53 protein-coding genes, 1 tRNA gene, 3 pseudogenes and 3 riboswitches (2 of these 60 cut by a window edge) are annotated in these 56,353 nt (G+C 60.3%); of the genes and pseudogenes, 41 read left to right on the forward strand and 16 right to left on the reverse strand.

All coding sequences use genetic code 11. The features are described from left to right. The 9 genes from cobI to CPA42_RS02300 all read left to right on the forward strand — a co-directional run. Window positions 1-258, forward strand: the 3' end of a protein-coding gene (gene cobI / locus CPA42_RS02260; protein ID WP_002525205.1) for a precorrin-2 C(20)-methyltransferase. The gene continues 498 nt to the left of window position 1, outside the view; the window shows 258 of its 756 coding nt (coding positions 499-756); its start codon lies beyond the left edge, outside the window; it ends in the stop codon at window positions 256-258. Further along, window positions 255-1,226, forward strand: coding sequence for a precorrin-4 C(11)-methyltransferase (gene cobM, locus CPA42_RS02265; RefSeq protein WP_002515099.1), 972 nt, complete (start codon window positions 255-257; stop codon window positions 1,224-1,226). The genes cobI and cobM overlap by 4 nt, the downstream gene beginning before the upstream one ends. Continuing rightward, window positions 1,223-3,787, forward strand: a complete 2,565-nt coding sequence (gene cobJ / locus CPA42_RS02270) for a precorrin-3B C(17)-methyltransferase (protein WP_002515094.1) — start codon at window positions 1,223-1,225, stop codon at window positions 3,785-3,787. The genes cobM and cobJ overlap by 4 nt, the downstream gene beginning before the upstream one ends. A 2-nt stretch (window positions 3,788-3,789) precedes the next feature. Then, window positions 3,790-5,058 carry a CbiX/SirB N-terminal domain-containing protein gene (locus tag CPA42_RS02275; protein ID WP_002518757.1) on the forward strand — a complete coding sequence of 423 codons (1,269 nt, stop codon included), beginning with the start codon at window positions 3,790-3,792 and terminating at the stop codon, window positions 5,056-5,058. A 41-nt stretch (window positions 5,059-5,099) separates the two neighbouring features. After that, the gene (locus tag CPA42_RS02280) at window positions 5,100-5,966 is read left to right on the forward strand and encodes a VOC family protein (protein ID WP_002524281.1); all 867 of its coding nucleotides are present in this window, start codon (window positions 5,100-5,102) and stop codon (window positions 5,964-5,966) included. Window positions 5,967-6,435: 469 nt separating this feature from the next. Further along, window positions 6,436-6,573, forward strand: coding sequence for a hypothetical protein (locus CPA42_RS12825; protein WP_002520038.1), 138 nt, complete (start codon window positions 6,436-6,438; stop codon window positions 6,571-6,573). Between the two features lie 89 nt (window positions 6,574-6,662). Next, a riboswitch (cobalamin riboswitch) is annotated at window positions 6,663-6,838 on the forward strand. A gap of 89 nt (window positions 6,839-6,927) precedes the next feature. Further along, complete coding sequence (locus CPA42_RS02290) at window positions 6,928-7,947, forward strand: FecCD family ABC transporter permease (protein WP_002515060.1); 1,020 nt, start codon at window positions 6,928-6,930, stop codon at window positions 7,945-7,947. Continuing rightward, on the forward strand, window positions 7,944-8,735 hold the full coding sequence (locus CPA42_RS02295) for an ABC transporter ATP-binding protein (RefSeq protein WP_002517395.1): 792 nt from the start codon (window positions 7,944-7,946) through the stop codon (window positions 8,733-8,735). Before CPA42_RS02290 ends, CPA42_RS02295 begins: the two co-directional genes overlap by 4 nt. A gap of 1 nt (window position 8,736) precedes the next feature. Continuing rightward, window positions 8,737-9,807, forward strand: a complete 1,071-nt coding sequence (locus CPA42_RS02300; RefSeq protein ID WP_002515093.1) for an ABC transporter substrate-binding protein — start codon at window positions 8,737-8,739, stop codon at window positions 9,805-9,807. A gap of 89 nt (window positions 9,808-9,896) precedes the next feature. Here the strand turns inward: CPA42_RS02300 and CPA42_RS02305 are convergent, their stop codons facing one another. Beyond that, complete coding sequence (locus tag CPA42_RS02305; RefSeq protein ID WP_002515076.1) at window positions 9,897-11,123, reverse strand: ATP-binding protein; 1,227 nt, start codon at window positions 11,121-11,123, stop codon at window positions 9,897-9,899. 92 nt (window positions 11,124-11,215) lie between these two features. Beyond that, window positions 11,216-11,896: a precorrin-8X methylmutase gene (locus CPA42_RS02310; protein ID WP_002518758.1), complete on the reverse strand. Its 681-nt coding sequence runs from the start codon at window positions 11,894-11,896 to the stop codon at window positions 11,216-11,218. A gap of 278 nt (window positions 11,897-12,174) precedes the next feature. On the opposite strand from CPA42_RS02310, the gene CPA42_RS02315 reads away from it, so the two are divergent. The 5 genes from CPA42_RS02315 to CPA42_RS02335 are packed head-to-tail and all read left to right on the forward strand — an operon-like array spanning window position 12,175 to window position 15,702. Next, window positions 12,175-12,858: an energy-coupling factor ABC transporter permease gene (locus tag CPA42_RS02315; RefSeq protein ID WP_002515090.1), complete on the forward strand. Its 684-nt coding sequence runs from the start codon at window positions 12,175-12,177 to the stop codon at window positions 12,856-12,858. Further along, the gene (locus CPA42_RS02320) at window positions 12,851-13,285 is read left to right on the forward strand and encodes an energy-coupling factor ABC transporter substrate-binding protein (protein ID WP_002515088.1); all 435 of its coding nucleotides are present in this window, start codon (window positions 12,851-12,853) and stop codon (window positions 13,283-13,285) included. Before CPA42_RS02315 ends, CPA42_RS02320 begins: the two co-directional genes overlap by 8 nt. After that, window positions 13,282-14,127 (forward strand): cobalt ECF transporter T component CbiQ, encoded by an 846-nt coding sequence (gene cbiQ / locus CPA42_RS02325; protein ID WP_002515095.1) that lies wholly within the window; start codon window positions 13,282-13,284, stop codon window positions 14,125-14,127. The genes CPA42_RS02320 and cbiQ overlap by 4 nt, the downstream gene beginning before the upstream one ends. Beyond that, entirely contained in the window at window positions 14,124-14,960 is an 837-nt protein-coding gene (locus CPA42_RS02330) for an energy-coupling factor ABC transporter ATP-binding protein (RefSeq protein ID WP_002515071.1), read from the forward strand. The genes cbiQ and CPA42_RS02330 overlap by 4 nt, the downstream gene beginning before the upstream one ends. Before the next feature lie 52 nt (window positions 14,961-15,012). Beyond that, window positions 15,013-15,702 carry a DUF4118 domain-containing protein gene (locus CPA42_RS02335; RefSeq protein WP_002515066.1) on the forward strand — a complete coding sequence of 230 codons (690 nt, stop codon included), beginning with the start codon at window positions 15,013-15,015 and terminating at the stop codon, window positions 15,700-15,702. Between the two features lie 26 nt (window positions 15,703-15,728). On the opposite strand, the gene cbiT is transcribed toward CPA42_RS02335, so the two are convergent. Further along, on the reverse strand, window positions 15,729-16,325 hold the full coding sequence (gene cbiT, locus CPA42_RS02340) for a precorrin-6Y C5,15-methyltransferase (decarboxylating) subunit CbiT (protein ID WP_002515098.1): 597 nt from the start codon (window positions 16,323-16,325) through the stop codon (window positions 15,729-15,731). Between the two features lie 90 nt (window positions 16,326-16,415). Continuing rightward, a riboswitch (adenosylcobalamin (AdoCbl) riboswitch) is annotated at window positions 16,416-16,501 on the forward strand. Between the two features lie 52 nt (window positions 16,502-16,553). Between cbiT and cobO the strand changes: the two genes are divergently transcribed. Genes cobO through cobA form a run of 3 tightly spaced genes read left to right on the forward strand, consistent with a single transcriptional unit; the run spans window position 16,554 to window position 20,377 of the window. Beyond that, complete coding sequence (gene cobO, locus CPA42_RS02345; protein WP_002515069.1) at window positions 16,554-17,168, forward strand: cob(I)yrinic acid a,c-diamide adenosyltransferase; 615 nt, start codon at window positions 16,554-16,556, stop codon at window positions 17,166-17,168. Then, complete coding sequence (locus tag CPA42_RS02350) at window positions 17,168-19,591, forward strand: cobyrinate a,c-diamide synthase (protein ID WP_002515109.1); 2,424 nt, start codon at window positions 17,168-17,170, stop codon at window positions 19,589-19,591. Before cobO ends, CPA42_RS02350 begins: the two co-directional genes overlap by 1 nt. A 9-nt stretch (window positions 19,592-19,600) precedes the next feature. Further along, window positions 19,601-20,377 (forward strand): uroporphyrinogen-III C-methyltransferase, encoded by a 777-nt coding sequence (gene cobA, locus CPA42_RS02355; protein WP_002515085.1) that lies wholly within the window; start codon window positions 19,601-19,603, stop codon window positions 20,375-20,377. Window positions 20,378-20,396: 19 nt separating this feature from the next. On the opposite strand, the gene CPA42_RS02360 is transcribed toward cobA, so the two are convergent. Then, window positions 20,397-21,149: a cobalt-precorrin-6A reductase gene (locus CPA42_RS02360; protein WP_002515063.1), complete on the reverse strand. Its 753-nt coding sequence runs from the start codon at window positions 21,147-21,149 to the stop codon at window positions 20,397-20,399. Between the two features lie 26 nt (window positions 21,150-21,175). Continuing rightward, a riboswitch (adenosylcobalamin (AdoCbl) riboswitch) is annotated at window positions 21,176-21,291 on the forward strand. An 81-nt stretch (window positions 21,292-21,372) separates the two neighbouring features. Between CPA42_RS02360 and cobT the strand changes: the two genes are divergently transcribed. From cobT to CPA42_RS02380, 4 genes are all read left to right on the forward strand, one after another. Continuing rightward, on the forward strand, window positions 21,373-23,043 hold the full coding sequence (cobT, locus tag CPA42_RS02365) for a nicotinate-nucleotide--dimethylbenzimidazole phosphoribosyltransferase (protein WP_002518760.1): 1,671 nt from the start codon (window positions 21,373-21,375) through the stop codon (window positions 23,041-23,043). Further along, on the forward strand, window positions 23,040-23,879 hold the full coding sequence (locus tag CPA42_RS02370; RefSeq protein WP_002518761.1) for an adenosylcobinamide-GDP ribazoletransferase: 840 nt from the start codon (window positions 23,040-23,042) through the stop codon (window positions 23,877-23,879). Before cobT ends, CPA42_RS02370 begins: the two co-directional genes overlap by 4 nt. Next, entirely contained in the window at window positions 23,876-24,640 is a 765-nt protein-coding gene (locus CPA42_RS02375) for a helical backbone metal receptor (RefSeq protein ID WP_002516675.1), read from the forward strand. The genes CPA42_RS02370 and CPA42_RS02375 overlap by 4 nt, the downstream gene beginning before the upstream one ends. 56 nt (window positions 24,641-24,696) lie before the next feature. Next, a tRNA-Thr gene (locus tag CPA42_RS02380) sits at window positions 24,697-24,772 on the forward strand. Between the two features lie 89 nt (window positions 24,773-24,861). Here CPA42_RS02380 and CPA42_RS02385 read toward each other — a convergent pair. Both CPA42_RS02385 and CPA42_RS02390 read right to left on the reverse strand, forming a co-directional pair. After that, complete coding sequence (locus CPA42_RS02385) at window positions 24,862-26,268, reverse strand: hypothetical protein (protein ID WP_002516716.1); 1,407 nt, start codon at window positions 26,266-26,268, stop codon at window positions 24,862-24,864. A gap of 281 nt (window positions 26,269-26,549) precedes the next feature. Next, entirely contained in the window at window positions 26,550-26,702 is a 153-nt protein-coding gene (locus CPA42_RS02390) for a hypothetical protein (RefSeq protein ID WP_002517338.1), read from the reverse strand. 227 nt (window positions 26,703-26,929) lie between these two features. Between CPA42_RS02390 and CPA42_RS02400 the strand changes: the two genes are divergently transcribed. Further along, complete coding sequence (locus tag CPA42_RS02400) at window positions 26,930-27,118, forward strand: hypothetical protein (RefSeq protein WP_002518762.1); 189 nt, start codon at window positions 26,930-26,932, stop codon at window positions 27,116-27,118. Between the two features lie 37 nt (window positions 27,119-27,155). Here the strand turns inward: CPA42_RS02400 and CPA42_RS02405 are convergent, their stop codons facing one another. The 3 genes and pseudogenes from CPA42_RS02405 to CPA42_RS13510 form a co-directional block, all read right to left on the reverse strand. Beyond that, the gene (locus CPA42_RS02405) at window positions 27,156-28,745 is read right to left on the reverse strand and encodes a PTS ascorbate transporter subunit IIC (RefSeq protein ID WP_002516722.1); all 1,590 of its coding nucleotides are present in this window, start codon (window positions 28,743-28,745) and stop codon (window positions 27,156-27,158) included. A 49-nt stretch (window positions 28,746-28,794) separates the two neighbouring features. Next, complete coding sequence (locus CPA42_RS02410) at window positions 28,795-29,559, reverse strand: PTS sugar transporter subunit IIA (RefSeq protein ID WP_002516685.1); 765 nt, start codon at window positions 29,557-29,559, stop codon at window positions 28,795-28,797. 67 nt (window positions 29,560-29,626) lie between these two features. After that, window positions 29,627-29,788: pseudogene (locus tag CPA42_RS13510) on the reverse strand (S-ribosylhomocysteine lyase); the annotation flags it as partial. A gap of 829 nt (window positions 29,789-30,617) precedes the next feature. On the opposite strand from CPA42_RS13510, the pseudogene CPA42_RS13515 reads away from it, so the two are divergent. After that, window positions 30,618-31,021, forward strand: a pseudogene (locus tag CPA42_RS13515) (hypothetical protein). Window positions 31,022-31,092: 71 nt separating this feature from the next. Further along, complete coding sequence (locus CPA42_RS02430; protein ID WP_002525200.1) at window positions 31,093-31,572, forward strand: hypothetical protein; 480 nt, start codon at window positions 31,093-31,095, stop codon at window positions 31,570-31,572. Window positions 31,573-31,722: 150 nt separating this feature from the next. Here CPA42_RS02430 and CPA42_RS02435 read toward each other — a convergent pair whose 3' ends face one another. The 3 genes from CPA42_RS02435 to CPA42_RS02445 are packed head-to-tail and all read right to left on the reverse strand — an operon-like array spanning window position 31,723 to window position 33,752. Then, window positions 31,723-32,205 carry an S-ribosylhomocysteine lyase gene (locus tag CPA42_RS02435; protein WP_002518770.1) on the reverse strand — a complete coding sequence of 161 codons (483 nt, stop codon included), beginning with the start codon at window positions 32,203-32,205 and terminating at the stop codon, window positions 31,723-31,725. Window positions 32,206-32,242: 37 nt separating this feature from the next. Beyond that, window positions 32,243-33,424, reverse strand: a complete 1,182-nt coding sequence (manA, locus tag CPA42_RS02440; RefSeq protein WP_002516659.1) for a mannose-6-phosphate isomerase, class I — start codon at window positions 33,422-33,424, stop codon at window positions 32,243-32,245. A 43-nt stretch (window positions 33,425-33,467) separates the two neighbouring features. After that, entirely contained in the window at window positions 33,468-33,752 is a 285-nt protein-coding gene (locus tag CPA42_RS02445) for a DUF3263 domain-containing protein (protein ID WP_002516713.1), read from the reverse strand. A 333-nt stretch (window positions 33,753-34,085) separates the two neighbouring features. Here CPA42_RS02445 and groL point away from each other — a divergent pair, with 333 nt between their 5' ends. After that, window positions 34,086-35,720: a chaperonin GroEL gene (gene groL / locus CPA42_RS02455; RefSeq protein ID WP_002516697.1), complete on the forward strand. Its 1,635-nt coding sequence runs from the start codon at window positions 34,086-34,088 to the stop codon at window positions 35,718-35,720. 134 nt (window positions 35,721-35,854) lie between these two features. Here groL and CPA42_RS02460 read toward each other — a convergent pair whose 3' ends face one another. Further along, window positions 35,855-36,931 carry a transaldolase family protein gene (locus CPA42_RS02460; RefSeq protein WP_002516734.1) on the reverse strand — a complete coding sequence of 359 codons (1,077 nt, stop codon included), beginning with the start codon at window positions 36,929-36,931 and terminating at the stop codon, window positions 35,855-35,857. Window positions 36,932-37,032: 101 nt separating this feature from the next. After that, window positions 37,033-37,776 (reverse strand): GntR family transcriptional regulator, encoded by a 744-nt coding sequence (locus CPA42_RS02465; RefSeq protein WP_002516652.1) that lies wholly within the window; start codon window positions 37,774-37,776, stop codon window positions 37,033-37,035. A gap of 214 nt (window positions 37,777-37,990) precedes the next feature. Between CPA42_RS02465 and iolC the strand changes: the two genes are divergently transcribed. From iolC to iolD, 4 genes are read left to right on the forward strand one after another with little or no spacing between them, the layout of a single operon-like run. Further along, on the forward strand, window positions 37,991-38,980 hold the full coding sequence (iolC, locus tag CPA42_RS02475; RefSeq protein ID WP_002516658.1) for a 5-dehydro-2-deoxygluconokinase: 990 nt from the start codon (window positions 37,991-37,993) through the stop codon (window positions 38,978-38,980). Further along, window positions 38,977-39,864 (forward strand): Cgl0159 family (beta/alpha)8-fold protein, encoded by an 888-nt coding sequence (locus tag CPA42_RS02480; RefSeq protein ID WP_002516666.1) that lies wholly within the window; start codon window positions 38,977-38,979, stop codon window positions 39,862-39,864. Before iolC ends, CPA42_RS02480 begins: the two co-directional genes overlap by 4 nt. Then, window positions 39,861-40,733 (forward strand): 5-deoxy-glucuronate isomerase, encoded by an 873-nt coding sequence (gene iolB / locus CPA42_RS02485; RefSeq protein ID WP_002516676.1) that lies wholly within the window; start codon window positions 39,861-39,863, stop codon window positions 40,731-40,733. The genes CPA42_RS02480 and iolB overlap by 4 nt, the downstream gene beginning before the upstream one ends. Window positions 40,734-40,735: 2 nt before the next feature. Further along, complete coding sequence (iolD, locus tag CPA42_RS02490; protein WP_002516736.1) at window positions 40,736-42,634, forward strand: 3D-(3,5/4)-trihydroxycyclohexane-1,2-dione acylhydrolase (decyclizing); 1,899 nt, start codon at window positions 40,736-40,738, stop codon at window positions 42,632-42,634. Window positions 42,635-42,778: 144 nt separating this feature from the next. Here the strand turns inward: iolD and CPA42_RS02495 are convergent, their stop codons facing one another. Continuing rightward, a complete protein-coding gene (locus CPA42_RS02495; RefSeq protein WP_002513197.1) occupies window positions 42,779-43,015 on the reverse strand; it encodes a hypothetical protein in 237 nt (78 codons plus the stop codon). 366 nt (window positions 43,016-43,381) lie between these two features. Between CPA42_RS02495 and CPA42_RS02500 the strand changes: the two are divergent. The 9 genes and pseudogenes from CPA42_RS02500 to CPA42_RS02540 all read left to right on the forward strand — a co-directional run bounded on the left by CPA42_RS02500 (window position 43,382) and on the right by CPA42_RS02540 (window position 52,952). Further along, window positions 43,382-44,876, forward strand: a pseudogene (locus CPA42_RS02500) (CoA-acylating methylmalonate-semialdehyde dehydrogenase). A 95-nt stretch (window positions 44,877-44,971) separates the two neighbouring features. Continuing rightward, complete coding sequence (locus CPA42_RS02505) at window positions 44,972-45,952, forward strand: LacI family DNA-binding transcriptional regulator (protein ID WP_002516651.1); 981 nt, start codon at window positions 44,972-44,974, stop codon at window positions 45,950-45,952. A gap of 136 nt (window positions 45,953-46,088) precedes the next feature. Beyond that, complete coding sequence (locus tag CPA42_RS02510) at window positions 46,089-47,303, forward strand: Gfo/Idh/MocA family protein (RefSeq protein ID WP_002516719.1); 1,215 nt, start codon at window positions 46,089-46,091, stop codon at window positions 47,301-47,303. A 44-nt stretch (window positions 47,304-47,347) separates the two neighbouring features. Continuing rightward, window positions 47,348-48,346, forward strand: a complete 999-nt coding sequence (locus CPA42_RS02515) for a sugar phosphate isomerase/epimerase family protein (protein WP_002516687.1) — start codon at window positions 47,348-47,350, stop codon at window positions 48,344-48,346. A gap of 62 nt (window positions 48,347-48,408) precedes the next feature. Beyond that, complete coding sequence (locus tag CPA42_RS02520; protein WP_002518774.1) at window positions 48,409-49,284, forward strand: sugar phosphate isomerase/epimerase family protein; 876 nt, start codon at window positions 48,409-48,411, stop codon at window positions 49,282-49,284. Between the two features lie 209 nt (window positions 49,285-49,493). Further along, on the forward strand, window positions 49,494-50,705 hold the full coding sequence (locus CPA42_RS02525) for a Gfo/Idh/MocA family protein (protein WP_002516633.1): 1,212 nt from the start codon (window positions 49,494-49,496) through the stop codon (window positions 50,703-50,705). A gap of 148 nt (window positions 50,706-50,853) precedes the next feature. Beyond that, the gene (locus CPA42_RS02530; protein WP_024513540.1) at window positions 50,854-52,461 is read left to right on the forward strand and encodes an MFS transporter; all 1,608 of its coding nucleotides are present in this window, start codon (window positions 50,854-50,856) and stop codon (window positions 52,459-52,461) included. Window positions 52,462-52,634: 173 nt separating this feature from the next. Then, a complete protein-coding gene (locus tag CPA42_RS02535) occupies window positions 52,635-52,790 on the forward strand; it encodes a hypothetical protein (protein WP_002518775.1) in 156 nt (51 codons plus the stop codon). 33 nt (window positions 52,791-52,823) lie between these two features. After that, a complete protein-coding gene (locus CPA42_RS02540) occupies window positions 52,824-52,952 on the forward strand; it encodes a hypothetical protein (RefSeq protein ID WP_002516645.1) in 129 nt (42 codons plus the stop codon). Between the two features lie 118 nt (window positions 52,953-53,070). Here CPA42_RS02540 and CPA42_RS02545 read toward each other — a convergent pair whose 3' ends face one another. Then, window positions 53,071-53,976 carry a TIM barrel protein gene (locus CPA42_RS02545; protein ID WP_002518776.1) on the reverse strand — a complete coding sequence of 302 codons (906 nt, stop codon included), beginning with the start codon at window positions 53,974-53,976 and terminating at the stop codon, window positions 53,071-53,073. A gap of 155 nt (window positions 53,977-54,131) precedes the next feature. On the opposite strand from CPA42_RS02545, the gene iolG reads away from it, so the two are divergent. From iolG to CPA42_RS02560, 3 genes are all read left to right on the forward strand, one after another. After that, window positions 54,132-55,118 carry an inositol 2-dehydrogenase gene (gene iolG, locus CPA42_RS02550; RefSeq protein WP_002516663.1) on the forward strand — a complete coding sequence of 329 codons (987 nt, stop codon included), beginning with the start codon at window positions 54,132-54,134 and terminating at the stop codon, window positions 55,116-55,118. A gap of 205 nt (window positions 55,119-55,323) precedes the next feature. Continuing rightward, window positions 55,324-56,133: a CPBP family intramembrane glutamic endopeptidase gene (locus CPA42_RS02555; protein WP_002516733.1), complete on the forward strand. Its 810-nt coding sequence runs from the start codon at window positions 55,324-55,326 to the stop codon at window positions 56,131-56,133. Next, on the forward strand, window positions 56,120-56,353 hold the 5' end (the start) of the coding sequence (locus CPA42_RS02560) for a copper homeostasis protein CutC (RefSeq protein ID WP_002516642.1). It continues 453 nt past the right edge of the window; 234 of the gene's 687 nt are visible here — the first part of the coding sequence; it begins with the start codon at window positions 56,120-56,122; its stop codon lies beyond the right edge, outside the window. Before CPA42_RS02555 ends, CPA42_RS02560 begins: the two co-directional genes overlap by 14 nt.

The raw sequence follows: 56,353 nt of genomic DNA on the forward strand, positions 1-56,353 counted from the left end.
GCTACCGTCGGCATCAGCAAACTTGGGCAGGTCCTCGACCTCGTTGACTCGGTTGCGATCTACAAGGGCGGACGTAAACTCCCCGACGTCGTCGAGCAGTTGCGCAGCCGGGACCGTCAGGCTGTCATCGGCACCGACGTCACCTTGGAATCCGAGCAGATCATCACCCTTGACGAAGTGGCTGACGCGCAGACTCTGCCGTATTTCTCGACCGTCTTGACCACTCCGGAGCGCACCACCACAGGAGGGAAACTGTGAGCGAACCTCAGGCCGCACGGCCCACCCAGCATGTGTCTGAGAAGGCTCTGGAGGATTTAGACCACAACGTCATCGAGCCGCCGCCGGTGCCCCGTCGTGACATCCCCGAAGGAGCCGGCAAGGTCGTTTTCGTTGGAGCCGGACCGGGTGCCCCAGACTTGGTGAGTGTGCGCGGCGCTCGGGTCATTGAAACCGCCGACATCATCATCTGGGCCTCCAGCCTGGTACATCCCGACATGGTTGCCCGTCACAAGGAGGGCGCTGAGCTCATCGACTCCGCCTCTATCCCCTTGGAGGACCTTGAACCTCTCTACACCCGCGCCCGCGACGAGGGCCTGATGGTGGCCAGGGTCCACACCGGTGACCCGTCCATCTACGGGGCTACCGCAGAACAGCGTGACCTGTGTCGTCGTATTGGTATTGACTTCGAGACCATTCCTGGCATCTCTGCTTTCTCGGCTGCCGCTGCACGGATGGACGTCGAGATCACTGTCCCGGAAGTCTCTCAGTCACTCATCCTCACCCGGCTCGAGGGCGGGCGCACACCCATGCCCGACGGTGAGACCGTTGCCTCCTTCGCCCGTCATGGGGCGACTATGGCAATCTACCTGTCAGCGGCCCGTAACAAGGCGCTTCAGGAGGCCTTACTGGAGGGCGGATATCTGCCGGAGACCCCCTGCATCATCGGGTATGCGGTGACCTGGCCCGAGGAGATGATGTTCCGCTGCGACCTGGCTCACCTGTCGGAGACGATGCGTAACCACAAGCTGTGGAAGCATGCGGTCGTCCTCGTGGGCCCGGCGCTGGCAGAGGGGCCGATCTCCACCCGCAGCCACCTCTATCATCCCGGTTTTCGTCACGAGTATCGCGCAGCCGACGCTCAGGCCCACGCTGACCTCAAGGCTCACGGTACCTGCGGCGTCTACCACCGGAACTCCACGAACCCCGACACGAAGGGCAATTCATGATTCGCGTCCACGGATATCTCGGCACTATTAGCGACGCCCTGCGCGAGGAAGTTACCCAGGCTGATCTCGTCGTCGGTGGTCAGCGTCACCTTGATGCCCTCGCTGTCCCCGACGATAAGCGTCAGAAACTTGGACTTATCGGGCCTGCCATTGAGCGGATCCAGTCGCTGCCTGACGACGCCAACGTCGTTGTTATCGCCTCCGGTGACCCGCTGTTTTTCGGTGTGGTTCGCCGGATCCGACAGGCCGGTTTGCGTGTCGAGGTGGTGACGGCTCCGACCTCTTTGCAGGCAGCGTTCGCCGCGGTCGCCCTGCCGTGGGATGACGCCCAGTTTGTCTCCTCCCACTCCAAGGACATCGAAACGGCCGTTCGGCTTGCGAAGATCCATCCCAAGGTTGGCGTGCTGACGGCGCCCAATCGAGGTCTCGCTGAGCTGGTTGATGGGCTTGCAGGTCGCGGCAAGACCTTCGTGCTGGCCGAGAAGATCGGTGAAGAGGGTCAGCGAGTACGCGTTCTGGACGAGGACGCTGCCAAAGCCGTTATCGCCGATGAGGACATCCTTAGCCCCAACGTCGTGCTGGTGCTTGAGCACCATCCGGATTCTCCGGAGGCCCTCGGCGTCAACCCCGAGCTCGCTGGTGATGTCAACGTCAACGGTCCCGACGCCCCGCAGCCAGGTTCCGACACCAACCCCGACGGTTCCGATCGTGACCCGATCATCGGACAGATCATCAACTCCGACGCTGCCGTAGCCCACGCCGAGGCCATTGACCACGCTCTCAAGCGTGAGACGAAGAAGTATGTCGGGCCATCGCGCACCGGTCTGGCCGCAGCATGGGGGGAGTGCGATCTCATCATTTCCCACTTGGCCCTGGGCGCTACTACGCGGATCATTGCCCCACTACTGGAGTCCAAGAAGACCGACCCGGGAGTGGTCGTCGTTGACGAGGCTGGACGCTTTGCCATCCCGTTGGTGGGTGGTCACGTCGGTGGAGCCAACGAACTCTCCCGCACCGTTGCCGAGGCCCTCAGCGGTACCGCGGTTGTCTCCACCGCTACCGACTCCCTCGGTGTACCGGCCCTCGACCAGCTTGGCTGGGCCTACGAGGGCGATGTCGCGGGTGTAACCGGATCGATCATCGCCGGACGTCCGGTGCTCGTCGTCCGCGAGCAGCCTTGGCCGTTGCCCCCGCTACCCAAGAACGTCACCGAGGACGCCGAGACCCCGGCTGCTCGGGTTATCGTTTCCGAGCGGGTTGCAGAGCGCGTCTTCGCCGATCATGGTGACGACCTGCCTACCGTTGTCTTGCATCCGAGCTGTCTAGTCGTCGGGATGGGATGCAACAAGGGCACCGAGGTCGAGTCACTGCGTCAACTCCTCGTTAAGACTTTGGAGGATAACGGCCTGGCTCTCGGTTCGGTGACCCGCTTGGTGTCCCACGAGGTTAAGGCCGGCGAGCTTGGTTTGGTGAAGCTGGCTAACCAACTCGGTGTGGAATATCGCACTGAGTCCGCCGAGGCTCTGGCCGCCCACGATGTCCCGACACCTTCCGACGTCGTCGCCCGGGAGGTCGGGACACCGAGCGTCAGTGAGGCCGCGGTGTTGTGTCAGGGGGCCGAGTTGCTGGTACATAAGACCAAAACCTCGGACGCTACCTGCGCCATCGGCCGCATCCCGGCACATGGCCATCTGTCGGTGGTTGGGCTCGGACCGGGCTCCCGTGATCTGCTGACTCCGCGCGCCGTCGAGGCCATCCGCAATGCTACGTTCGTCGCTGGTTACGCCCCTTATGTCCGCCAGATACGGGATCTGGTGCGCCCAGGGGCCACAATCCTGGCCACCAAGATGGGCACCGAAGAGGAGCGCACTCAGGCCGCTATCGAGGCCACCCGGGACGGCCGCAATGTGGCCTTCGTGTGTGGTGGCGACCCGGCCATCTACGCGATGGCCTCCCCTACTCTGGAGATGGGCACCGACGGTATCGACGTCGAGATCGTCGCTGGAGTCACCGCAGAGCTCGCCATCTCGGCGATCCTCGGTGCCCCGCTGGGCCATGACCACGCCACTATCTCCCTGTCGGACCTGCATACCGATTGGGACCTCATCCTTAAGCGCGTAAAGGCGGCTGCTGAGGGAGACCTCGTCACCACCTTCTATAATCCGCGTTCGCGCACTCGTACCCACCAGCTCCCTGATGCTCTGGCGATCATGGCCGAGCACCGTCCGCCCTCCACCCCGGTGGCCCTGGTCTCGCATGCTGAGCGCCGTCAACAGCAAGTGATCATGTCTACCCTCGAAGAGTTCAAGCCCGAGTGGTGTGGCATGACAACCTTGGTTGTCGTCGGCTCGACGACGACCAAGTACGTCAGCTCCGGTGATGGACGACGTCTCATGGTCACCCCGCGTGACTACCACTGGATGGACGGGCACGTGTGTAGTGAGGCTCGCAAAAACTACACCCACAAGGACCTGCCCAGGGCCGACGAAGAGACGTATCTCTCCAAGCCTCCGGTTCACTCCACTCGCATGTCTAAGCCCATAAACGACACAAAGGATTAGAAATGACCGATCCCCTCGCCAGCGGAACTCCGCTGGTCATCGCTGCCCACGGCACCCGCGACGAGGCAGGTGTGGCCGAGTGCCGTGCTTTGGCTGAGCGCGTTGCTCGCAAGCTGCCTGGTATCCCGGTGGAACTAGGGTTCGTCGAGCTCGCTGAACCCGGCATCCCCGAGGCCGTCCGTGCCGCCGTCGCCCAGGCCCCAGACAATCCCGAGGGAGCCGACGGCGACGAGGAGGCAGCCGCTGTCGTCGTGCCACTGATGTTCAACACCGGCGGTCACGTCCGCGAGGATATTCCGGAGGCAATTGACGAGGGCCGCGGGGACGCCCGGGTGATGTATTCCGCCCCGCTGTTGCCGGACGTTCGGATGCGCAAGGCCCTCAACCATCGTCTCACCGAGACCCTTGCCGCCGGTGAAGGACGCGAGGAGTGGAGGCCCCGGGACACGTCGGCAGTGCTCGTGGGGCGTGGCGCCCTAGTGCCTGACGCCAACGCCTCTCACTACACCCTGACGCGAATGTTCTGGGAGGAAAACGACCTGTCGCGGGTCGAGCCTGCTTTCATTCAGGTGACTCGTCCGTCAGTCCCGGAAGCTTTGTCTGCCTTAGCCGCGCAGGGGGCCGACCAGATCGTCGTACAGGGCAATTTCTTGTTCCCAGGCCTGCTACATGTGTGGATGACCGAACAGGTGGAGGCCTGGCAAGCTAGCCACCCCGGAGTCGAGATCCGTATTGCTCCGGTGATTGGTGACTGTGACGAGGTCGCAGATGTCGTCGTCGATCGTTACCGCGAGCCTCTCGACGAGGTCGGTCTGGGGGAAGGGGCCCCCGTTTATATGTCGGGCCTGAGGTTGCAGGGGCGCAAGGTGCTGGTCGTCGGTGCTGGGCACGTAGCGGAGCGTCGCGTGGTGCGGTTGTTGGAGGCGGGCGCCGACGTGCATGTCGTGGCCCCAAACTCTGGCATCCAGCTCACCCGCATGTTCCGTAAAGGATTGGTGAACCTAGAACGTCGGGCTTTCCAGACTAAGGATCTTGACGGAGTGTGGTTCGTCCAGGCACTCACGAACGATCCAGAAGTCAATGTTCTGGTGGCCGAAGAGGCCGACAGGCGAGGCATCTTCTGCGTGCGTGGCGATAACAGCCGCAAGGGCAGTGCTTTCACCCCGGCCACCCAGCAGGCTGGCGGCATGACAGTCAGCGTCGTCGGTGACCGCACCCCACGTCGTTCTGCCAGGCTGCGGGATGAGGTGCTGCGAGCCCTGCAAGGCTGATCAATAGGGTCATTCATGACACGGCGTGGGATCGCTCGACCATGACGGGCGCGTCTGGTGGTGCATATCATCGTCGGGTGATTTCCCACGACCTGCATGCCCTGGGCTTCGATGCTCCCGATCTTGACGCTCTTGTCAACTCTGCGGCTGAGGCTGGTGCCGTCGGTGTGGAAGATGTCGGCGGATTTGACTTGCTGGCCGCTTATACTGATCCGTCTGGAGCTCGGCTAGCTCTCATGAAGCAAAAGGGTCACGACGAGATGGAGACGATGGCCTCCCTTGTCGCCCCGACGACGCATCCGGCGGATCTCGTGCGATTCAGCCCAGCGGTGGCGTTAGTCGACATCTATTCCCATGCGGGTTTTGCCTCGATGCTCACCGGGGAGTCTGTCCTCACATTGCCGACGACGAATCGCAGGCACGTGGCGCGGTTCCTGGCCAACGTCGACGATCCGGTCGAGGTGCCGTTGTGTGCCGAGCCTGGCGACGACACCCCTCGTTTTGTTGAGCATCTCCGTGTGGGCACGGTCGCCAACCAGATGTTGCGGGTTTTTGAATCCGAGGAGGAGTACGGGCGTTCCCACGAGGGATCCTTGGGCAGCGAGCTACAGTTCGCCGCCGGAACCCTGATCAGTCCTTGGCTTATGGAGATTAACGCCGGGCGAGCTACCCGTGGTGAGGCCAGTGCTGTCGCTGAGATGACGATGGTGTGCAAGAAAGTTGAGAAACGCACGAACGTGCTTACCGGGGTGGACTGGTACCGGATCGTGGGTGACACTTCGATTCCCATGACTCTGGCCGTGTCTGCGAACCTTCCTCGTGTGCCGCATGTGGGGTCAGTCGTCACTGGGCAGGTCGTCCCGGTGGTGTCGACGGGAACCTGGGAGGGTGACGCCCTCTGGGGGTGAGCAATGAGAGGGCCTTGTGTTGCGACGCCCCACACCTCATCGTCATGACGGGCTGGTCATGTTTGCAGTGTGGAAACGTCACACTACAACTCACACTTCAAATTTTGCAGTGTCAGTTGCACTGTGAGTTGAAGTGTAGCTTTCTGGGTTGCGGCGTGGGGTTTTTCGATGTGGATCGTGGCGGACGGTTTCCTGTGGCAGGCAGCGGGACCCCTTCGCGGGCGTCCATGTTTCACGTCGAGTGTCGACAGTTGTAGCTGCCTGTTGCATTGACGCCGGAGGTGCGACTTTCGGGCCGGATCCGATCACAGTCGAGATTTAAGCAGCACTGGAGCACCTCGATGAGGGTCTTAGGATGGGGAACACAAGCGCGTTGACGTCACGGGGGACGCCGGCTGAGGGGGAAAGACGGCGAATTGCTGCCCGAACGCGCTGTTTGCGAGGCTTTCGTCAACGAGCATGGCGGATCGTGGATTCTACTATCTGTGCGGTGACAACGCGTCCTGACGCTTTCGCGTCCAGCGGCATGCTCTCACGCAAAGTTTGCATCACGGTAGAGCTTGGCTCGGACGCGATCGGAAGTGGGCACCTCGCGGTTACTGTGTAGCTTTTCGCCCCACAAACTCGTGGTCCGAGCCGATTCTGTGGCCCGGTACGTTGACGGGGCTGTGCGGCATGGAATGAAGGTCCCTGATATCCTCCATGAGTCTGTATGGTGCGGCCCTGATGAGGTCGCAGGAACCCGGTGTGAATCCGGGACTGTTGCGCAGCGGTGACGGTGACGACGTCGGCGAAACCACTGGGAGTGATCCTGGGAAGGGCCGACCGAGGGTGATCCGAAGTCCGAAGACCCCCATGCACGGCGCTGTGTCGTTCGGATCTCGCATCAAGGTCCTCGCACCAAGAAGGAACTGTCATGCCCTCATCGAGGCGATCGGTTGAGCGTGACCGCAGGTTACCGGTGGCGCCGTTGCTGCTGGTCCTCGTGGTGCTCATCGTCGTAAGTGCCGTCATCTCGTTGGCCATCGGATCCGAACCACTGCCGTTGCGTGGAGTCCTTGACACCGTGGGCGCTCGGGTGACCGGTCAACCGGGACCCGATCCGACAATCGACGTCATCGTCTGGGACCTGCGTGCCCCGAGGGCTCTGCTGGCGGTCATCGTTGGCGCCGGTCTTGCCCTGGCTGGAAGTGGCATGCAGACCTTGGTGCGGAACCCGCTGGCTGACCCCTACCTGCTAGGTGTATCGGCTGGCGCAAGTGTGGGAGCAACCGCAGTCATCGCTTTGGGGATGTTCACTTCGTGGGGAACTCACCGACTCACTCTTGGTGCCCTTGTAGGGGCTTTGGCGGCAGCTGCATTGGTCTATCTCATCTCCATGGCGCAAGGAGGCATGACGCCGCTTCGGTTGGTGCTGTCGGGCGTGGTGTTGTCCTCGGCGTTCTCGGCGTTGGCGAGTTTCCTCGTCTTCCGAAGTCCCGACCCGCGTGCAGCACAGTCGGTGCTGTTTTGGATGCTGGGGTCAGTTGCGGGTGCCACCTGGGACAGCCTGTGGGTGGCGGCCCTTGTCACTGTTGTTATCGCCGTGCTCATGATCGCGTTCTCCGGGTGGTTAGATGCTTTGGCGGCCGGCACCGACGTCGCCCGTTCCCTGGGCATACCTGACACGCGCGTCCGCAAGGCGCTGTTCGTCGGTAATTCAGTGCTCGTCGGAGTGCTCGTGGCCGTTTCCGGCGGCATCGGGTTCGTGGGGCTTGTCATCCCCCACATGGCTCGATTGCTCGTGGGAGCCAGTCATAGGTCGATGCTCCCAATCGCTGCCGCTGTGGGCAGCCTGTTCCTGTTGTGGGTGGACGTCGGTGCGCGAGTTATTGCGGCTCCGCAAGAAGTGCCCCTCGGCGTCGTAACCGGATTCATTGGTGCGCCCATCTTCCTGTACCTCATGGGTCGCAGCCAATACCGATTCTCGAGTGAATCATGACGTGTCTTGACGTTCGCAATGTGCAGTGCCGGATCGGTGATCGCGTCATCGTCGACGACGTGAGCTTCACGGCGGAAGCGGGACAACTCACTGCCATCGTTGGGGTCAATGGTGTGGGTAAGTCCACGCTGTTGCGATCCATCGCCGGCGTCAGAAAGGTCAATGCCGGGGATGTCCTGCTCGACGGGAAATCGGTGAACCAGTACACCCCCATGCAGCGGGCTCGGCTCATGGCGTTCGTTGGGCAGGAGGAGTCTCCCTCCCCGGATCTCCTGCTGGGAGAGATGGTGGCGCTGGGACGCACGCCGCACCGCAAGCCGTGGCAGGTGGGGCAGCGTTCCGAGCGCGCGATCATTCGTGACGCTTTGGCTTTGGTCGGGTTGGATCATTTGATCGATCGTCGGTGTGACCATTTGTCGGGCGGTGAACGGCGACGCGCCGTCATCGCGCGTGGGCTGGCCCAAGGGGCCGATCTCATCTTGTTGGACGAACCGACCAACCACCTCGACGTTCGGCACCAGTTGCAGTTGTTGGAGACGCTGCGTGCCAGTGGGCGGACGGTCGTGGCCACCATCCACGATCTAAGCATGGCCGCTTCGCACTTCGATCGCGTGGTCGTCCTGGCCGACGGTGGGGTTCTTGCCACGGGACCCGCCGAGGAGGCGCTCAGCCCGTCTAACGTGGCGACGGCTTTCCATGTCATTGCGCATCATGTCACCACCCCTGAAGGCAGCCGGGAACTCGTCTGTACCGCAGCGCTGCCCGAGCCCTCTAGAAAGGAAATCTGAAATGTCTATTCCTCGCTTGCCCATCGCCGTGGTCGCGTGCCTAGCCATGGCTCTTGCCGGATGCAGCAGTGGATCCACCTCCAAGGGTGACGACGCCAAGAGCTCATCCGAAGTTACCTTGACCAACTGTGGAAACAAGGTGACGTATCCCAAGGTCGCCCAGCGTCTCTATGTCAATGACGGCAACATCATCGCCATGGCTCTCAGCGCGGGGGCCGCTAAGCAGATCGCTGCTGTAAGTTCACTGGGTGACGACAAAACGATTCTTGCTGCCAAGTACGGTTCGCATGTCATTGACAACCTGCATGAGGCTGTCAAGGGGTATCCGACGCTGGAATCGATCATCGCCAACAAGCCCGATGTCGTCGTCGCGGGCTGGAATTATGGATTCTCCGAAGAGGGCAATCTGACTCCGGACAAGCTCCATGAGCGGGGCATTGACAGTTATCTGCTCAGCGAATCCTGTCGACAGAAGGGCAGTGAGAAGGCCCGTGGTGTCATGCAGCCGTGGGACGCCGTTCGCACAGATCTGAGTAACCTGGCTAAGCTCACCGGCAATGAACCGACCGGGAAAAAGGCGGTCAAGGACCTCGACGACCGGCTTGACGCTCTTAACAAGGCTCCGAAGGCTGCGAAAACCCCTGTGGTTTTGCTGTTCGACTCAGCCAAGGACACCGTCCTCACTAGCGGAAATAAGGGCGGACCGCAGGCCATCATCAATGCTGCGGGTGGACAGAATGCAGCCCACGATGTCAACGATACGTGGGTAAGGATCAGCTGGGAGAAAGTGGCGACACTCAAGCCCGACGCCATCGCCTTCGTTGATTACGATGCCCAGCCCTACTCCGAGAAGGTAAAGATCCTGCAATCCAACCCGGCGACCAAAAATCTTGCTGCAGTGCAGAAGAAGCGCTTCCTGAACCTTCCCTACGCCATGTGGACCTCTGGCCCTCTCAACATTGATGCTGCTGAGCACCTGCGGGTCAGCTTGGAGAAGTGGGGGTTGGAACCTAAGTCGTCAATCAAGCCGCAGCTCACCATCCCTGCATCCGTGCCGGGGCACGAGGGCTGAGGAATCGGGGCCGTCCTGCTGCTATAACCCCCGGGATGGCGCTTCGGTTGGTCCTGTGCGGCGATCGGTCTATGTGACCGAGTCCCGTCTCACCTTGACCACAGTGAGGAGATGGGAAGCGATTCGAGCCGATCGCCGGCTTTTTGTCCCGTGCCGGTCGTCAAGACGATACCGGCAAGGAATTCGTCACCAAGCCGATCTCGAAGAGCCTTGAAGTGCTGGAAGTGCCGGGCGGTGGCCGCAACAGCAGACTTCACTTCTACCGCGATAATGCCTGTCGGAGTCTCCACGATGATGTCTACTTCGGCACCTTGGCGATCCCGATAATGGAAAAGTTTAAAGGGTGTTGCCGACCATCCTTGTTGCCGCAGCAACTCACAAACCACGAACTGTTCGAGTAGAGGACCAAGGTGGTCGGCACCCTGCATCGAGCTCAGGTGGGCGGCGTCCATATTTGACAGTGCGGCGTTGAGCCCCGTGTCGGTGAGGAACACTTTGGGACGCTGGATCTGTCGTTTCGTGAGATTGCGGGACCACGCTGGCAAACGGTGGATAAGGAACAAGGATTCCAAGAGATCTGAATAGCGAACCACGGTCCCGCGTGTCACCTTGAGCTTCTGCGCAAGCCTGTCCTGGACCAGCTCGGCCCCGGGGGCAGCCGCCAGCAGTTGGAGTAACTGGCCAAGGATGGGGATTCGGGTCTGTGCCATGTCGGAGGCATCTCGCTGGACCAGTCTGTTGGCGTAGTCCTTGAGCCATGCGGTTCGTACGCGAGGTGACATGGACTGAACGAGTGGGTATCCCCCGACTGTGAGGCGCGTGATGACGTTTGAACGGTCGGCTTCTTGGGCCTTTCTTCGGTCCGGGCTGAGTAACCAACTGACCCAATCCTCCTTATGCCCTTCTAACTCTCCTTGGCTAAATGGATGTAGCCGGGCGGTCATGGCGCGTCCGGCCAAAGAATCCTGGGCGCCGGGAAGTCTCAGCAGGTTTGCTGAGCCAGTGAGTACGAAGCGACCGGGGCGACGGTCGTTATCCACGACGGCCTTGAGCGGAAGGATGAGCTCTGGGCAACGTTGGATCTCGTCAATCACGAGACGCCCCTCTTTGGCCGAGCTAAGGAAGCCCGCCGGATCGTCATGGGCGAACGTGCGGGTTAGGTCATCGTCCATGGTGGTGAATGTGGTGTTGGCGTTGTCGATCATGCCTGTCAATGTCGATTTGCCGACCTGTCGAGCGCCTTCGATGACCACGATTGGTGAGATGTCCAGTAACTCTTGCACCCAAGCTGTGATGTTGCGCTGTAACAGCTGCATGCTAAGACAGTAGCAGTTTGCTACCGCTGAATCAGCAAAACGCCGTGCCTAGAATGACGATTCGCTGTCCTGGAAAGAGCGGTTTGCTGCCGTCAGCGATGACTATTGGTCAACTCGTCGGTCGATGCGATGGCGTTAACGGCGGCCACTGCGATCGCTGATCCACCGCGGCGTCCCAGCAAGGTGAGGTACTCCAAGCCCAGTTTTGAGTCGACGAGGGCCTGCTTGGACTCTGCTGCACCGACGAACCCGACCGGGATACCAACGACGGCTGCTGGGCGAGCGCCGGTCTCTTCGCACACCTCAAGCACTCGAAACAGCGCGGTGGGGGCATTGCCGATAGCGACAATGGCTCCGTCGAGTTTGCCTTCCTCGGTCCACAAGTCCACCGCGGCGCAGGTCTTCGTCATATCTTTCGCCTGAGCGATATCGGCCAAGCGAGGGTCTTTGATGTAGCAGATCGTTTCGTTGTCGCGAGGCAGTCGGGATCGGATAATGCCGGTGGCCGTCATGGAGGAATCACACAGAATTGGTGCACCGTCACCTAAAGCCCTGCGAGCTGCCGTCACTACTGCCGGGGTAAAAGCGATGTCATCGGCGATGGCCGGATCGGCAGCGGCGTGGATCATGCGGACGACAACCCCCTCAACGTCGGTGGGGAAGCGATCCAGGTTCGCCTCAGAGCGAATGATACGGAAGGACTCGCGGTAAATGTCGGATCCGTTGTTGACGTATTCGTGGGCCACGATGCTGCTCCTGACGACGGCGAACACTTGTGGTGGTGATTGTTTGGAAGCGTAACACCGGACCATTGTGCTGTAACGGGTGCGCAACCAAGCTTAGGCAACCCTCGGATACAACTTTAGGAGCGGCTGTGTTTAACTGGTTAACGTACAACTCGAGAATGTCCTGATGACGTGGTTGAAGCCGGGAGGTGCCGGCACGGACGCGCCACTGTGAACGACCCTATGCGGTTCGAAAGTCAGATCTGCCATGCACGTCAGGCCTTTCCAGGACGGGACGCGAATCCCGAGAAAGGAGATGACACCCCATGCATATCGCTGAGGGGGTTCTCTCGCCGGCTCAATGTGCGGTTTGGTATGCCGCAGCTGCACCGTTCGTCGTTCATGGCGGATACCGGGTCGTTAAAGAGGTCAAGGAGCACCCTGAAAACAAGCTTCTGCTAGCTACCGCGGGCGCTTTCACCTTTGTGCTCTCGGCTATCAAACTGCCCAGCGTTACGGGATCGTCCTCGCACCCCACCGGAACAGGAGTTGGGGCGGCACTGTTCAAACCGCCTGTCATGGCCTTCCTGGGGATGATCGTGCTCATCTTCCAGGCCCTGCTCCTGGCCCACGGGGGAATTTCCACCCTGGGAGCCAATACTTTCTCGATGGCTATCGCGGGACCGTGGGCTGGGTACGCCTTTTACAAGCTCACCAAGAAACTTCGCGGGCCTGACGCGTTAGCGATCTTCCTGTGTATGGTCTTCTCCGACTTCATCACCTACGTCGTGACTAGCTTCCAGCTGGCTTTTGCCTTCCCGGATGCAACCGGTGGCTTCTGGGGAGCTGTCGGTAAGTTCCTCGGCATCTTCGCCATAACCCAAGTTCCGCTGGCTCTCATAGAGGGTCTCGTCGGCATCCTGTTGTTCCGTTTCCTTGCCAAGGTCGCCGCCCCGCAGCTCAAACAGCTCGGCGTCCTCGATGACAACCCGGAGGTGGCTCATGCCTGAGAATACTGTTGCTAAGGCCCATCGGGACAGCTCCCTGACTAGCAAGAGTAAGTGGGTAACCCCCGTCATCATCGTCCTCGTGGTTGGCCTTTTCATCATCAGCATGGTCCTGGGTGCCAAGAAGACTAGCGGCGGCGAGGAAGGCTTCGGGGGAACTGACGACGCTGCCGCCGAGGCCGCTGAGAAGGCCGGCGCCAAGAAGTGGATCAAACCGATCTTCGAGCCGAATTCCTCTGAAGTCGAGTCCGGTCTCTTCGCTCTCCAGGCAGCTTTGGGTGCTGGCATAGTTGGATATGCCTTGGGTCGCATGAGTGGCCGTACGAAGGGTCGTGAGGAGGCTGAGCGCGCCTCCGACCTCAACAGTGTCGACGACGTGCCGCAGGCCGCCGTCACCTCTTCGGAGGACACGTCGACTTCGAAGTCATGACAATTACCTCTCTCGACGACGCCGCCTGGGATTCCCCCTGGCGGCGTCGCCCGGTCGGGGAAAAAGTCGCCCTATCGACGGCCCTGCTCCTGACTGCCCTGTGCACTCCGTCAATGGAGGCCTCGCGGTGGGTGAGGTCGGTGGTAGGTTCTGGTATTTGGCCCGGGGCGCTGTTGGCTGGGATCGTCAGTGTGATCGTCGTCCTGGGGCCAGCCCGCATTGCTGGACGGGTACTGTGGCAGGCAGTTGTCGCCCCGCTCGTCTTTCTCGTCATCGGCGGCATCTCCGTTCTCGTCAGCCTTGGATCCACCCCGGTTGGAACGGTTTGGTGGCATGCCGGGGCGTTTAGCATCGGACCTGTTTCCAGCGCCCAGGCGATGTCCCTGATCGAACACGGCGTATGCGGCACCCTCGCCCTCATGGTGCTGGCGGTCACCACGCCGATGGTTGATCTCCTAACCTGGCTTCGGAAATTCCACATCCCTGATCCGTTGTTGGAAATCGCCTCTTTGACCTACCGACTCATCTTCGTGCTACTCGATACCGTTGTCACAGCCAGCGAGGCCCAGCACGCCCGCCTTGGCGATACCCCGGCCGGACGATTCGGCGGGTTCAATAGGCGCATGAACAACACGGCCGCTCTGCTGGGATCAGTCGGAATCCGGGCATGGGCGAGGGCTAACCGTCTCAACGATGGACTCGTTAATCGCGGCTTCGAGGCCGCGCTGGCCACCTTGCCCATCAAACGCACCGGTTCGGTGCGATACAAGATCATCGTCGTCATCGTCATCGCTGTCCTGTGGGTGATCAGTTGGACGACGACCGGAAGGATTTTCAGATGAGTGCCAAGGTCCTGCTGTCGACCGAGCACCTGTACGCCACCCACCCGGGCCGTCCTATGGTACTGACCGACGTTAATGTCTCCTTTCGCGCCGGGGTTCGCGTAGCGATCCTGGGAGCTAATGGATCCGGTAAGACGACCCTCATGCGCTGCCTGTCCGGTTCCCTCAAACCCGCCAAGGGTCACGTCAAGAGGGGCGACATCGTTGTCAGCTACGGGCGCGCTCAACTTCGTGAGCACCGTCGAGCCGTCCAGCTTGTGCTGCAAGACCCTGACGACCAGCTCTTTAGCGCCGATGTCAGCCAGGATGTCTCCTTCGGCCCCATGAATATGGGCCTCAAAGTTGACGAGGTGCGTGACCGGGTCTCCGAGTCCCTAGAACTGCTCGGGGCCAGTCATCTGGCTGAGCGTGCCACGTATCAACTGTCCTATGGTGAGCGCAAGAGGGTCGCGGTTGCCGGTGCCGTGGCCATGCGCCCGGATCTGCTGCTCCTTGATGAGCCCACCGCCGGACTTGACCCGGTTGGAGTCACCCAGATGTTGGAGGCCCTGGATCGGCTGCGCGATCATGGAACAACGGTGGCGATGGCTACCCACGACGTCGACCTGGCTCTGGCGTGGGCGCAGGAGGCCCTTGTCGTTGTCGACGGTCAGGTGCACCAAGGACCGATCGGCGAGTTACTTGCCGATGCCGACACCGTGGGACGGGCACACCTGCACCTTCCGTGGCCCCTCGAGCTCGCCCGGCGCCTCGGTGTTCGGGACCTTCCCAGGACGATGGACGACGTCGTGGCGATGCTGTCCGACAATCCCTCGCCAGCTCCCTCGAATTGATGGTTAAAGTGCTGCGCAGCGATCTTGGCAGTCCGGGCGCAGCGGTGGTTCGATGGACCCCATGAACAGGTCATCGTCGAGTGCTGCGCTGCTTGTCGGCGCCGTCGCCGTGCCGATCGCCGTGTGTGCGGTGTTGAGCGCCCTCATTGACGTCTTCGTCGCTCCGGCAGCGGCCCTCGTGCTCGTCCTCGTCATTGTCATCGTTTGTCTGAGAGGGTCGTGGTTGGTCGACGCCCTCGTTATCGTCGTTAGTGCCATCGGCTTCGATTTCTTCCTCACCTACCCCTACCGGAGCATGAAGATCGCCTCGCGTCCCGACATCGAGGTGACGATTGTGCTCTTCGTCGTTGGTGCCGCGATCGCAGGCATTTCGCGGTGGGCACTGACGGCCTCAGATTTGGCTGAGCGACGACAGGGATATGTCACCTACGCTCTGGACGCGAGGTCGGGAGACATGAGTCGTGACGAGGTTGCTCAGCGTCTGGCCGGTCTGGTCGGGGCTGAGGCCGGAGCTTGGGTGGACGGAGCTCCACCTTCCGGGGAAGCTGTCATTCAGGACGCCACCGCCATGCGCACCGACGTCGGTCTGGAGGATCCCTCTCGGGTGGGATTCCCAACCGATCGCTTCATCTGTTTCCCCGCGGCCGGTGGTTACATCCGTATCTCGGCGGCATCGCGCCACGTGCGTCCCACCGCCGAGCAGATGCGGGCTGCCTGCTTACTCGCTTCCCAGATCAGCTGAGTCCGCAGTGGGGGTAGCCGGGCATGTCACTCAGTGCGTTGCCAGGTCCACGCCACGACGGTGCGGGCTGGCTTCCAGCCGTGTAACCGACCGATGACATCGGCGGTTTCGACTCCGAACCTGATGAGATCACCGCCTAGGTCACAGTGCAGGGTCTCCACTAGCATTTCGGCCTCCATAGTGACACCGTGAACGACGAGCCGACCGCCGATGGGAAGTCGTGGCCGGCACTGATTCACCAGGGCCTTGGTGGCTCCACCGCCGATGAACACTGCGTCGGGGTCAGGAAGCCCCTCGGGCAGTCCCTTTGCCAGATCGGCGTCGATCACGTCGAACTGGCCCGGAAGGGTGAGTTCGGACGCGTTAGTACGTGCGTTGGCGGCCCGCTCAGCCTTGCGTTCCAGCCCGATCGCCCGACAGGTTGGGTCAGTGCGGCACCATTCCACCGCGATTGACCCGGCTCCGGTACCGAGGTCCCATAACAGTTGACCAGGCATGGGCCGCAGGGCTGCCAGCGCAACGGCTCGTACCGCGTGCTTGGTGATGAGCCCGTCGTGGGCGAAGTGCTCCTCGGCCAGGCCGGGGGTACGTCCGAGGAGAGAGGTATCAGGATCGTGGGTCATGGGTGAAGCCTAGGCCAGTGCGCAAGCTGGCCCCCGGATCCGGGCCAACGCGGGGTGGGGGAGCCGAAGCCCGTGTGACACAATCAAGGGGACTCGCGGGGAGGAATTCGGTGCGAATCCGGAGCGGTCCCGCCACTGTGAGCGTCCCAGCGCAAGCCAGGTCTATCCCGTAAGTCAAGTCGCGGAAACGCCGCGGTACCAAGGGCGCGGACCCGAAGGAGGTCATCCATGCCGCACGCGCGCACTAGTGCCGAACCCGACGACGGACTGTCCACGAGGCAGCGGCGATTACGCCCGGTGCTGGTGGTTAACACCGGTGAGGGTAAGGGGAAAACGACGGCGGCTATGGGAACCGCCCTGCGTGCCTGGCATCAGGGATGGCGAGTTGGGGTCTTTCAGTTCGTGAAATCCGGGCGCTGGCACGTCGGTGAGGAAGATGCTCTTCGGGCGCTCGGACAGCTGCATGAGGAGATCGGCGTCGGAGGGCCGGTCACCTGGGAGGTGATGGGTACCGGGTGGTCTTGGACACGATCCTTTGATGCTGCGGAGAACCCTGAGGCGGCCGCCCGGGAAGGATGGCGCCACGTGTCTGATCTGTTGGCGCACGAGGCCCTCGACTTCTACCTCCTTGACGAATTCACCTACCCAATGGACTGGGGATGGCTCGACGTCGATGAGGTCGTCGAGACTTTGGTCAATCGCCCGGGAACTCAGCACGTCGTCATTACCGGACGTCGAGCACCGGATGCGCTTGTCGAGGTGGCCGATATCGTCACCGAGATGACGAAGATCAAACACCCGTTTGACGTTGGCCAGCGCGGCCAGGCGGGAATCGAGTGGTGATGCGCCTTCCACGAATTCTTATTGCCGCCCCGGCATCGGGTGGTGGCAAAACAACTGTTGCTACCGGTCTCATGGCAGCTCTTCGCGCCAGTGGCCGGACGGTGGCGCCTTTCAAGGTCGGACCGGACTACATCGACCCCGGATACCACTCGATGGCGAGTGGACGTCCCGGTCGCAACCTCGACTCCGTGATGTGCGGTGACGAGCTCATGGCCCCTCTGCTAGCCCACGGTTTCGTCACCCCTGATCCGGCCGATATTGCGGTTATTGAGGGGGTTATGGGGCTGTTCGACGGCCAGCTTGGGACTGGCCGTGGCTCCAGCGCCGAGATCGCCACGACGACCCGAACTCCGGTTGTCGTGGTCGTTGACACCGCGCATGCTTCGCTCACCCATGCCGCCGTCGTGGCTGGTTTGGCGACGTTCGATCCTGACGTCACCGTTGCGGGGGCGATTCTTAACCGGGTGGCCTCACCCCGTCACGGTGCCGAAGTCGCTCGGGGCTTGGCCCAACTGGGTATCCCGGTGCTCGGTCAGATCCCGCGTACCGAGTCGATCTTTGTGCCGTCGCGCCACCTCGGTCTGGTGCCAGCGGGGGAATGGGAAGACTCCGCGACCAAGGTTGCCGGGCTGGGGGGCCTCATTGCCGAATACGTCGATCTTGACGCCGTTATGGATATGGCTGCTACTGCCCCCGACCTCGACGTCGAGCCGTGGGACCCCGCCGCTGCCCTGGAATCCGCCGGCTGGCAAGGCCATCCATTCGGTGAGTCGCCGCTTGTGGGTATGTTCGCCGGACGGGCCTTCACCTTCCGGTACCCCGAGACCACCGAGATGCTGATAGCGGCAGGGTTCCGGGTCGTCGACGTTGATCCCCTTACGGATCGGCGCCTTCCTGACGGCATCCAAGGACTGTATTTGGGAGGCGGCTTTCCTCAGATGCATGCCACCGATTTGGAAACCAACTCGGAGCTGGGGGACGACGTACGGTCCCACGCTGAGGCCGGGATGCCGATTGTCGCCGAGTGCGCCGGGTTGTTGTATCTGTGCCGTCACCTTGACGGGCACGAGATGGCTGGCGTGCTACCGATGGATGCGGCCATGGCAAAGCGGCTCACGATGGGGTACCGCGTCGCTACACGTGACTCCATCAGTGTCGTTGGTCACGAATTTCACCGCACCACGACGACTCCGCTGGCCGACCTCGACCCGGCGTGGCACATCACGATGCCCGACGGCACCGACCGCGCCGAGGGGGCTTTGGGAGATCCGGCGGGGCTGGGCCGGCCCACGATTCAGGCGTCCTACCTGCACCTGCACTGGGCCGGTCAGCCCACCCAAGCAGCGTGGTTTGCCAGCGAGGTGACGAAGTTCCACGAGGGCCGAGGTGATCAAGTCGTTGAGCCCGATCTCAACCATCACGGGGATCGTGACATCGCCGACGGTTTGGTCGACCTGGCCGTCAACGTGCGCGTGAGTGAGCCGCCGCAGTGGCTTCGCGACGCCATCATCTCCACCGAGCATGACTGGGCCCGTTACCCCGATGCCACGCCGGGTCGCGAGGCCCTGGCGGCCATGCACGGGGTTCCTACCGACATGGTGCTGCCCACCGCAGGTGCTGCAGAGGCTTTCCCGCTGGTCGCCACCCTCGAACCTCGTCACGCAATCGTCGTCCACCCCCAGTTCACCGAGCCCGAAGCTGCTCTGAGAGCGGCCGGGATTAGCGTCGGTCGGCACATCCTTAACGTGTCCGATGGGTTCGCCCTCGACCCGGACCTCGTCCCCGACGATGCCGACCTCGTCGTCGTCGGGAACCCGACGAATCCCACTGGCAGACTGCACCCGGCTACTGACCTGCTGGCTCTGCGCCGCCCCGGAAGGGTCCTCGTTGTGGACGAGGCCTTCATGGACGCCACCGATGAGTCCCAGTCCCTTATTGGAAGCGATATGGACGACCTCCTCGTCCTGCGCTCCCTGACAAAAACCTACGGTCTGGCTGGAATCCGGGCCGGATATGTCGTCGGTGATTCACAGCTCGTCGCACAGTTGGCAGCTCACCAGACCCCATGGTCGGTGTCGACTCCAGCAATTGCAGCCATGATCGCGTGCACCTGCGAAGAGGCTAGACGTTTTCGGACCCAGTTACGCGACGACATCCCAGCCGCCCGCGCCGACCTCGTCGACAAGCTTAAAGGCCTCGGGCTGAGCGTTGTTGACTCCGAGGCTCCCTTTGTTTTGGTCAACACATCGTCTCTCAGCGGGGATTCGATACGCCAGCCCCTTGCCGAGCGTGGTTTCGCTGTGAGGCGGGGGGAGACGTTCCCCGGGCTCGGGCCTACCTGGATCAGACTCGCAGTCCGTGACTCGAATATTCATGCCGAGCTCGCTCGAGCTATCTCCGATCTGACAGCACACCGCAACTAAGGAATATCAATGATCTACTCCGCAGACCTCGTTCCCGGCACCGTCACTCTCGTCGGAGGTGGCCCTGGTGATCCCGGATTGCTGACCGTCGCGGGATTTGAGGCGGTTCGCCAGGCCGACGTCATACTTTACGACCGGCTCGCTCCAACCGCCATCATGGATGAGAATCCCCAGGCCGAGAGGATCCCGGTCGGTAAGGTGCCGCGCGGGCCTTACGTCCCCCAGGAGCGCACCAACGAACTGCTTATCGAGCACGCCAAAGCTGGGCGTAAGGTGGTGCGCCTCAAAGGCGGCGATTCCTTCGTTTTTGGTCGCGGTGGCGAGGAGTGGCAGGCCTGCGCTGCTGCTGGCGTTCCGGTGCGCATCATCCCCGGCGTCACTTCATGCGTAGCCGGTCCCGAGCTCATGGGGGTTCCGCTGACACATCGTCATATGGTGCAGGGATTTACCGTCGTTTCGGGTCACGTCGCCCCTGGCGATACTCGGTCCGAATTGGACTGGGCCCAGATCGCCAAGACAGGCACTACCCTGGTGATTCTCATGGGAGTGGCCCACATTGGCGACATCGCTACCCGCCTCATGGACGGCGGGTTGGCCGGCGACACACCGGTCGCCATTATTGCTGATGCCTCACTGCCCACCCAGCGTTCTCTGACGACGACCCTCGAGAAGGCAGCCGAAGACATGGCGGAAGCCGAGATCAACCCGCCGGCCATCACCGTCGTCGGCGATGTCGCCGGGCTTGACCTCGACGGGACCCAGGCCCACGTCCCGTCTGATCACTGAAATAGTGCTCCGTGAGGGATTACTGCTCAATCACGGTGGCGATGTGGTTTCCTGTCCACTGCACTGCGTCGTCAACGGTACTGAGCTCATCCCCCCAGCCGGGCGCCGGACCACGTGAGACCATGACGACCTGGACGTCGGTTTCGGCCGCCAACCTGAGTTTAGGGTCGAGACCGGTGCCTCCGGAATCCTTGGAGACGAGGGTAGCCACACCCTGCGAGAAAATCTCTCGCTCGCGGTCGAGGGTGAACGGACCACGCTCCCGCAGTACCTTCCAGCCTGCGGGAAGCTCCTCCTCGGGGGCATCGACGCAGCGCACGATCACCCGACGTGGGCCGAGTCTCAGGTAGTGGCTGACGGGTTGGCGTCCCACTGTCAGCAGGATGACGTCGGGTAAGTCAGCTAAGACTTGAGTAGCACCGTCGTGGTCGTCAACCCAGTGCCAGGTCGCTGCCTCAGGTTGGGTACGCCAGCTTGGTGGTGCCAGCCGTGCCAGCGGAAGGTTGAGGTCGCGGCATGCTTGAGCGGCGTGGCCGTGCATAGCTGCTGCGAAGGGGTGGGAGGCATCCACCATGACCTTGACTTCGTTGTCAGTCAGGAATTCTTTGAGACCGTCGATGCCGCCGAAACCACCCACCCGAGTCGGGCCAGGAACTGGCCGGGGGGACTTCGTGCGCCCCGCTAACGAGCTGCACAGGTCTACCCCCTCATCGATCAATCGGGTGGCTAACTGCCGGGCCTTCGTCGTACCGCCGAGAATGAGGACGTCCATGAGTCCATCAAACCAGCCTGTGGAACAATGAGCCTCAATCGCGGTGGAACACCGGTGTGAATCCGGGACGGTCCCGCCACTGTGACGCCTCTTGGGCGAAGTCAGACCAGAACCGCGCTCACTCACCCCGACCGGGGTGGGACCACTGCGGCGCACGCGCGCGGCGCCCAGGCCTGCGAGGACACAGGCCCGGGGGATGCGGCGGCGTCCCCGACGATGGAGCATGATGGCCCGCCTGCCCGAATCCCTATCCGCCGAAAGCTTGCTTGCACGCACGGTGCGAGGCATCCGAGGAGCTGATGCGAAAGCCTTGGAGGCGGCCCGAGCCCGTCAGCAGTTACTTACCAAACCCGAGGGGTCGCTAGGGCTGTTGGAGGATCTGTCGATTCGATTGGCCGGAATGTACGGGCAGGTGCCAGTGACGGTGCCGAGCCATCCGGTTGTCGGGTTGTTTGCCGGTGATCACGGGGTATGGGCGCAAGGTGTTTCCCCTGATCCTCAGGAGATCACCACCCAGCAGATGATCAATATGGCGGCTGGTGGGGCGGCGATCAGCGTGTTGTCGCGCCAGATGGGTGCACAGCTGTGGATCACTGACGTCGGAGCCCGCCACGAGGTCGACGCCCCGATTCGGCAGCGGTGTGTGCGTCGTGGCACTGACGACATCTCCCAAGGCCCGGCGATGAGCCTTGACGAGGCTGTCGAGGCCCTTGAGGTCGGTATTGAGACTGGGGTGGCGGCCGTCGAGCAGGGGGCTGACATCCTTATCACCGGAGAGATGGGAATCGCTAACACCACCCCGGCGTCGGCCCTCATCAGCGTCTTCACCGGGTTGCCGCCCGCTGAGGTGACCGGGAGGGGAGCTGGGTCGGATGATCGTCGTCACCAGCACAAGATCGGAGTCGTCGCTCGCGCCTTGCAGGTTAATCGACCCGAGGCCAAACATCCGATTGAGGCCTTGGCGAAGGTGGGAGGTTTTGAGCACGCCGCCATGGCCGGTTTTATTCTGGCTGCAGCGTCGTCACGGATCCCCGTGCTCATTGACGGTGTTATCGCTTGTTCTGCCGCCCTGACGGCCACCGCGATCTGTCCTGAAGCGCGAGATTTCATCATCACGAGTCACGCCGGTGCCGAGCCAGGAATCACGGCGTCGACCTCTGCCCTGGGCCTGCCCGCTCTGTTGGACCTTGGTATGAGGCTAGGAGAGGGGTCCGGGGCTATCCTGACTCTACCGATCGTGCAGGCAAGCGCTCACATCCTTAACGAGATGGCCACCTTTGAGGACGCTGAGGTCATCGACATCAAAGTGAGCGGGGAAACCGAGATTCCCGATACCGTCCAGACGAGTGTTCCTCCTTGTCGGATGCTTGTCATTGGGGGTGCCCGCTCGGGAAAATCGACCTTTGCCGAGTCGAGGCTGCCTCGCGATTCCCGTGTCACCTATGTTGCGACCTCCCAGCGCAACCCTGGCGACGCGGAGTGGGAGGAGCGAATCCGCCTGCACCAAGCTCGGCGCCCGGCCACGTGGCAGACTGTCGAGACCACCGACATCGCTTCAGTGCTGCTGGCCGACGACGACTCCCCGGTGCTGGTGGATTGCCTTGGGGTGTGGATCACTCGGATTCTTGACGAGGTTGGCGCCTGGGCTGCCGCTCCTGGTGACGAAGCCTGGCAGAACGATCTAAGACGCCACGTTAATGACTTGGCCAGCGCCATCCGTGGTACCCGACGTGACGTCATTTTTGTCTCTAACGAGGTGGGGATGGGGGTCGTGCCCGACACCCCGGCTGGACGGCTCTTCCGCGACGAGTTGGGGCGACTCAACGCCGCCGTCGGGGAAGCATGCGACGAGGTGTGGATGTGTGTGGCCGGAATCCCCAAGAGGTGGGCATGACGGACGAGCAGCATCCGGATCTTGGGAGACTCGGGCCACTGCGTGGAGTTGCTGAGGCTTTGTCTCTCTTTACGATCTTGCCCGGGCCATATCTGAACGACATTGACCGTCCACTAGCCCGTCGTGCCATTACCGCCTTCCCGTGGCTGGGTCTGTGTCTGGGCGTGGTGGCGGGAGGGATCGTCGCCCTGGTCCTGGGACTGGGGGCCGGGCCGTGGCTTGCCGGAGTGCTAGCGCTGGGCTGGCTTGCCGGCGCAACGGGCGGCTTCCATCTCGACGGGGTCGCTGACACCGCAGATGGTTTGGGATCCCGGGCGGCGCCGGAGAAGGCTCTCATGATCATGAAGAAGTCCGATATCGGGCCGATGGGTGTCATGAGTATCGTGCTGGTGCTACTTGTTGACGCGGCCGCTGTGGTGAGTCTGGCTGGGACAGCTGGCTCGGGGGCATGGTGGCGCGTGGCGATTCTGGTGGGACTTGGCCCTGCGCTGGCTCGTGCGGCGATCCTTCTCGCGACGATGACCGAAGTGCCGTGTGCCCGTCCGGGCGGGTTCGGGTCTTTAGTTGCGGGAGTGACGACGCCGAGGTCTGCGGCGATCAACCTCACGGTGTTGGGATGCGTGTGTGCCTTAGCCGGATTGGTGGCTGGAGGCTGGATGTGGTGCTTGGTAACGGTCAGCTGTGCCGCGCTGACCTTGCTTATCGCGCGAGGATGGATTCATCACCTAGTGCGACGCCTATCCGGGATGACGGGTGACACATTTGGAAGCATTAATGAGGTGACGCAGATGACGTTTTGGGTCCTGACGGCGTTGACCGTGGCGGTGGTGTCATGATCGATGATCTTGGTGTGAAGGCTTCGGTAGCGAGACCTGTCCAGCGGGTGGTGAGCTTAGTGCCGTCGATTACCGAAGCTATCGCGATGACTTGTCCACATGTCTTGGTGGGTTGTACCGATTACTGCATCCGTCCGACCCATCTCGAAGAAATCGTCGGGCACGAAGTGGTTAGGGTGAGGGGCACCAAGAACCCGGATCGCAAGGCGATCATCGACCTTCGACCGGACCTCGTGGTGGCCAACCAGGAGGAGAACCGCGAGCACGACGTCACCTTGTTACGCGAGGCTGGGGTGGCAGTGTGGGTGACGCGCATCGACACCGTTGAGGAGGCCATCTCCAGCTTGACGAGGTTGTTCGAGGAAGGCTTTGGCGTCAGGTGCCCACAGTGGCTGGAGGAAGCCGGTCGGGAATGGCGCGAACCGTGCCGCGGTGAGGTACTTTCGGCTGTGACGGCGGTCTGGCGGGATCCCTGGATCTGCGTGGGGAAGGACACCTACATCTCTGATGTGCTCAGGCGGGTCGGGATAGAGTTGGTCGACCTGCCGGGGGAGTCCCGGTATCCCCACGTCGAGCTGACTGACATCGCTGCGGCCCATCCGGATCGCGTTATTCTTCCTGACGAGCCATACCACTTCGGTCCTGACGATGTATCCGCCTTTCCTGGCCTCGACGTGCGTCTTGTCGATGGCCAGAAGCTCGCGTGGTACGGGCCGTCCATGGTGGGTGCGCGTCGCTACCTCGCCTCGGCATTGAGGTGATTGACGCCGCATCGGCGATATGTGCCACAATGTTCCACGTCGCCGCGAGGTGACATGCCTCTGTAGCTCAGTTGGTAGAGCGCCGCTCTTGTAAAGCGATGGTCGCGGGTTCGATTCCTGTCAGAGGCTCCATACTCCTTAGCTAGAGTCGTGATGACGTTAGGTCATCATGGCGGTGCCGACGCCCGAGCATCAGCGCCGCCATGATGAGTCTCGGTGTGTTACTTCGCCCGGTCAAGGGTGGAAACGTTTCGTCCGTTACGTAGCGCGATTTCGGGGTGTCTGTCGTTGATCACCTTGAATGAATCCTTCGTCACCTCCAGGTAAAGCTCATGGACTTTCTCTCCTTTGAGGTATCCCTTCATGAAAGGCGAAAAATCCGGGTCTTTGAGATAGGAGTCAGGAACCTCGATGGCTGCGTCGTAGTACCGTGGGGTGCTCGTGAGCCCACGTTCCCGGTGGCTCAGCATTGACAAGGTCGTCTTGAGGCGGCCGTCAATCGAGTGGAGCTTTACCGGATATTTTTTCTCACCCACCGTGAGCTCGATCGTTCGGGTCGTCGATTGGTAGGCGAAGTCTTTGATGTTGATGTTCGCCTTGCCCTGCAGATTTCCCGAGTAGTTGAGCCCGCTGGCAGATCCGAGATCCACTTTCGACGTATCGCGCTGTGGGTTGTCAAGGGGCTTGCCCTTGAGATTCTGACCGGTGGGAACGAACTTCCAGGCTTTCGCGTCAATCATCTTGGACCAGTAACCGGTATGACCCTCACGACGTCCCTCGACACGAAGTTCCCGGTTCTGGGATCCGGGAGCGGTTGACACCACGGTAAGCCTGTCGGTGATCTCGCCGGGGATCTTCGGCTGATGCTTCCACCCGGCCGGTGGAAGTTTGATGGCAGCGTAGCGAGGATCGACCTTGCCCTGCAGCCACGTGGAAGGACTGGGAAGATTACTCTGGTCCTGCCAGGTGTAGCGGAACTGGGCGGGATCGGTCCCGGCGATGTCGTAGTCCCAGAGCCTCGTGAACATGTCGCCGTGATCATTCGTGATCAGCGCCACTGACCCCGACGCGGACATGGAATGCACACGGAACCTCGAGTTGTACGGGGTTGAAGCCTCGAAGGAGTAGTCGTTCGGCAGCCAGGGATCGTGCTGGTAAATGTGAGCTCCGTCTTTGGAGACCATCATGATTTCGGTGCACATCGCCAACGAGATTGGGTGATCATGACCGTCGACACCGCGATAGGTGCGGTCGGTCTGGTTGTCGATGAGGGACAGGGCCCACCAACCTTGGTCGTGGTTGTCGAGCTTGAGCCCACGGCCAAACCAGAATGGGCTGCCCCATGCTCGGAACCAGCCCCAGTCCTTAGGAGAGGAGAGCAAATTATTAAGGCTATACACCCAACCGTTGGAATCGACAGCGGCCAGCATGGCGTCATTGACGGAGATGGCTGAGATATGTCCGTCGAGGCAGGATGGCGTGTCGATGTGACGCCACTGATTCTCGGATTGGAAACGTCCGTACACTTTGCCGTCACGCAGGGCGAAATCCATGCGCTGGTTGAAACCCTCGGTGTTGTCACGCATCACAATCTTGCTGGGCAGATCGGAGCGGCTGGTGGAATCCATTCGTTGCCAACCGTCAGTTCCCCAGTTTGGTGGGATGACTCCGAGGGGGAGTTGTCCCGAGCTACCGGGGCGCCCGGAGAAGGGCACACACGTCATGGGACCAACGTGTTGGCTCTGTGCCCCCTGCGATGGTCCAGACGCGAGAGCGGACTGAGTAGGAATCATGGTGCTGAGGCCGGAGGTAGCCATGATTGCAGCCACCGCAAACGTGAGTAGTTTGTGTGATTTCATACGAACCGTGTCCTTGGTGAGTAGCTACGTTCTAACTTTGATCGTTTTGGTCATTCGCTGAATGGCAACGGCGTGCACTGGATGGTGTGTGCGTGAGTCGGGTTGAGTTCGTTATCGACCATGTGGGTGACGTTCGGGTCGTCAGTGATATTGCCGTGTTCGGGATAAGAATTACTGGATACTGACCCGCCTTGGGTCGGCAGTGGATATTGATGTCGCCACGGCAGACGGGGCTGGCATGGCGGTGGCGATGAGCGGCACGAGGGTCGCAGCGAGCATTAGGGGTCGCTTTGTGATGAGCATTGCTGGTGTCTCCCTTGTCACCAAACAGACGAAGTGCGTGCAACCATTTTGTTGTAGGTTGTGTCAACGATTGGCTCTTAATAGGACATCATTCGACGTCAGTTAATCGTGGATATACGGTGAACCTATGGTGGATGCTGCGATTGACGACTCATGGTGCCTCAAAATGTCTGTTTTGATCACGGTACCATCCTTAGACAAGGGTTTTGGTTGCCGCTGGTTATTGGCCGAGACGCTACCACGCAAGTGGCTCATCTATAGGGTTCCACATGGGTTCACCGGTGACCCGCGGAGGATGGCCTTATCGCTTGAATGATTTCTGACGTTTCCTGCGACACCGACCGCGGAGGCTATTACAACCCCAACTCATCCCGGGACGGAGGTGTTGGTGCCCCCACAGGAGGGGCGATGCGGCGGTGGCTAATCGTGGATGCCGTTGCCGTTCGCGTGGCCTCGTCTGGGTCATCGCTCACCTCCTCTGCGGTGACAACGGCCGTCACACCGTCGGATGACGATCCTCGTGCCGGAGCCGGGTCCCAACCGCCAGCGCGGCGCTGCATCAGGATGGCGCTACCAAGGATGGTGGCACCGATGAGGGCGAGAATGATGGATCCTGAGACGGTGCCGGTTCGGGCCCCGTATCCGATGAGTATCCCGAACCACCCGAAATCGGCATCGCCAAAGGTTGTATTGGCTGAACTGAATGGCCCAAGAACTTTGAGGAGGAAAGCTGGCAGGAAGGTCACGAGTAGACCATTGACGAAAGCTCCCGCGACCGCGCCGCGTCGTCCGCCAGTTGCATTTCCGTAGACCCCGGCAGCCCCACCGGTAAAGAAGTGGGGTACAAGCCCGGGCAGGATCAGAGCGAGCCCCCATGCCGGCCCGAGCACGGTCGCGAGGATTGTTAGCCCGACCAGCCCTCCGATGAACGACGACATAAATCCGATGAGGACAGCATTCTGAGCGTAGGGAAAGACGATGGGACAGTCGAGTGCTGGGATGGCGCCGGGGACCACCTTGCTGGCGATTCCCTGGAAGGCAGGGATGAGCTCACCGAGGATGGTGCGGACGCCAAAGAGAATGACGGCCACCGCGATGCCGAACTCGAGCCCTTGAGTAACCGACGCCATGATGTAGTTTCCAGTGCCGGTTGCTGGCTTTGAGAACGTCTGGAATGCGGCCTTCTCGCCACGGCGAGCCAGGAAAACGATGGCAACGACGACGTACATAAGAACCATTGATAGTGCCGTGGCCACCATGGAGTCTCGGAGGAACCGCAGACCCTCGGGAACTTTTATGTTCTCGGTTGACTGGCTTTTCCCGTGCGGATCGACCAAGCGGCCGGTGGCGGCAGCGGCGATATAGGCCGAGGTGCCAAAGTGCCCGATGGCGATGTCCTCCCCGCCGGTGATCTTTCGTGTGAAGGGGTGAGCCAAGGCAGGAAGGCTCACCATAAGCACCCCCAGCAGCAATGAGCCAAGCCCGATGACGATGGAAGTGGGCATCGATGTCGATGCCATGACGATGGTGATGAGGGTCGCCATGAACAGCATGTGATGCCCGGTGAGGAACACGTAGTGAAGTGGGGTGATGCGGGCCAGGACCAACGAGATGAGAAACCCCGCGAGCATGATCCATGCGACCTGGGATCCAAATTGTTGTTGGGCGATGCCAGCGATCGCCTCATTGGTGGGTACGACGCCCTGAGCCCCCAGCGCTCCCTCGATCATCTTTCCCAGCGGCCCGAGAGAGTTGACAACTAGCCCTGCTCCGGCCCCAATGAGGAGGAAACCGAGGGTGGCTTTAATAGCAGCACCGGCGATCTGGCCGATGGATTTGCGCATAGCTGCCAGTCCGACGGCCGTAATGATGCCGATGAGGAAGGCGGGCACGCTGAGGATCTCGTTTACGAGGAATTGGACGATGGCCAGGGCGATGTTCATGAGGTTAGTCTCCGGGGATGATGTAGGCGTGGCGACTGATGGTCAGCGATTAGACGTCGTAAATGCGGCGTAACGCAGCATCGACCTGCGACACTGATGTGAAATCGTCGATGACTTCGACGGGAATGGATAGCTCACCGAGAGTTTGAGCAATGGCTCCCGACGTCAAAATGGCGTCTGCTTCGCTGCAGCGCCCTCTTGCAGAGATGGTGTCGGTTGCCTCAACCGACAGGTAAGGGGTCCACGCCCAAGCATCAAGGACTTGCTCAGTGGTGTTTTTGAGAAACAGACTGGTGCCTAGTCCGTTGCCGCAGACCGTGAGCAAGAGATTCTGGGATGTCGATGCCTCAGCTGAACGGTGTCCGGCCTCGTTGGAGAGGATCGACACGACCTCCTGGGGAGTCGTCGCAGTGTCGAGGGCGTTGCGTCTGTTTGGATCGGCCAGTGCGCTCGCCAACGCGGCCAGAACATTTTGGTGGGCAGATGCGTCTGTGGCTGCGAGTCCTGCTACTAGCGTTACAGGATCGTTCGTCTCATGGCCGAATGCCACCGGTTCGTCAAGACGTATCCACGACATGCCTGTCCGCAGCACTGAGGAGTCCGGTCTGGCATGGGCCAGTGCAAATCCAGGGGCGACGACGATGTAAGGACCATTTTTCTCGAGATTATCGATCATGGCCTGCGTGTATCTGGGGGTAGCGATGTCGGTGGCCACCAGCAGATGCCCGACGGCCTGGAGAGCTTCTCGCCAATCTTTGACGTGTGCGTCCAGACGAATGGCGGCTGGAGGCAGGAGGTCTGTCAAGTCAATCACCGTGGGGCCTTTCCATCGCTGTGGGAGCCATAGCGTACGCCCTCGTGAGGGTAGAAGGCCACGGCTTTCAGGCCACTACCTGTTTCCAGTGGTCGCGGTGGTTCAGCATTGTGTGGGCGGCTTCTTGGGCGGCCTTGATGGAATGGTTGGCTCCCCATCCGCACTGTACTTCGTTAGCGGCGGGGCTGGTGTTGAGCTTGAGGATGTCGCGCAGGGTGGCCACGACGAGTCCCTAGTGCCCTGATACTTGAATACGTTTCAGATATCTGGCGATGGGTTCGAGGATGTCTTCGACGGTCTTAGCTCAGATAAAGGGCTTGGAGTTTTCGGTTCATGCTTTGGCCCAGTTTGCAGAAATCTCTTTCTAGGGATTGGACGGTGTGGTGATCGGGGCGTTGGAGGAGACCGCGGGTGATGTCGGCGATGAGTCGCTCGATCTGGTTTATCTGCGATGAGTATGTCGGAGTGAAGTGCATATGGGATCAGGATGCTTGGCTAGTTGCGTCTTTACTGAAGAGTGTTTGTGGGTGGCGTAATTATCGCATGCTACGTACACGTCCACATGCTTGGAGGTGGTCTTGTCGATCTTCTGGAGGAATTTCTTAGGCTCTTCTGCTCGGTGGTGCCAGTGGATCGAGGGGATCACCGTTCCGTCGTAAACATTCAGTGCGGCGAACAAGCTCACTGCCTGGCGGTGTGGTCAATCGTTTCGACGAGCTGACGACGAGCCTGGCTGGGCGCGGATCGGCTGGTGGTTGGCTAATGATCCGGGCTTGGTGTGAGTGTGACCCGGGTATCGGTGAGCGTGATCTCACCCTTGGCATGCAGCAGCGGAATCAGCGCTGACATGAATGGTGCCAGAATTATGTTTTCCGGTGCTCGCGTCAACTCCATACTCGATCATGTCTAGTCGGAGATTCTTACGCGAGGCAACGTGCCCTGCCCAGGCAGAGGGCTGAGACTGCGTCAACTCGGGGTATAAAACCTTTAGACAGGGGTAGAATAATGCTTGGCTTATCTTTAAGAAGCGCAGTATAGCCCGCAAAAGGAGCATCGATATGAGGATAAGGAAGTCCGTCTCGGCTGTGGTGGCGACGGTTATCGTTGCGGCCCTTTTCAGTGGCGCTGCTGGCTCGATGACTGTAGTTGCACATGCGGAGTCGATATCTAACACGGGCCAAACAGTTACTTCAGCGATGCAGGCCTTGTCGGATCGCAACGATCTGGCCCATGGCGGCGATGGTCGTATCGCTGTTGGTGATCGTGAAGTTGTGCGATGGCATGGTGGAATTCCAGTAGCGGAAGTGGCCAATTCTCACCAAGTATCCACGTATAGTTGGACATCATGGGGGGGCGCAGAGTCGCCCTTTTTGTGCTGCGCCATCCCGTGCACAAACTACCAGCCAAAATCAGGCCTTGGGCCAACAAAATCGCAGATGTTCTTGAGCAAACAGAGATATGAGAAAAGGCTCCTATTATTTTCACCTTGGGTAAAGCCGGGATCCCGTACGACGTTGCCAAGGCGGCTGCAGATTGGATCATTTTCTTCCTAGGCTGAGGTTCGACGTGGTAGTATCTAAGAAATTCGATGATTTGCTGGGGATGTTAGGCGCAATTGTCTTTTTTCTCGTCATTGTTATTCTTGTTATGGCCCCCTTCATTATGATTCCAGCGTTGTTCGCCTTGGTGTTTCAGGAGTGCTATCTAGATTCGCCGTGGACATGGGAGACTGTTGTCCTGGGCGGATTAGTGCTGTTTGCACTGGGGATGGGTGTTTCCCTGCTCATGGGGGTGTTGGCGAGGGTCGTCGCCCCCTTGACTCATCCTGTGGTCAACAGGGTCTTTAAAGAGATTCTTGAGTTCCTTGTGCTTTGGTGGTTTTATTCCACTCTCATGCACCCGACTAGCTATGCTTTTTGGGCGAGCATTGTGGTGATGATTATGATCACTGTTACCGAACCCATTCTCGATAGGGCCATCGAACGACAGAAGCACGCCCCCAACCAACCTTGACCCGGTAGGGCGCTGAGTGCTTTCTGCGCGCCAAGAAACCCATGCTGGGTTTCTACTGTTGTGGCGAACACAACCCGATATCTTCGTAGTTGAGGGCGGTAGACGATGCAAGCGGTGTGTCTTGACGAGCTCGGTGTGGTAGCCGAATCCTCAGGCCATTACCTGTTCCCATTCGTCGCGGTGGTTCAGCATCGTGTGCGCGGCTTCTTGGGCGGCCTTGATGGAATGGTTGGCTCCCCATCCGCACTGCACTTCGTTAGCAGCGGGGGTGGCGTCGAGCTTGAGGATGTCGCGCAGGGTGGTCTCGACAAGTTCGCATGTGCCTGGGACATCCGGTTCTCCGATCATGATGAGGTAGAACCCGGTCTGGCATCCCATCGGCCCGAAGTCGATGACGGCGTCGGAATGGTTTCGCACGCACTCGGCGAAGGAGTGCTCCAGGGAGTGCACCGCAGGCATGTCCAGATGTTCCTTGTTGGGCTGGCAGAACCTCACGTCGTACTTGGTGAGGGTGTCGCCAGCGGGTAGGTGCTTGACGTCGGCCACACGCACGAATGGTGCTGCCACCTTGGTGTGGTCCAGGTTGAAACTTTCGACGTTCATTTTGTGTGCCATGAACCCATCCTCTCGCATCGACACGAATCCCACACGGGCAACCAGCCAGCTGTGGTTAAAGCCCGGCGGCAGCAATAAATCCGTCGCAGTCTCCGTCAATTTGTACCCGTTCACCAGCCGGAATCCAGACGGCCTGACCGCGTACGATCTCGTCAGTTCCATGAGAGCCTGAACAGACCGCATACCCATCCGTAATGAGGAGTATTCGAGCTAGCTCGCTTGCCGGCATCATGGCGGGGCAGGTGGTGTCGAGGTCGAGCTGCCAGAGTCGGAACTGGTCGTCAATGCCCGGGAATACGCGCATTCCCGGGTCTACCTCCTCCGCCGCAATGATCCGTGGCTCCTGGGTCTGGAACGAGACGATTTGGATGAGGGAATCGATGTCAATGTGCTTGTTGGTGAGTCCGCCCCGCACGACATTGTTGGAATCGGCCATGATCTCAATGCCCGTGCCCGATAGGTATGAGTGCATGAGTCCCGGGGGTACAGACAGCGCCTGGCCCGGTTTCAGGTGAACTCGATTGAGCATGAGCGCTGCCAGGATCGAGGGGTCCCCGGGAAAATACTCGTCGAGCTCGACGGCGGTGCGAGCGAACTCTCCCAGGGGTGTGTCCTCTCCTACGTGGTTGACGGCTCCTGAGACCACCTCGGTGACGATCTGACGCCGTACGTCGTCCCCCGCGAGGCAGTTGAGGAAGGTTTCGGCAAGGGCGGCCGAACCGGAACGTTCGGTCAGCGATCCCAACACCGGGTCAGTCGGGGTGAGGACCTCTAGCTCATCGAACAGCTGACGGGTCTCGTGCGGATCGCGGAATCCGCACAACCCCTCAAAATCGCTGAGGGCGACGAGAATCTCGGGCTGGGGCCAATCGTCGACGAAGGTGCGGTGGGGGTCGTCAACGCCAATGCCGTCCTGGTTCTCTCGAGCGAATCCAGCCCGTGCCATCGCGGCGTCAGGATGAGCTTGCAGACTTAACGGGTGGTAGGCCGAGAGGATTTTGAGGAGAAAGGGTAAGCGGGCACCGAAGACTTTTCGGCTGCGATCACCGAGTTCGTCAGGGTGAGCGTGGATGTAGTCGGTGAGCGGTATGCCATCGAGGGTCGACGGCGAGGTCTCATGGGCCCCGAGCCAGTATTCGGCCCACGGCTTTCCGTCAGCCTCTTTTCCGAGGATGTCTGGGATCGCATCGTAGGAGCCCCAGGAGTACGTCCGAACCGTTCCGGTCAGGCGTTTCATAATGTGCCTCTCGTCATGTGCATCGTTGCCGACGTCGTAGGTGTCATCTGAGCAGTTGTGCGCTACGGGAGCGGCGTTGCTGGCTGCGAACCCGCTGAAGTCGTCCCACCAGGGACGGCGCGTACTGGGCGGCCTTTTCGTCGTCGATGAGCTCGTTGAGTCGCAGGTGGTATCGGGGGGACGATAGGCCGAGGCTGTCGCGAATGGCGGTCTCCTTGTCAACGCTCAGACTCCCGGCTTGCCAGGACTCCTCAAGATCCAAAATCGCGCGATCCGAGGCGCACAACTCGGCGGACTCTGCGGATTCGGGGGTGATGGAATCTGACACAGTGCCAGTTTAGGGGCCATCCCGGCATAAACGGGTGGGTGACGTTGCGGGCCCCGTCGTCATCGTTGGTAGTACGACTGGACATGTTCCGCTCACGAACTCTTTGCACTCGCTGGGTGTGAGTGCTAAACATGTCATTGGCACTCGACAAGCGAGAGTGCTACCGCCCGGATTGGTGTTGCGAGCGCCGGTACGAGTGGTCCTCCCGGTGATGAGATCACCAGATCGTCCGTCGCGGGCATCACGGGGAATCACAATGCGGGGTCGCTCCCGCCACATCAATCTGACGTCCACGGGCTACCAGGCCCACCGGAGCGGAGGAATCCCCTAAACATGGCAAAGCTCATCGAATTCAACATCGAGGCCCGCCGCGGGCTCGAGGCGGGCATGAATACCCTCGCCGACGCGGTCAAGGTCACCCTCGGCCCCAAGGGCCGCAACGTCGTTCTCGAAAAGTCGTGGGGCGCTCCCACCATTACCAACGACGGTGTCTCCATCGCCAAGGAGATCGAGCTCGACGATCCCTATGAGAAAATCGGCGCCGAGCTCGTCAAGGAGGTCGCCAAGAAGACTGACGACGTCGCTGGCGACGGCACCACTACCGCCACCGTTCTGGCGCAGGCCATGGTTCGTGAAGGCCTGCGCAATGTCACCGCTGGCGCTAACCCGATGGGCCTGAAGAAGGGCATCGAGGCCGCCGTCCAGGCTGTTAGCGCTCGTCTGTCCGACATGGCCATCGACATCGAGACCAAAGACCAGATCGCCTCTACCGCCTCCATCTCGGCCGCCGACCCCACCGTCGGCGAGATTATCGCCGAGGCCATGGACAAGGTTGGTAAGGAAGGCGTCATCACCGTCGAGGAGTCCAACACCTTCGGCCTGGAGCTTGAGCTCACCGAGGGCATGCGTTTCGACAAGGGCTACATCTCGCCCTACTTCGTGACTGACACCGAGCGCATGGAGGCTGTCCTCGAGGATCCCTATATCCTTATCGTCAACTCCAAGATTTCATCGCTGAAGGATCTCCTGCCGGTCCTTGAGAAGGTTATGCAGTCGGGCAAGCCGCTGTTTGTCATTGCCGAGGACGTCGAGGGTGAGGCCCTGGCTGGCCTCATCGTCAACAAGATCCGCGGAACCTTCAAGTCTGTCGCCGTCAAGGCTCCAGGCTTTGGCGATCGTCGCAAGGCTATGCTCAATGACATCGCCATCCTGACTGGTGGCCAGGTTATCTCCGAAGAAGTTGGCCTGTCCCTCGACGCGGTGACCCTGGACTTGCTGGGTCGCGCTCGTCAGGTTGTCGTCACCAAGGACGAGGCCACCATTGTCGACGGTGCCGGGGATTCCGAGCAGATCGCCGGCCGTGTTTCTCAGATCCGTAAGGAGATCGAGAACTCCGACTCCGACTACGACCGCGAGAAGCTGCAGGAGCGCCTCGCCAAGCTCGCTGGCGGCGTTGCCGTCATCAAGGTGGGCGCTGCTACCGAGGTTGAACTCAAGGAGCGCAAGCACCGCATTGAGGACGCCGTGCGTAACGCTAAAGCCGCCGTTGAGGAAGGCATCATCCCTGGTGGTGGTGTCGCCCTGCTGCAGGCCTCCAAGGCCGCTGAAATCGAGGGCCTGGAGGGCGACGAGCTCACCGGTGCACAGATCGTTCTGGCCGCGTGCACTGCCCCGCTCAAGCAAATCGCTATCAACGCTGGTCTTGAGGGCGGCGTCGTGGCTGAGAAGGTCGCTGGTCTGCCCGCAGGACAGGGCCTCAACGCGGCCAATGACGAGTATGTCGACATGGTAGAGGCCGGCATCATTGACCCGGCCAAGGTGACCCGTTCGGCTCTGCAGAACGCCGCGTCCATCGCGGCCCTGTTCCTCACCACTGAAGCCGTCATCGCTGACAAGCCCGAGCCTGTTAAGGCTCCCGCTGGCGGCGGTGATATGGACGGTATGGGTGGCATGGGCGGCATGATGTGATCGTGCATTGCCTTCGCTGATTTGAGGTGGGGCGGTCCTAGTGGCCGCCCCACCTCGCTGTCTTGTTACAAACGTGGTAGTTGTTCGTGCGGTGCGCATGCGTACATGAGAGAGTCAGCTCACTCCGGGAAGGATCAGATGGCTGGGGTGATGATGTCACGCACCAAGGTGTCGAGATCGGCATCGGCCTGGAGGAACTGGCGAAGAGTTCTGCGGGTGGCACCAAACGTGTCGAACTCCTTGATCGTCATTCCATCAGGATCGTAGGCGCGCATGAACTCCGGGATCTTCTTGAGAGCATCGAGATGCTCGGCAGCAACCGGTTCATCTATGCGTGGGACAACGTGGTAGTCAGAGTCGTTAATGCGCTTTTGCCACTTGAACGGCGGGGAGACCACGAGGTCGCCACCGATAAGTTCGGACCACTGCAAGACGTTGCGGAATGCGGCGCACAGCACCCGGGAGTGGAATCCGCGCTCGACGAAGATCTGGTTGGCGCGCTTGATCGCGGCAATGCCGGCCCACTCCAGGTGTCCGGGGTCGATAAAGAGGCGGTCGCGCTCGGCCACGATTTTGAGCCAGTCGTCAAGGCGACCGGCCATAATTGTCACTACAGGTCCCATTTCGTCAATGGGCTTGCCTTCGGCTACACGACGCTGCAGCCCTCGCTCGATGGCCTCAGCCGATTTCACTGCCTGAGATACGGTGAAGGACACCGTCACGTTGACCGAAACGCCACGGTAGGTGGCCTCCTCGATCGCCTCTATGCCCACAGAGGTGCAGGGGATCTTGACGATGATGTTTGGCGCAAGATTACTGAACTCTTCGGCCTGGTCTGCCAGAGCCTTGGCGTCGCGATGCAGCCGCGGATCGGTCTGGATGGAGAGACGACCGTTTCGGCCCTTGTGCTCGACGAAGATCGGCTCGAGGAGCTTTGCGGCTTCGACTGACATGTCCTTGATGGCCTGCCATCCGATTTGGGACTCTCCCCACGTGGGATTGTTCTCGGCGATAGCGCGAATACGGTCTTCCCAGATGTCTGGATGCTTCTTGATGGTCGTGTAACCGATAACCGGGTTGCACGTGGCACCGACGCCGCCGAATGCAATGGACTGACGAAGTTCGTCTAGATCGGCCGAGTCATTCCACAGCGCCGTCGGGGTCGTGCGGGACGCGTCAAGGAGCGGACCTGGGGTGTAGTTGATCTTCATGGCAACTCCTGTGCGAGGTGTTCACCGGCTCGTCGTCGCCGCCGGTACAAGATCTAGCCAACACCGCAAAGTTTGTCCTGTCAAATAATCTCGCCGCGGCGTCAGGCGTACACCGTGTTCTCATAGGCATAAATGGAGGCGCGGTACACGTGCTGTCCAAACTCGATGACGCGGTTGGACTCGTCACATGCCGTGCGTTGCATCGTGAGTAGGGCGGCGCCGGGTGGTTCGTTGAGCAGGCGTGCCTCGTCAGGGAGGGCGAGACGGGCGCTGAATCGCTGATGGCCTACCGCGACGACGACATCCCTGCTGCGCAGATAGTCGTAGAAACCAGTGGTTCTCAGCTCTTCTGCACTGGGCGCGAGGTCCACGGGTACCCAGTTCGTCATGATGGCCAGCGGTTCGTCCTGGGACATTCGTAGTCGGCGGAAATGGGCCACTTCGGAGTTGCTGGGCAGGCCAAGCGCTGCGGCTACTGCTGGCGGGGCGGTTTCCACTGTCCAGTCGAGCACGCTGGTGCGCGGCCTTTGGCCAGATGCCTGGAGGTCGTCATAAAGACTCGTGAGGTTCATGGAGCGGTGCACTCGGGTGGGGGTCACCTGGGTGCCGATGCCGCGTCGGCGGATGACGAGTCCACGTTGGGTCAGGGTTTCAAAAGCTCGCCGCGCGGTGGGACGCGATACATGCAGGCGTGCCGCCATGGACATTTCGTCTTCGATGCGCGTTCCGGGAGGAAGCTCGCCGGATTCGATGAGTTGCGCCAGGGGTTCGGCGATCTGGGTGTGGAGTGGTTCTGGGCGCGATCGGTCGATGGTGATGTCAGCGATGTAGGGCTCGTTCTCCACTGTCGTTCCTCATTTGTGGGTATGTACTGACGCACAGTCTATTGGTGGGCAGTGCAAGGGGCGGACCGATCGTACGGGCTGCGTCAGGATATAAGCGGGCGGCGATTTCTGTATTCGGAGTAGGGTGGCTGGCAACATTATCAATTGTATTGACATATGTCTCTTGGTTGGTAGTATCTGAGGCGTTAGACATCCTCGATGAAGTGGAGTCGTCATGGTATCCAGCCGCCGCCGTGACCTTGATGTGCTCACGATGGGACGAATCGGTGTAGACATCTATCCGCTGCAGTACGGGGTGGGGCTTGAGGATGTCACGTCGTTCGGAAAGTTCCTTGGCGGTAGTCCGACCAATGTGGCCGTCGCGGCTGCCAGGCTGCGTCATTCTGCCGCAGTCGTCACGGCAGTAGGCGATGATCCCTTCGGGCGGTTCTGTCGCCGCGAGATGGCCAGACTCGGTGTCTATGACAACTACGTGCTCGTCAATTCCGAATTGCCCACTCCGGTGACGTTTTGCGAGATCTTTCCTCCCGACGACTTCCCGCTCTACTTCTACCGGCGTCCTACCGCTCCAGATCTGAGGATCACTCCGGACGACGTGCCTGAGGATGCTGTGAGGAATGCGCAAATCCTGTGGCTTTCGGTGACTGGCTTGTGTCAACAGCCTTCCTACGACGCACATTGCCGAGCCCTTGAGGTGCGCGGTAAGGCAGAACACACCGTCCTCGACCTCGACTACCGTTCGATGTTCTGGCAGTCCGCGGCGAAGGCTCATGAAGCAGTCTCAGCGGTGTTGCCGCACGTGACGGTGGCGATCGGAAATCGCGAGGAGTGTGAGATGGCGGTCGGGGAGTCCGACCCCGACCGAGCTGCTCACGCACTGCTTGATGCAGGCGTTCAGCTTGCCGTCGTCAAGCAGGGGCCCAAAGGTACCTTGGCCATGACCCGTGAGGAGCGCGTGGAGGTCGCCCCCACCCCAATCGACGTTACCAATGGCCTCGGAGCCGGAGATTCCTTCGGCGGCAGCCTATGTCACGGGTTGCTAGAGGGATGGAGCCTCGCCGAGACGATTCAAGCAGCGTCGGCCGCAGGAGCCCTCGTCACGACGCGGTTGGAGTGTTCCACCGCGATGCCCTCGGAACCGGAACTGTTCGCGATGATGGCGAAACATCCGGACATTGCCATCAAAGAGGAGCATCTGTCATGACGCGCACCCCGCTTATTGACAAGCTGTTAGATCGGCGACTTGCCGATCCGGTGCGTTTTGCCGATCGCGTCCGGCAGCGTCCCCGAGCGACGTGGAGCCCCACTGAACCGCTGATGGTCGTCGCGGCTGATCATCCTGCTCGCGGTGCACTCGCAGCGGGAGGTCGTGCCGATGCCATGGCTGACCGGGAACACCTCCTCGAGCGCTGCGTGACCGCATTAGGACGTCCCGGGGTCAATGGGTTTCTGGGAACTGCCGACATGGTTGCCGACCTGGCGAACCTCGACGCTCTAGATGGCAAGGTTGTATTCGGTTCGATGAACCGAGGAGGGTTCGCTGGAGCTTCCTTCGAGCTCGACGACCGAATGACGGGCTACGACGTGCAAGGAATCCTTGACGAGGATCTGACCGGTGGCAAGATGCTGCTGAGGTTCGATCTATCCGACCCAGGTACGGCTACCACGGCACAGGCCTGTGCTGGGGCTGTGACGACTCTGGCCAGGGCGAGGCGAATTGCCATGGTGGAACCGTTCATCTCCTACCGTGCTGACGATGGCAAGGTCGTCAACGATCTTTCCGCTGACGCGGTTGTGAAATCGGTGGTCATGGCTTCGGGTCTTGGCGCCGATACCTCGTGGACCTGGCTCAAATTGCCCGCGGTTGACGATATGGAGCGGGTGGTACGAGCCACCTCGCTGCCCATTCTCCTGCTTGGGGGAGAGGTGAGCACGGATCCTGAGGAGACCCGGCGTCGTTGGGCCACGGCACTGGCCGCACGCCATGTCCGTGGACTCGTCTTGGGACGATCGGTCCTCTATCCGCCGGACTCGGACGTGGCAACTGCCATTGACAACGCTGTTCAATTGTTGGGAGTACAAGCATGACGGAACTAGTTCTTCGATCTGGGAGCACTGCCTCGGGCTGTCGCGACGTTGTTGTTGACCCTAAGTGCGCTGGCTGGACGTACTCCGGTCTAACTATTGCGAGTTTGACGAAAGATGAGACCCTTGAGCTGACCACCGACGACCACGAGTACCTCGTTCTACCTCTGGAAGGGTCGTTCACAGTGCAGGGTGATGGGTTCCGAGCCGATCTCGCCGGGCGCAGCACTATCTGGGGTGAGGTCACCGACTATGCCTTCGTGCCCCGTCACAGGACAATCACCGTCACTGCTGTCAGTGGCGGACGGGTGGCGCTGCCCAACGCCCTCGCTAGTGAGGACCTTGAGCCCAGGTATTGCCCGTCCACGGAGGTGCGTGTCGAGCTGCGTGGGGCGGGTAATTGCTCGCGCCAGGTGGTGAACTACGCCGTTGCTAACCCGGTGCATACCTCCAGGTTGCTGGCCTGCGAAGTTCTCACCCCGGGGGGTAACTGGTCCTCTTACCCTCCTCACAAGCACGACGAGGAGTCGCAGGTCGAGCACGAACTCGAGGAGATCTACTATTTCGAGATTCGCGGTGACGAGCACGGCCCAGGGATGGCATTCCACGGGACCTATGGCACGCCGGACCGTCCCATCCACGTGGCAGAGATGATTTCGAACGGTGACGTAGCTCTGGTGCCGCATGGCTGGCATGGGCCGTGTGCAGCCGCCCCCGGCTACGACTTGTACTACCTCAATGTGATGGCGGGGCCAGGCGCCGCTGAGTGGAAATCAGTCGACGATCCGCATTACGGGTGGATTCGTCAAACTTGGCAGGACCAAGATATCGACCCGCGCCTGCCGCTAGCGGTGGACGACTCAAAGGAGTGATTATGACTGAGCAGACTGTGAGGCTCAGCGTCGGACAGGCCATCGTGCGCTATCTGACTCATCAGTACACCGAGCGGGACGGGGTTGAACGCCGCTTCATACGCGGAGTCTTTGGGATCTTCGGCCATGGAAATGCTACTGGTTTGGGCCAGGCGCTTTTGCAGAATGAGGCGGCCCCCGACGATGAGGAAGGCCGACTTGAGTACTGGATGGGCCGGAACGAGCAAGGTATGGTTCACGCCTGTTCCGCCTACGCCCGCGCTACGAACCGGTTGCAGGCGTTAGCTGCCACCGCGTCCATTGGGCCGGGTTCGCTCAACATGGTCACCGGTGCGGCTCTCGCCACCACCAATCGGGTACCGGTGTTGCTCTTCCCATCCGACATCTTCGCCAATCGGGCACCTGATCCTGTCCTTCAGCAGCTGGAGGACCCCACCAACCCCGATGTATCGTGCAACGACGCGTTCCGTCCGGTCTCGAAGTTCTGGGATCGAGTGAATCGTCCCGAACAGCTCATGGTTTCGCTGCCTCGTGCGATGCGGGTGCTTACTGATCCTGTGGACACGGGAGCTGCCGTCATCTGTCTACCGGAAGACGTACAGACCGAGGTGTACGACTGGCCGGTGTCTTTCTTCGCCAAGAAGGTGTGGTACATCGATCGCCGCCTCCCCGATAGGGCCGCTGTGGTGCGTGCAGCGCAAGCCATCCGTGCCGCACGCTGTCCACTCATCATTTCTGGTGGAGGCACGATCTATTCCGAGGCCAGCCAGGAGCTGCGGGACTTCGCATCTGCTACCGGCATCCCGGTCGCCGACACCCAGGCGGGGAAAGGTGCAATCAATTGGGATCATCCGTGCGCCGTTGGTGGCGTTGGTGCGACTGGTTCCGACTCAGCGAATGCGCTGGCGGCCCAGGCCGACCTCATCATCGGCATCGGCACGCGGTACTCCGATTTCACCACCGGTTCGCAGACGGCCTTTAAAAATCCGGACGTGACGTTCGTCAACGTCAATGTGGGGGCCTTTGATGCCGCCAAGCAGGGTGCGCAGATGTTGGTGGCCGATGCGCGTGAGGCTCTCACGGCCCTGTCGAAGGAGCTTGACGGCTACCGCGTTCCTCAAGAATGGAGCGACCTCGCTAGTGCGAAGGCCAAAGCGTGGGCAGAGGTAACCGATCGTTGCTACCACCTGGGGCACGGTCCGCTCCCGGCTCAGACCGAAGTGTTTGGAGCGCTCAACGAGCTCATGGGTGACGACGACGTGGTCATTAATGCTGCCGGTTCGATGCCTGGCGACTTGCAGTGTCTGTGGCGTGCCAGCGCTCCCGTGCAGTACCACGTGGAGTATGCATTCTCGTGCATGGGCTACGAGATTCCGGCGTCATTGGGCGTGAAGATGGCGTTGCCGGATTCCGAGGTCGTTGCGATTGTCGGTGATGGCACCTACCAAATGCTGCCGATGGAGTTGGCAACGATCGTCCAGGAGGGTGCGAAGGTCATTCTCGTATTGCTTCAGAACTACGGATTTGCCTCCATCGGGGCGCTGTCGGAGTCTCACGGTTCTCAGCGGTTCGGGACGAAGTACCGCCAGCACGATGACGGTCAAGGTCATGTGGTCGGGGACGACGCCCTGCTACCCCTTGACATTGCCGCTAACGCGCGGTCGTGGGGTATTGATGTCCTCGAGGTTCGTACCATCAAGGAGTTCAGGGAGGCTTACCGCAAGGCCGAGGCGTCTGATCATGCCACGATGATCCATATTGAGACTGACCTGCACGGGCCCAACCCACCTGCATCGGGATGGTGGGATGTACCGGTCACGTCGCAATCGCGCCTGAAGTCGACGCAGAAAGCCTATGCCGAGTACACCGGACAGGTTGCCGCACAGCGCAGGTTTTTCTGACCGCATCCCCGATTCCCGGTTGGGGATTAGGCGACGTGTCGTAGTGACGGTACGAGGAGATCCAGTTTTGGCTGGATCCCCTCGTGAGTCCGGTTATCTTGTTGTTCCCGTGGGGCGTGATCGTCGTGATGCGGAGCTGAGTGCTCAGGCGTTGTCGAAGAAGTGCACCATGCTCAACGTGATCGTCAGGGCGACGGTCATGAGACCGGAGACGATCGTAAGGATCGGAGCTTGGTTGATGACGCCGGCAATAGCTAGGGCGAACAGAACCAGTGCTGCCGGGACGAAGCGAAGCAGTGTGACTGCCTGACTGTGCATAACCGACCCCATACCGGCAGGGGTACGCAGAATGATTCCAGAGTCAACGTAGCTCAAGGACATGTGTGATGTCTCAACTCCCTTTCGGATGCCGAAACATGACCGTACGGCCGTGCTCGGCACGGCCGTGTGCGCGCTCAAGATTCCTCGAACGGTTGGGAACTGCCCCAACGACAAACATGTTAGCACAATTGCCAGGGAATCTACACAACGGTTGCGGGGGTGGTGTTACTTCATTAGCGGCATGTTGGTGGGCACCGAGATGTTCTGGCGGCGTTGCGAGCGCTTGGATAGACGGGGTGGGTCTGCGGTCTGGAACCGGGATTTCTATTTGTTAGTACAAATTACGTCAAATAGGCTATTATGAGCTGCGTTGGCCACGGAGCTGGTCGCCCCCGACGTCCATCGACAACGAAGGAGTTCTCGAGCATGAAGACCATTAGACAATGGGTCGGTGGTGAGTACTACGAGGGATCTCCGCTGGGAGTGATTCCCGTTGAGAACCCCGCAACCGGTGAGGTAACTGCAGAGCTGTTGCAGGCGTCCAAGGAAGATTTGGACCACACCGTAGAGGTGGCCCGTGATGCGCAGAAAGAGTGGGCAAACTACTCGCTGTCAAAACGAGTGGCGATCATGTTCAAGATGCGCCAGCTCGTGCTAGACCACCAGGACGAGATGGCGCGGCTCATTGTCGAGGAGCACGGCAAGAACTACTCCGACGCGATTGGCGAAATCCAGCGTGGTCGGGAGACCTTTGACTTCGCGACAGCGATCAACGTTGCCCTTAAAGGCGAATACTCTCATGACGTGTCCACCGGAGTCGACATCCACACCACCCGTCAGCCGGTCGGTGTCGTCGCGGGTATCTGCCCGTTCAACTTCCCAGCCATGGTCCCGATGTGGATGCACCCGCTGGCCGTTGCTACTGGAAATGCCTTCATTCTTAAGCCAGCATCGCCTACGCCGTCCGCTTCGCTCCTCACCGCGGAGCTCTACAAAGAGGCCGGGCTTCCCGACGGCGTCTTTAACGTGCTTTCGGGGGACCGCCGCAGTGTTCAGGACATCCTGGTTCACCCGGGTATCGACGCTATTTCGTTTGTTGGTTCGACGCCAGTGGCTCACATTGTCCAAGACACCGGCGTAAGCCATGGCAAGCGCGTCCAGGCCCTCGGCGGTGCGAACAACCACGCCATTGTCATGCCCGACAGCGATCTGGACTTTGCTGCCCAGCACATCTCCGCATCCGCTTTCGGAGCTGCTGGTGAGCGTTGCATGGCCCTTCCTGTGGTCGTCGCCGTCGGGGGCTGCGGTCCGCAAGTAGCCGAGAAAGTTAAGAAGCATGCCGAGGCCATCAAGGTCGGAGAGGGCATGGGCGAGGGTGTCGAGATGGGACCCGTCATCTCCGCCAAGGCCAAAGATCGTATCGTCGGCCTCATCGATGATGCGGAGAAGCGTGGTTCGAAGGTCGTCCTTGACGGGCGCGGCCTTACAGTCCCGGGCTACGAGAACGGGCACTTTCTCGGCCCGACAGTCCTTGACGACGTGCCCCTGGATGCCCCGGTCTACACCGAGGAGGTTTTTGGTCCGGTACTCGCCATCGTGCATGCCGACACCTACGAGGAGGCGCTGAAGATCGTCAACGCTCAGCCATTTGGTAACGGTTCTGCCATATTTACCAACGATGGCGGTGTGGCCCGTCGCTTCACCCTTGATGTGGAGGCGGGCATGGTTGGTGTCAACGTGCCGATTCCGACCCCGGTCGCGTTCTATTCGTTCGGTGGCTGGAAGGAGTCGCTGCTGGGCGATACCCACATTCACGGGTCCAGAAGGCGTTACCTTCTACACCCGTGCTAAGGCAATCACCGAGCGCTGGCCAACGGAGAAGACCTACGCCGCGACGATGTCGTTCCAGCGCGAGGAGTGACACGGCGTATGTAGATCGAGGCGGTCAGGACCTGTTCCTGGCCGCCTCGTTACCCTTGTGCCGATGTCACCATGCCGACGGGAAGGGGCACGTCGATGCGCAACCCAACTCAGACCGATGTTGCACGCATGGCTGGGGTCTCTCGTGGTCTGGTATCCCTGGCCCTGGCGGGACGCCCCGGAGTCTCGTCAGCCACTCGTCGGCGCCTCCAAGACGCAGCCGATAGGCTTGGTTACAGCCGGGATCTGTCAGCCGCCAGCTTGGCGACAGGGAGCTCTCCGGTATTGGGAATAATCCTTCCCAACTTGCGTAATCCCTTTTTCGAGACGGTCGTCTCGTATCTTTCCGTCGCGGCGGAGCGTGTTGGGTGGTTACCGCTCGTGGGCACCGCCTCGGACGACACTCGCCATGAAGAGGCGGTGCTGCGCCGGTTTCGCGAGTTCCGAGCTGTTGGAGTCATTGTCGTTTCGCCAGTGGGGGACCTCGAGTCGCTTGCCGCACTCAGCGGCCCCACATCACCCCTGGTTCTGCTGGGAGCCGAGAACCAATCTGGCGTCGTCCCCTGTGTCCACGTCGACGAGGACACCGCGGCACAACTCATCGTTGAGCACCTGGGCTCACAGGGAGTGCGTCGCGTTGTCTCTCTGGCTGAGGAATGCGGATCGGGGATGGTGTGGGTGCTACGGCGACGCGCAGCCCTTATTGCAGCATGTCAGTCTGCTGGAATCGAGTGTGTACCCGCAATAGTGGAACGAGGTGAGGCGGTCGCTCCCATTCTGGCGCGCTTCATTGACGACGCGCAGACCGATGTCGGTGTCGTGGCGCACAATGATGTCGTCGCGCTCGATGCCCTGTCGGTACTGCGCTCCGTGGGGCTGGAGTCTCGGCGGTGGATTCCCGTTGTGGGTTTCGACGACACTCATCTGGCCTCGCGCCCGGAGTTTGATCTGACGTCGGTGAACCAGCAACCCGGCGCGTTAGTAGACGTCGCGCTCGACATGGTGGCAGGTGCGGTCCGAGGTCTCGATCACACCGTTGAGCCTCGCCTGGTCGTCAGATCCTCCTCGAAGCGCTGATGACCGGTGGGCCTGCAATGATGCAGCTCCGCATATTCCTTGACAGGACAAACTGCCCATGAGATCCTGGAACCAGGATTTAACGCGCGTTAAATCATGCTGTGAAACCTACTGACATCGTCGTCGAGGAGAGCACATGTCGGCATTATCACAACCAGCCACGTCGCAGCGGCATCCCTTGTCGGTGGCCGTCATCGGAGCCGGTATGGCTGGTCGAACGCACGCCAACGCCTGGCGCCAGGTCGGGACCGTGTTCGGATCCGAGGGGATACCCCCTATACGGCTCGCTGCCATCTGTGACTCTTACGAGCCCTTCGCCCGTAGTGCCCGCGACAGTTATGGCTACGAAAGAGCAGTAACTGACTGGCATGACATCGTGGACGCTGACGATATAGACGTCGTGTCGGTCGTCGTGTCGAACGCACTGCATCGTCAGGTCGCCGAGGACCTGGTCCGGGCTGGCAAACATGTCCTGTGTGAGAAGCCACTGTCTGACAGCTTGGAGAATGCCAGGGCGATGGCTGAGCTGGAAGCTAATTCCCAGGTCGTCACCGGCGTCGGCTTCAGTTACCGACGCCACCCCTCAGTCGCTGCAATAGCCGAACTGGTGCGACAAGGCCGTCTAGGTGATGTTACGACGTTTTCTGGGCGGTATTGGTGTGGGTACGGCGTCGATCCCACCGTGCCGATGGCATGGCGCTATCGAGGCCCTCAGGGCTCGGGCGCCCTGGGGGACCTTGGTTCGCACATCATCGATGTGGCCGAGTTCGTCTGTGGTCCGATACGAAGCGTCCGTGGTGGGGCTTTTGCCACGATTATCGATAAGCGTCCGCCCGCGCTGGAGGGAGTTGCAGGAGGACGTGGGATGACGGTGTCGGCGCAGGCCATCGAAACCGTGGAAAATGACGACATTGCAGTATTCAATATGACCTTCGAGTCCGGGGCCATTGGTACGATTGTCGTTTCCCGTGTTGCATTTGGCCTGCCCAATTCGATGGAGTTCGACGTCTTCGGTACCCAGGGGCGGGCCTCATTCGATCTGGCCCGCTCCGGTGAGATCATTGTGGACGACACATCAACCCCAGAAGGATTCAGCGGGCCTCGTCAAGTATTGTCCAATCCAACTTTCCCCTATTACAAGGGTGGATCATCCATGGATTTTGCTGGTGTTGGCAGCACTCAGATCGAACAATTTACCTATCAAGCGAGGGCTTTCCTCGACCAGGTCTTGGGGTTGGACGAAGGGTTTCCTCTGGTGCCGTCCTTCGCGCACGGGTACCGAACAATGTGTATCGCCGATGCCGTCGCTCGATCTGCGGCGGCCGGTGGGAAAACCATTGATCTCACCTGACACCACCGTGATCACATATCCGTTACAGAAACTAGGAGTCCGACATGTCCATGAATATCGGGGCCTACACCGCCTGTCTCCATAACTACGATCTCGCCGAGGCGCTTGACATCCTTAAAACCAACGGATTGACCGGCGCTGAGGTCAATGTCGGCGGATTCATTCCCTCGCCTCATTGTCCAGTCGATACGCTCATGACCTCCCAGACCGCCCGCGAGGACTACATGGGTATATTCGAGGATAAAGAAATGCGGCTGGCGGGCCTGAACACGTCTGGCAATCCGCTCAGTCCGTTGCCTGATGTCGGTCCGCGGCACGCATACGACTTGCGACGGGCGATCGAGTTGGCTGGAAAGCTGGGTATCACGGATCTCGTCTGTATGTCAGGCACGCCAGGATCAGATCGCCATGCTAAGTATCCATCGTGGGTAGTTAATCCGTGGAATGGTGTCGAACTTGAAGTGCTCGAGTATCAGAAAAGTGTTGTCGACCCGTTCTGGCGCGAGATGGACCTGCGCGCCCAAGATGCTGGGGCCAAACTCGCCTTAGAGCTCCATCCTCACAACCTTGTTTTCACGCCGGTGAACTTCCTGGAGTTTGCCGAGCGTATTGACGCGAGGAACATTGGCGTCAATATGGACCCATCACACCTGATGTGGCAGGGCATGGATATCATCGCCGCTATCGAGCTATTGGGCGACCATATCTTCCATGTCCATGCCAAGGACACCGTCATCTTGCCCGGGATAGCAACTAGGGGGGTGCTTGACTCGAGTTTTGGTCCGGTACCAGATGATCCGGACGTTCGCGTTCAGACAGGAATGGAGCACTACTGCTCCTCGTGGCCTTCTGATCCGGCATGGAGATTCGTGGCAATCGGCAATGGCCACGATGTCACGTGGTGGACCAATTTCCTTCGTGCTATCCGAGACGTAAACCCAGGGATGAACATCAATATCGAGCACGAGGACCAATCTCTGGCGCAGCTTGATGGTATCGCTGTTTCAGCTCGAAACCTCTTGGCCGCAGAACAGGCCGTATGAGAACGTCTGCGGTCGCGGTGTTCTGGTGAAACGGTAGACCGTTACCGCACCTTACCGACAGGATGATGATCATGGTGGATATTGCTCTAGACCCTAATATGTACTACTGCTCGATGTCGACGGCGGACACGTTACGCAAAGCGGCAGATCTGGGCTTCCGATACGTGGAGTTGTCTCCGAATGAGGAGTTTCACTTTTGGCATCGGTATCCCAAAGCTGATGACGCCTTTGTTACCGAGATGCGCAAGGCAGTCAGAGAAACGGGGGTTACCATACGGACACTGAATCCGGTGTTTAACTGGTCGAGCCCCGATGAGGCCGAGCGACGCAACCAGATGCGCAACTGGCGACGTCTGTTGGAGCTGGCCGACCAGTTAGATGTGCATGAGATCACCTCCGAGTTCTCGGGTGATCCCAATAGTCCCAGGGAATGCGAGGTCGCGTGGTATCGCTCCATCGAGGAGCTTGCCCCCAGTTTCGAGAGGTACGGAATCAGGCTCAACATGGAAGCGCACCCATATGACTTCATCGAACTCCATGACGACGCCTGTCGGACCGTTCGTGGGACTAATCTCGACTGGATAGGTTACGAGTACTGCTGCCCGCACACTTTCCATCTGTCGAACGGGGCCGGTGATGTCCGCCGTATGATTCACGGCTGCGCCGACCGGTTGCGGGAGGTTCACGTCGCAGATGCGTTTAACCATGCTGCACACGACGGGAATAGGTACATCATTAATCCACCAGGTGCCGATGTGCGAGTGCATCAACACAATGAAATCGGTCTCGGTGATGTGCCCTTTGACGACGTGTTCGAAGCCCTACGTGACGTCGGTTTTGATGGTGTTATGTCGGTGTGTGTCTTTGGTTGGCACGAGAGAGCCGATGAGATAAACAAGTCGATGCTTGCTCGTCTCAATCGCGAGTTCGTGGCTTGATCCATGCCAGATGCGACGTGGTGGTTTCCCTCGGACGGCCCCCGGGGACCGGTGATGCCGGCCGATGATTGACTATGACGGTTGGTGTCCTAGCTGGAAGGGTGCCCGGCTAAGAGGGTGGACAAGGGCACTCGGTGTGCTATCTTTTTGACAGGACAAATGCACAGGGTTGTGCGTAGGTCCGTCGGCTATGGGAGCTGGCGCGATTCATGGGGGTAGTGATGGAGAAGAGACGAACCATTGGTGTCGGCGTGGTTTCGCTGGGATGGATGGGGAGGCTGCACACTCGTGCGTACAAAGCACTTGCCGAAAAGTTTCCAGAGATTGACGTAAATATCCGACTGGTTTCGTGTTGCGATGTGGTAGCGGAAAACCGAAGGCAAGCAGTGGACCGGCTGGGATTCTGCACTGCGGTTGAGGACTACCACGATCTCATCGGCAATCCCGAAGTAGATGTCGTCTCCATCTGCGCGCCAAATTTCCTGCATCGCGATATCGCTCTTGCCGCTGCGGAGGTGGGAAAGCCGTTCTGGATTGAGAAGCCGATGGGGACTAACGCGAAGCAGTCCCGCCAAATCGCTGAAGCAGCAGAGGCCAAGGGGCTCGTTACCTCGGTGGGATTCAACTATCGGCACACTCCCTCTATCGAGTTCGCACGCCAGCTGATAGCTGATGGTCGCCTGGGGACGGTGACCAATGCCAGGGCATGGCTCATCGCGGACTACGCGTCTGATCCGCACGGGCCACTGACGTGGCGTTATGACAGGGAGCGGGCCGGTGCCGGCGTCATCCTCGATCTCATGGGTCACGGAGAGGATCTCGTCCAGTATCTACTCAAAGGGAGATTCACTGAGGTGTCCGCTGTGTCCGAGACGTTCATCCGTCAGCGTCCCAAGCCACTCAAGGAGGGCATCGGCCACACAGGTTGGGTCGTCTCGGACGAGCTCGGGCCGGTGGGCAACGAGGATTATTGCGCTGTCATCGCCCGTATGGAAAACGGAGTGATGTGCACCCTGGAGTCCAGTCGGGTCAGTGTTGGGCCGCGCGCGGAGTACATCGTCGAGATCTATGGAACCGACGGATCAATCCGGTGGAACTTCGAGGATCTCAACCATTTGCAGGTCTGTCTGGGGCGAAACAATCGTGCCCTGCAGGGATATGTCAACTGCATGGCCGGACCAGACTTCCCGGAGTTCATGCGTTTCCAACCGGGAGCCGGAACATCCATGGGCTTCGACGACATGAAGGTCGTTGAGGCTGCGAAATTCGTCCGAGGGGTCTTGGATGGGCAGCAATATGGCCCATCTGTCGCCGATGGTTGGGCCTCAGCGGAGGTCAATGACGCGATCGTTGCCTCCTGTGGGGACCATGCCTGGCATGACGTGAAGCCGGTTTCGGGGAGAACCACGTTCGATAAGTGACCGCGTCATCGCGTGTCTGTGACCAGGCCTGGCGGCACAACCAGGTCGCCGGTGGGAACTTCCGCCGGATGGACTGGGGCGGGAGCTGCCCCTGACTTGAAAGGGTGACATGAGTACACCTCCACGCATTAGAGAAGACATCAGCCGGATGGTTGATGAGACTCCGCCGTCCGGCAAACACCGGGGCATCGGGGCGCTTGCTGCCGTGGCGACCCTGGGATCCCTACTCTTTGGATATGACACAGGTGTCATATCGGGGGCGCCTCCCTACCTGTACATGCCCCACCTGGCTGGCGGTCTCGCCTTAACACCGATGCAGGAGGGCGCCATCGGCGGCACACTCCTCATCGGCGCTGCAATTGGCGCCGTGACCGGCGGCATCATGTCCGATCGGTGGGGGCGGCGCCATAACATCACGATACTCGCGGTCATCTTCTTGCTGGGGGCCCTAGGCACGACGTTCTCGCCGAACGTGTTCGTGATGTACGTCTTCCGCTTCGTGCTGGGATTCGCTGTCGGCGCAGCGTCAGCCACTGTTCCGGTGTACCTTGCTGAAAACGCGCCAAAGCGCATCAGGGGGTCGATCGTGGCTATCGACCAACTCATGATCGTCACCGGTCAGCTGTTGGCGTTCTCCATGAACGCCATCATTAACGCCGCTCATGGCGGTCCGCAGTTGATCATCAAGGCCAACAACAATCCGGACAGCCTCGGGATCACCAAGGGCACCTATTCGTGGGACCAGATTCTGGCTCTCCAGGCTTCGAAGGGCGGGCCGCTGGAGGGGGACCAGTACCGCGCGTTCGTGGAGAATCTCGTCATCCAGTCTGGTAACGGTGCGGCCTGGCGGTGGATGCTGGTGCTGTGCTCAATCCCGGCCATCGCGCTGTGGATAGGTATTCGCCTCATGCCTGAGTCGGCTCGTTGGTACTTGGCCAAAGGTCGGGTGGCTGATGCTGTCGGAGCTCTCAAACGAGTGCGCGATCCCCAGAAGGATGGTCCTCTGGATGCTGAGGTCGAGGAGATGCTTGTCACCCAGCAGCGCGAGTTGGAGAACAAGTATCAGGGCAACGCCTTTGCCCATGTGTGGCGAACGCCGTGGCTACGCAAACTCATGCTAGTAGGTATCTTCCTTGCAATCGTCAACCAGACGACAGGCGTTAATACCGTGATGTATTACGCGCCGAAAGTACTGGAGTATGCCGGTATGACGACCTCTGCCTCGATCACCGCGCAGGTGGCCAATGGTGTCATGTCCGTCATTGGTTCTGTTGGTGGTTTGTGGCTTATCCTCAAGTTCAGCCGGCGTAGTTTACTCATTTTCGACGTCTCCGCCGTGGGCATTACTTTGCTTGTCATTGCGGGAACCTTCCAGTTCACAATCGCCCCGCACATTGCTGACAAGACCACGCCGCCGACGTGGGCACCGTACCTCATCCTTGGTCTTATGGCGGTGTTTATGCTTATCGTGCAATCTACCAATGGCACGGTGGTGTGGACCATGCTCGGTGAGATGTTCCCGGCAAACGTCCGCGGCATCATGAATGGCACGGCCATCTTCTTCATGTGGGTTATTAACGCTGTCATCACCTTCACCTTCCCGTCCATGATGGCAAGTCTGGGAGGTGGGTTGACGTACACCATCTACGGCATGATGAATCTCGTCATCGCAGTAGTCCTCTTCAAGATCATGCCTGAGACCCGAAATAAGTCCTTGGAGCAGATCGAAACGTACATGGAAGAGCGCTACTCCTGAGCTCGTCTGGTGTGCTGAAGGGGTGTGTGGTTGTGGCCGTACACCCCTCACCGCCGTACTGCGGTGCTACGGAAGTTCGGTGAGCCGTTCTTCGAGATGAGTCGGCTGAACGGCACTGTTTATGACGGGTGTGCCCTATGAGGCACAGTACTGTGCCTCATCGGTGCGCTGCCATGACCGCATATCGAGCGGTCCGGCGGGGCGCAGATCTGAGATACGGCGAGTCTGAGGCAGTTGTTGCCACAGGGGCGGGCTCGAACATCCTGCACTTCGCCAGGGCTATGGGGTCAGACCCCATCATTGCCATCGACGTCAAAGACGGAAGATAGGGGCCTGGCGTCACTCATACCGTCAACTCCGTCATGCAAGACGCTAGGCAGAAAGTATTCGAGATTACGGATAGCCGTGGCGTCGAGATCGCCTTTGAGGCGTTGGGTATTCCCGTGACATGGATGTCCTTTGCGGACGGGGTGGGCACATGGTGCCAGTAAGGCCGGGAGCAGGAGTGTCAACCGCCAGTGTGGAGATTAACGGAACCGCATGGTGGCCCGTCCTCCGCGGAGGACGGGCCACCATCGTGATCCAACTTGGCTCAGCGGCGTGCAGGGCTCATCGTCCCAGCGATGCCAGGGCCTCGTAAGATTTCTTGGCGTTGATAATCGGGCCGTCGTCGGCGGGTGGTTCCTCGTCGATCATGATGTCCTGCTCTAGGACGTAATAACCATCGAACCCGGCTTCATCAAGGAGCCTCACGATGGCTGCAAAGTCGATATCACCGTCGCCGATGGGTGCGAACATCCCGGCGCGAATGCCTTCGGACCAGGTGATCTCGCCAGGCAAAAGCTTGTCGGCCATCTCCTTATGGACATCTTTGGCGTGGACAATGTCGACGCGGTTGGCGTACTTACGCACCAGCTCAACGACATCGGTACCACCACAGGCCAGATGGCCAGTGTCCAGGCACAGCCCGATCGAGGAGTTCTCGAGCACGCGGATCACTTCGTCACGGTTCTGGACCATCGTTCCCCAATGGGGGTGTAGACAGGCGGTGACGTTGCGGCTGGCGCAGACTTCGCGGATCTGGTCCAGGTTGGTGAATAGCGTTTTCCAGCCGGCCTCGTCGAGGACAGGGCGGTCGTCGTATCCATCGCGTCCGGAATCCGTGGCGAGGATGAGATAGTCACCCCCGGCAGCTTCGAAGGCGTCAAGCTCCTTGTTCACCATGGGGATCGGATCGAAGTCCGGATCGTGCATGACGGACAGGAAGAACGCTCCCACGGGCTTGAGACCGTACTTTTTCACTTCTGTGGCGCGGGCTTCTGCCTCAATAGGTAACCAGCCCTGGGGGCCAAACTCGGTGGCGGTGAGGCCGATCTGCTTCATCTCGGTGAGGACTCGCTCCGGCGTCATCTGGTAGCCCCAGTTCGGGACCTCGCAGACGCCCCAGCTGATGGGCGCTCCGGCAATCTTCATCGATGTGCTCCTCGTGTCTTGGAGGCCTGAGCTCCTGTGCATCAGGCCGCTCTCGGTAGTATATGTCCTGTCAAATAGTGGGGCAATAGCTGTCGCTGGCGTGGGAATCGGTATTGATGACGGGCTTTGTGCTAACATTAGGGAGTCTTGCCGTTACTGGTGAGAATCCAGCTTTGTCGAACACAGGGGTTCACAGCATGATCAGGATCGCCATCATTGGAGCCGGACGCATCGGTCACGTCCATGCCCGAGCCATTCAAGGACGCAACGATGTCACGTTGGCGCTCGTTTGTGACCCATTCGAGCAGAACGCGCGTGCTCTCGCTGGTGAGTATGACGTGCGCTATTGCTTGGATCCGGACGAGGTTTTCGACGACTCCACAATCGACGCTGTTGTCATTGGGTCTCCAACCCAGTTCCATGTCGACCATATCCTCAAGGCCGTCAATGGTGGCAAACGAGTGATGTGTGAGAAGCCGATCGCACTGGACGTCGAGTCCGCCAAGAGGTGCATCAACGAACTGGGTGATCGCGCCGATCAGGTGATGATGGGGTTCAACCGCCGTTTCGACCCGACGTTCAGCGCGTTGAAGAGCCGCCTCGACGATGGGGAGATCGGTAGCCTGCAGCAGCTCACCGTGATCTCCCGAGACCCGGCAGCCCCGTCGGCGTCCTACATCGCGGGGTCCGGGGGCATCTTCAAAGATATGACGATCCATGATTTCGACATGGTGCGGCATTTCCTTGGTGACATTGCAGAGGTTAACGCCGTGGGCACCAATGTCTCCCCGGAGATCGCTGAGCAGGGCGACTTCGATCAAGTAATTGTCACCCTGAAATCACGTGACGGCAAGCTCGCCACCATCATCAACTCGCGGACCTGCGCCTTCGGATACGATCAGCGTTTAGAGGCATTTGGGGCCGACGGCATGCTTAGCGCCGACAACCTCACCGACGCCGCAGTGCGCATGGCCACTAGTACCCAAACCGACGCGAAGACCGCAATCATGGACTTTTTCCTTGAGCGTTACGAAGACGCCTACCGCATCGAGTTGGAAACCTTCCTTGACTCGATCGCCATCGGCGGTGCGGTTTCTCCGTCGGTGCGTGACGGCTATGAGGCCCTTGTCCTGGCCGATGCAGCTACGCGTAGCGCCCAGGAGCATCGCGTCGTCGCCCTGTGATGCCACTCGGTACGATCACGGGGTGAGCACCGATAACCAATGCTCGACGGGTTCGTTGTCCGGGGACGCTGAACCCGTCGAAGTGCCGCCACAACACGGCGTTACTGGCCTGCCCCCTGGCCCCTCTCGTACCTGCAAACGCCCTGTTGTCCAATTCCTCGCCGGAGCCGGAACATTTCATCCGCTGTTGTCATTGTTAGCAGCAATGGTCATCCTCGGCGTGGGACAGGCTGGTTTTGACTTGGTACTCACCGCTCTGGTTGGCGGTCATCCAGACGCTCAGACCTCGACGATCTTGTTACTGGCATCCTTCGCTGGTGTCTGGCTGGTGTTGTGGGCGTGGATGCGGTTCGTCGAGCAGCGGCCCATGAGCTGTCTTGGTTTTCGCGGGCCCGGCAGTGACGTCTGGATTGGGGTAGCCATCGCGATCGCAATCCTCGCTATCGACGTTGTGGTGATGACGGTCAGCGGCCAGGTGACGATGTCGTGGGCCAGGCCGAGCATCATGGCTGCGGTGTTCATTGTCGCTGCGATCTTGCTGTTTCTGGTGCAGGGATGCGCTGAGGAGGCCGTGCTGCGCGGCTATCTTATGCAGTCCGTGGCAGCGAAATGGGGGATTCCTGCCGGACTGGCTATTCAAGCCGTCGTTTTTGCTGCGCTTCATGGGGCTAACCCAGGCACAACATGGGTGGCATTAGTCAACGTCACAGGGTTCGGCCTCATGCAGGGTCTGCTGGTGGTGTGGCGAGGCAACCTGCTCGCGGCGATGGGTTTCCACACAGTCTGGAATTGGTTGCAGGGGATGGTGTTAGGATTCGATGTCTCGGGTCTGGAGCTTCACCACAGCGTCATGACGACTGCTAGGACAACTGGCTCACACTCCTGGCTAACTGGGGGAACCTTCGGGGCGGAGGGATCCGTCATTAACACGATTGTCTTGGCTATCCTTATTACTTGCCTTCTCGTGACGATGAGGCACGATTGGCGCGACAATGAAGCCTATGGCATTGCTTGAGGTCATCTGTCTGCACGAACACGACGCTAAGCGGGCAGCGGCGGGAGGCGCCGATCGCATCGAGTTGGTCGGCACGATGGATGACGGTGGCTTGGCGCCCAGCCCCGAATTATTGGCACGTACCCTCAGTGCTGTCCACATCCCGGTGCGTCCCATGCTGCGTCTGGACGGTGGGTTTCGGGCTGATCCGCGTCGTCGTGACGAGATACTGCGTTTGGCC

Source organism: Cutibacterium acnes (assembly GCF_003030305.1).
Taxonomy (GTDB): domain Bacteria; phylum Actinomycetota; class Actinomycetes; order Propionibacteriales; family Propionibacteriaceae; genus Cutibacterium; species Cutibacterium acnes.

What these genes read in the sequence shown, in the direction of transcription:
- cobO (WP_002515069.1), top strand. Translation starts at nt 16,554, where the DNA reads ATGCCGCACGCGCGCACTAGTGCCGAACCCGACGACGGACTGTCCACG.
- CPA42_RS02300 (WP_002515093.1), top strand. Translation starts at nt 8,737, where the DNA reads ATGTCTATTCCTCGCTTGCCCATCGCCGTGGTCGCGTGCCTAGCCATG.
- cobA (WP_002515085.1), top strand. Translation starts at nt 19,601, where the DNA reads ATGATCTACTCCGCAGACCTCGTTCCCGGCACCGTCACTCTCGTCGGA.
- CPA42_RS02545 (WP_002518776.1), bottom strand. Translation starts at nt 53,976, where the DNA reads ATGCACAGGAGCTCAGGCCTCCAAGACACGAGGAGCACATCGATGAAG.
- CPA42_RS02510 (WP_002516719.1), top strand. Translation starts at nt 46,089, where the DNA reads ATGTCGGCATTATCACAACCAGCCACGTCGCAGCGGCATCCCTTGTCG.
- CPA42_RS02350 (WP_002515109.1), top strand. Translation starts at nt 17,168, where the DNA reads ATGCGCCTTCCACGAATTCTTATTGCCGCCCCGGCATCGGGTGGTGGC.
- manA (WP_002516659.1), bottom strand. Translation starts at nt 33,424, where the DNA reads ATGAAACGCCTGACCGGAACGGTTCGGACGTACTCCTGGGGCTCCTAC.
- CPA42_RS02530 (WP_024513540.1), top strand. Translation starts at nt 50,854, where the DNA reads ATGGTTGATGAGACTCCGCCGTCCGGCAAACACCGGGGCATCGGGGCG.
- CPA42_RS02460 (WP_002516734.1), bottom strand. Translation starts at nt 36,931, where the DNA reads ATGAAGATCAACTACACCCCAGGTCCGCTCCTTGACGCGTCCCGCACG.
- CPA42_RS02315 (WP_002515090.1), top strand. Translation starts at nt 12,175, where the DNA reads ATGCATATCGCTGAGGGGGTTCTCTCGCCGGCTCAATGTGCGGTTTGG.
- CPA42_RS02360 (WP_002515063.1), bottom strand. Translation starts at nt 21,149, where the DNA reads ATGGACGTCCTCATTCTCGGCGGTACGACGAAGGCCCGGCAGTTAGCC.
- cbiQ (WP_002515095.1), top strand. Translation starts at nt 13,282, where the DNA reads ATGACAATTACCTCTCTCGACGACGCCGCCTGGGATTCCCCCTGGCGG.
- CPA42_RS02320 (WP_002515088.1), top strand. Translation starts at nt 12,851, where the DNA reads ATGCCTGAGAATACTGTTGCTAAGGCCCATCGGGACAGCTCCCTGACT.
- cbiT (WP_002515098.1), bottom strand. Translation starts at nt 16,325, where the DNA reads ATGACCCACGATCCTGATACCTCTCTCCTCGGACGTACCCCCGGCCTG.
- CPA42_RS02330 (WP_002515071.1), top strand. Translation starts at nt 14,124, where the DNA reads ATGAGTGCCAAGGTCCTGCTGTCGACCGAGCACCTGTACGCCACCCAC.
- CPA42_RS02525 (WP_002516633.1), top strand. Translation starts at nt 49,494, where the DNA reads ATGGGGGTAGTGATGGAGAAGAGACGAACCATTGGTGTCGGCGTGGTT.
- iolD (WP_002516736.1), top strand. Translation starts at nt 40,736, where the DNA reads ATGACTGAGCAGACTGTGAGGCTCAGCGTCGGACAGGCCATCGTGCGC.
- cobJ (WP_002515094.1), top strand. Translation starts at nt 1,223, where the DNA reads ATGATTCGCGTCCACGGATATCTCGGCACTATTAGCGACGCCCTGCGC.
- iolG (WP_002516663.1), top strand. Translation starts at nt 54,132, where the DNA reads ATGATCAGGATCGCCATCATTGGAGCCGGACGCATCGGTCACGTCCAT.
- CPA42_RS02385 (WP_002516716.1), bottom strand. Translation starts at nt 26,268, where the DNA reads ATGGATTCCACCAGCCGCTCCGATCTGCCCAGCAAGATTGTGATGCGT.
- CPA42_RS02505 (WP_002516651.1), top strand. Translation starts at nt 44,972, where the DNA reads ATGCGCAACCCAACTCAGACCGATGTTGCACGCATGGCTGGGGTCTCT.
- CPA42_RS02275 (WP_002518757.1), top strand. Translation starts at nt 3,790, where the DNA reads ATGACCGATCCCCTCGCCAGCGGAACTCCGCTGGTCATCGCTGCCCAC.
- CPA42_RS02400 (WP_002518762.1), top strand. Translation starts at nt 26,930, where the DNA reads ATGGTGGATGCTGCGATTGACGACTCATGGTGCCTCAAAATGTCTGTT.
- CPA42_RS02370 (WP_002518761.1), top strand. Translation starts at nt 23,040, where the DNA reads ATGACGGACGAGCAGCATCCGGATCTTGGGAGACTCGGGCCACTGCGT.
- groL (WP_002516697.1), top strand. Translation starts at nt 34,086, where the DNA reads ATGGCAAAGCTCATCGAATTCAACATCGAGGCCCGCCGCGGGCTCGAG.
- CPA42_RS02280 (WP_002524281.1), top strand. Translation starts at nt 5,100, where the DNA reads ATGACGGGCGCGTCTGGTGGTGCATATCATCGTCGGGTGATTTCCCAC.
- CPA42_RS02480 (WP_002516666.1), top strand. Translation starts at nt 38,977, where the DNA reads ATGACGCGCACCCCGCTTATTGACAAGCTGTTAGATCGGCGACTTGCC.
- CPA42_RS02495 (WP_002513197.1), bottom strand. Translation starts at nt 43,015, where the DNA reads ATGTCCTTGAGCTACGTTGACTCTGGAATCATTCTGCGTACCCCTGCC.
- CPA42_RS02305 (WP_002515076.1), bottom strand. Translation starts at nt 11,123, where the DNA reads ATGCAGCTGTTACAGCGCAACATCACAGCTTGGGTGCAAGAGTTACTG.
- CPA42_RS02555 (WP_002516733.1), top strand. Translation starts at nt 55,324, where the DNA reads ATGGTCATCCTCGGCGTGGGACAGGCTGGTTTTGACTTGGTACTCACC.
- CPA42_RS02295 (WP_002517395.1), top strand. Translation starts at nt 7,944, where the DNA reads ATGACGTGTCTTGACGTTCGCAATGTGCAGTGCCGGATCGGTGATCGC.
- CPA42_RS02435 (WP_002518770.1), bottom strand. Translation starts at nt 32,205, where the DNA reads ATGCGAGAGGATGGGTTCATGGCACACAAAATGAACGTCGAAAGTTTC.
- cobT (WP_002518760.1), top strand. Translation starts at nt 21,373, where the DNA reads ATGATGGCCCGCCTGCCCGAATCCCTATCCGCCGAAAGCTTGCTTGCA.
- CPA42_RS02520 (WP_002518774.1), top strand. Translation starts at nt 48,409, where the DNA reads ATGATGATCATGGTGGATATTGCTCTAGACCCTAATATGTACTACTGC.
- iolB (WP_002516676.1), top strand. Translation starts at nt 39,861, where the DNA reads ATGACGGAACTAGTTCTTCGATCTGGGAGCACTGCCTCGGGCTGTCGC.
- CPA42_RS02335 (WP_002515066.1), top strand. Translation starts at nt 15,013, where the DNA reads ATGGACCCCATGAACAGGTCATCGTCGAGTGCTGCGCTGCTTGTCGGC.
- CPA42_RS02535 (WP_002518775.1), top strand. Translation starts at nt 52,635, where the DNA reads ATGACCGCATATCGAGCGGTCCGGCGGGGCGCAGATCTGAGATACGGC.
- CPA42_RS02405 (WP_002516722.1), bottom strand. Translation starts at nt 28,745, where the DNA reads ATGAACATCGCCCTGGCCATCGTCCAATTCCTCGTAAACGAGATCCTC.
- CPA42_RS02540 (WP_002516645.1), top strand. Translation starts at nt 52,824, where the DNA reads ATGCAAGACGCTAGGCAGAAAGTATTCGAGATTACGGATAGCCGTGGC.
- CPA42_RS02375 (WP_002516675.1), top strand. Translation starts at nt 23,876, where the DNA reads ATGATCGATGATCTTGGTGTGAAGGCTTCGGTAGCGAGACCTGTCCAG.
- CPA42_RS02515 (WP_002516687.1), top strand. Translation starts at nt 47,348, where the DNA reads ATGTCCATGAATATCGGGGCCTACACCGCCTGTCTCCATAACTACGAT.
- iolC (WP_002516658.1), top strand. Translation starts at nt 37,991, where the DNA reads ATGGTATCCAGCCGCCGCCGTGACCTTGATGTGCTCACGATGGGACGA.